Raw genomic sequence first — 57,671 nt, 5'->3', positions numbered from 1 at the left:
AGTGTTGTATTTTCTCCTGGTGCAGTTGAAGCAGGCATCAAAGCAATTCGAGAAGGAAAACATGTGATTGCCGATGTTCAAATGATTGTCAGCGGCTCAGGAAGGAAACGATTTCAAAAATATGGCGGAGATTTGCATTGCTATATCGGTGACGAAGATGTGGCACAAGAAGCAAAAAAAGAAGGAGTTACACGGGCAATTATGTCCATGAGGAAAGCTATCCGTGAACATGTAGGAGGAATTTATGCGATTGGTAATGCTCCTACAGCATTATTAGAGTTAATTCACCTTATCAATGAAGGCATCGCAAAACCCGACTTAATTATTGGGATGCCTGTCGGATTTGTTTCCGCAGCTGAGTCGAAAGAGGAACTTTTAAAACTAAAGGGAATACCTTATATCACAAATGTTGGTCGTAAAGGAGGTAGCACGGTAACCGTTGCCGCATTAAATGCTATTTCTATTTTAGCTGATCAGGTGTGAGGTATATGCAAAAACAGAAAAGAAAAGATCCTTCTGAACTTAGGGAAGGTTATACAACGGGTGCTTGTGCAACAGCATGTGCTAAAGCAGCATTAATCGCATTAATCACAAAGCTAGAACAAAAAAAAGTAATGATTCATCTGCCTGTGGGAAAAGATGTTGAATTTTCAATCGAAAAATGTGAAATAAGAGATATTGAAGTAAAATGTTCCGTAATAAAAGATGGTGGAGATGATCCTGATGCAACTCATGGAGCAATTATTGAAGCAACTGTTTCTTGGAGAAAAGACAAGGAAATTTTTATTGATGGCGGCAAGGGAGTAGGCCGAGTAACAAAACCTGGATTACCAATTGAAGTGGGACTAGCTGCCATTAATCCCGTTCCACGTAAAATGATTCAAACAGAAGTTGAAAAAGTCTTACAGCAATATGAAATTGAAACTGGAGTAAATATTATCATCACTGTCCCCGATGGTGAAGAAATTGCTAAAAAAACATTAAATAGTCGTCTTGGCATCATTGGAGGTATTTCAATTTTGGGAACAAGGGGAACAGTTGTTCCTTTTTCCAACGCCGCTTATATGGCAAGTATTGTACAAGCAATTTCTGTAGCAAAAGCAGCGGGTAGTGAACATCTTGTCTTTACAACTGGTGGAAGAAGTGAAAAATTTGCCATGAGCATGTATGGCGAGCTTCCTGAAGTTGCTTTTATTGAAATGGGAGATTTTGTTGGTTTTTCAATGAAACAGTGCAAACAATTAGGCATTCCGAAAGTATCTTTAGTCGGGATGATGGGGAAATTTTCAAAACTTGCCCAAGGTTCCATGATGCTTCATTCAAAAGGTTCTCAAGTCAATTTTGAATTTCTTGCATCCATTGCTAGAGAAAGTGGCGCTACCAATGAAAGTGTTAGACAAATTCTTCAAGCAAATACAGCAAATGAAGTAGGGGAAATCATGAAAGAACAAGGATGTATGGAATTTTTTGACAAATTATCGGAACTTTGCTGTAAAGAAATCTTAAAACATGTTGGTGGCGGATTGATTGTTTCAACTGCGATTTATTCAATGAAAGGTGAATTATTAGGAAAGGCGGAAATAATTGATGCCCATTAAATTGATTGGAATTGGTGATAACGGTGCACAAGGTTTGCATCCACAACTCATCGAATGGATTGAAAGTGCAGAAGTTCTCGTTGGTGGAGAAAGAGTATTATCATTTTTTCCAAACTTTAATGGAGAAAAAATATTATTGAAAACTAAAGTAATGAGCGTTATAGAAAAGTTAGAAAATAGGAATCAAAACATTGTGATTTTAGCCTCTGGCGATCCATTGTTCTATGGAATTGGAGGCCTCATTTCGAAAAAACTTCCAGTTGAAATTTATCCTTATGTAAGTTCAATTCAACTTGCAGCCGCAAAGTTCGGAATTAGTTGGCATGATGCTTATTTTGTCAGTATTCATGGAAGGCCGATTAAAGGACTAGCGCAAAAAATCGATGGAAAAGACAAAGTGATTATATTAACGGATGAAAATAATTCGCCAAATAATCTAGCATCATACTTAATAGAGTTTGGAATGACCGAATATGAAGCATATATTGCTGAAAACTTGCAAGGAGAAAAAGAACGTTGCAGAAAAATGACGCTTGAAGAAATGAAGCGAGCAAGCTTCTCCCCTTTAAATGTTGTAATTTTAGTAAAAATTCAGCAAACAAAAAATTGGTCTCTTGGCATAGATGATGAAGAGTTTTATCAACGAAAACCGGAGAAAGGTTTAATCACGAAAAAAGAAGTTCGTGTTTTATCCATTAGTGCATTGAATTTACATGAAAAAAGTATTGTTTGGGATATCGGCACATGCACCGGTTCCGTTGCAATTGAAGCAGGGAAGATTGCAAAAGAAGGTAAAATTTTTGCCATTGAAAAAAATGAAGAAGATATCAAAAACTGTCTTCTTAATCAACAAAAATTTCGGGTTGATTTCACTGTTGTACACGGAAAAGCACCAGAAGGCCTTGATAAGTTTCCGAATCCCGATGCTATTTTTATCGGTGGTACGGGTGGAAACATGGAGGAACTATTAACCGTATGTTGTGAAAGATTAAACAAGAATGGCCGCATTGTTCTAAATGCTGCAACAATCGAAAACTTATATGAATCTATCAAAATATTTTATAAGTTAGGATTTCATACAGAAGTTACCCAAGTACAAATTGCGAGAAGTAAACAAATATTATCGTTGACTCGATTCGCTCCATTAAACCCTGTGTTTATTGTAAGTGCAAAACGAAAGGAAGATGAGGATGTGTAAAGGTGCTTTATATGGCATAGGTGTAGGACCTGGAGATCCGGAATTACTTACCGTTAAAGCTTTTCGGAAACTTCAAGAATGTCCTGTAATAGCCTATCCGAAAAAAATGCGAGGTTCAAAAAGTTATGCGTATAAGATTATAGAAGTTTATATACGTCCTGAAGAAAAGGAAATGTTAGGACTTGTATTTCCAATGACGAAAAATCAGGAAGTATTAGAGAGGGAATGGAATAAAGCCGTTGATGTAATTTATGAAAAAATTGCTCAAGGGAAAGATGTGGCATTTGTTACTGAAGGAGACCCGTTATTATATAGCACTTTTATTCATCTAATGAAAGTAATGAAGGAAAAATATCCCGATGTAGAAATTCATTCCATACCCGGTATTTCCTCCGTCAACGGTGCAGTATCCCGATTAACCATTCCACTAGCAGATGGTGATGAACAAGTGGCTATCATTCCCGCAAATGATGATGTTGAAAAGATGAGAAAAGCAATTGAAAATCATGATGCTGTAGTATTTCTAAAAGTTGCAAAGGTTATTGATGTGTTGCTAGAAATGCTTCGAGAATTAGGATTAGAAAACAAGGCACATGTAGTTACAAAAGTTACATCTGACGAGGAAATCTTATGGAATATCAACGAATTAGAAGGTGCCGATTTAAATTATCTATCATTAATGGTGGTGCGCAAATGAAGAAAATTTGGATAATTGGAGCAGGTCCTGGCGATCCCGATTTAATAACTGTAAAAGGATTACAAATGTTGCAAGAAGCAGATTGTATTCTTTATACAGACTCCCTTGTTAATGAAGAATTAATTGCCAAAGCAAAGAAAGAAGCAGAAATTATTAAAACAAGTGGAATGCATTTGGAAGAGATTGTTTCAATCATAGTCGATCGAGTAAAACGTGATAAATTAGTTGCCCGCATTCATACTGGAGATCCATCGATGTATGGTGCCATTGCTGAACAAATAGCATTATTGAAAAAAGAAGGCATTGGAGTAGAAATCATTCCTGGTGTAAGCTCTGTTTTTGCTTCTGCAGCGGCAATACAAGCAGAATTAACGATTCCAGAATTAACACAAACTCTTATTTTAACCCGCGCTGAAGGTCGTACACCTGTACCGGAAAAAGAAAAATTAAAAGATTTAGCAAGCCATCATTGTACAATCGCTCTTTTCCTAAGTGCAACATTAACGAAAAAAATAGTGAAGGAATTAAAAGAAGCGGGTTGGCAAGATGACACGCCCGTTGCGGTAATTCAAAAAGCTACATGGCCAGATGAAAAAATCGTTCGTACAACACTCGCGAATCTCGATCAAGCGATGAAAGAAAATGGCATTCGGAGTCATGCCATGATTTTAGCAGGATGGGCACTTGACTCTAACCTTTATGAAAAGGATACGTATCGCTCAAAGCTTTATGATGCCGAGTTTACTCACGGCTATCGGAAAGGAGTTTCAAAGTGATTCAACTTGTGGAAGAGGAAATTCCAAACATTCATCAAAAAAATGATTATGCAGTTGTTGCTATAACAAAACATAGTGTAGAAATTGCTCGGAAATTACAAGGACTTTTTCCTAATTGTGACCTTTATTATCCGCAAAAGTTTTGTAAAGCTGATGAAGATAGCTTAAGCATCCAACTATATGATGGCAATGTTCGAATTCTGTTATCAGCGATTTTTAACAAATATAAAGGTCTGATTTTATTTATTTCTCTCGGTGCAGTTGTTCGCATGATAGCACCTCTTATAAAAGATAAAAAAATTGATCCAGCCGTTGTTGTTATAGATGATTGTTGTAAAAATGTAATCAGTGTGCTTTCCGGTCATCTAGGTGGAGCGAATGAATTAACGCGAGAAATCGCGGCATTGCTTCATGCAAACCCTGTGATTACGACGGCATCAGATGTTCAGCAAACTATCGCTGTTGATTTATTTGGCTCTCGGTTCGGTTGGGTTTGGGATTCAGAAGAACATTTAACGAAGGTTAGTGCAGCTGTTGTGAACGAAGAACATGTTGCTGTTGTACAGGAAAGTGGAGAGCGTTCATGGTGGATATATGATCGCCCATTACCAGAAAATATAAAAATTTATCAATCCATTTTGGAAGCAATCAATGCAAAACCAAGCGGTGCTCTAATTGTTACTCATCGGTTACTCACACCAGAAGAGACACCAATTTTACAATACGGCATTATATTTAGGCCTAAAGTAATTGTAATAGGAATCGGTTGTAATCGTGGAACAAGTGCGGAGGAAATTCATTTCGTCATTGAAGAGACGTTGCTTGAGTTAGGATTTTCATCAAAAAGTGTAAAAGCCATTTGTACGATTGATCTAAAGAAAGATGAAGAGGGTTTATTGCAAGTTGTAAACGAAAGAAATGTGGAATTTTGTACGTACACAGCTAAAGAATTGAATGAAATGCATATCGAAGAACCATCAGAAACGGTTTATAAATATACTGGAGCATATTCCGTAAGTGAAGCAGCAGCAAAACGTTATTTACAATCAAATTCACTAGTTCTAGTCAAAAAGAAAAGTGGGAATGTAACAATTTCTGTTGGGGTACTCGAGCATAAGGAGGATTTTCCGTGGCAAAAAGATTAATGATTGCAGGTACATCGAGCGGGGTTGGAAAAACCACTTTAACAATCGGAATCATGGCGGCATTGAAAAAACGAAATCTTGTCGTTCAAGGATTTAAATGTGGTCCAGATTATATTGATCCAACCTATCACACTGCCGTTACAAAACGAGTTTCTCGAAATATTGATAGTTGGATGTTTAGCCACGATGTCATTCGCGATATTGTGGAACGCAATAGTCGTGATGCAGATATAACAATTATTGAAGGTGTAATGGGGTATTTTGATGGAAAAAATCCATTAGAAAATACTGGTTCTGCTGCTGATATTGCGGACATTACTGAGAGTCCAGTTCTTCTCGTAGTGGATTGTGCAAGTATGGCAAGAAGTGCTGCTGCGATTGTAAAAGGCTTTCAAACAATCCATGTACCATCACGTATTGTTGGCGTAATAGCCAATCGTGTTGGAAGTGAGAGCCATTTTAACATTGTAAAAGCTGCCATTGAACAAGAATGTCATATTCCTGTGATTGGTTATATGAAGAAAAACAATGAACTCCACTTGCCAAGCAGGCATCTCGGGTTAATTCCTGCTATTGAACGGGGAGATTTAGATTCTTATTTTGAAATGCTGGCAACAGAAGTTGAAAAAACGATTGATCTTAATAAACTACTAACGATTTCTGAAACAAACAGCTTAGAAAAAGTGAATCATTCTATTTTTGAAGAAAATTTAAAGGGGAATGTGAAAATTGCAGTAGCAAAAGATGCTGCTTTTAATTTTTATTATGAAGAAAATTTACAATTGCTCCGAGCTCGAGGGGCAGAACTTCTTTTTTTCTCACCGTTAGCAAATGATCCAGTACCGGAAGATGTTGATGGTTTATATATTGGTGGAGGCTTCCCGGAAGAATTTGCTGAAAAGTTAGCGAGTAATGAAGTGTCGAAACAATCCATCAAAGCAATGATTGAAAAAGGTGTTCCAACTGTTGCTGAATGCGGTGGATTTATGTATTTAACAAAATCCATTGAGACGACAGAAGGTATGAGTTATCCAATGGTTGGGGTAATTGATGGTAAAGTAGCCATGCAGTCCACACTTGCAGCCCTTGGATATCGTGAAATTTTTGGCATGAATGACAATTTCCTAATGAAAGAAGGAGAGGTTGCGAAAGGTCATGAATTCCACTATTCAATTTTCCAGCCAAATTCACTATATCCACCAGCTTATGAATTGAAAAGTCGATTTGGAGCAAAACGAGTTGGCTGCATTCTCCATTCTTTAATTGCAGGATATGTTCATTTCCATTTCGCCTCCAATTCAAAACTTGTAGATAACTGGATAAATGCATGTTTACAATTTCAAGAACAGAAACGAAATGCAATCTAATAATCTTAGAATGAAAAAGATGAACAAAAATATGAAGCAACAATGTTTCGGGAGGGAAAATATGAGGTTAGGAAAAGTGTATTTAGTAGGTGCTGGACCTGGGGATGAGAAATTAATTACCGTTAAGGGTCTTGAATGTATTCAACAATCTGACTGCATTGTATATGATCGGCTTATTAACTTAGCATTGTTAGATTATGCTCCATATAATGCAGAGCTTATATATTGTGGAAAACTTCCAGGAAAACATATGCGAATCCAAGAGGAAATTCATGAAATTCTAGTACAAAAAGCATTAGAAGGAAAAGTAGTAACCAGATTAAAAGGTGGAGATCCAAGTATTTTTGGAAGAGTAGGAGAAGAAGCGGCAGTATTAAAAAAGAAAGGAATACCATTTGAAATTGTGCCCGGCGTTACTGCAAGCGTTGCAGCAGCCGAATATGCGGGAATTTCGTTAACCCATCGTGAATATGCATCCACTGTTGCGTTAGTTACAGGACACGGAAGTAAAGATAAAGGTTCTGATAATTTAAATTGGGACTCCCTCTCCGGAATTGATACAATAGCATTTTATATGGGCGTAGGTAATTTAAGAAATATTTGTCATAAATTAATGCATCATGGAAAAAAAGCTGATACCCCAGTTGCAATAATTGAAAATGGTACGACAACAAGGCAAAGAACGATTACAGGGACATTAGAAACAATTTTTGAACAAGCAGTAAAAGCACAGATTAGGAATCCTGCCATGATTATTGTAGGTGAAGTGGTACGTATCAGAGAACAAGCCCAATGGTTTGAAGAATATATAGATGATATGAAAAACACTGTAAATGAATGAAAGAAACAGGAGAAATATCGATGAAACAAAAAGGACTTATATTAATATATACTGGAAATGGTAAAGGGAAAACAACTTCAGCTTTAGGTCTTACTTTGCGTGCAATTGGCCGCGGCATGAACGTTCGTTTTTTACAATTTATTAAATCGAAAGAACGGACTTATGGTGAAGCCCTTGCTCTAAAAAAATTAGGGGTGACAATGGAACAATTAGGAATCGGTTTTACTTGGACAAAAACACCTGAGGAACATCGTGAAGCCTTGAAAAAAGGTTGGGAAATAGCAAAACAAGCCATTCAAGATTCAACTGTAGACGTTGTAGTATTAGATGAATTAAACAATGCCCTAAGCATTACACAGTTTCCAGTTGAAGATGTGATTCCATTAGATGAAGTGATCAACGTCATTCAAAACCGACCAAAACATATGCATGTTGTAATTACAGGCCGTAATGCAAAACAAGAATTAATCGATATTGCAGATTTAGTTTCAACTATTGAACCGACGAAACATTATTACAATGAAGGGATTCCAGCAGTAAAAGGCTTGGAATTTTAAAGGAGAGGTCGTTTTTGCGTGCTAATTCAATTATGATTCAAGGAACATCTTCTGATGTGGGAAAGAGTGTGCTTTGTACCGCACTTTGCCGCATTTTCTCAAATGCAGGATACAAAGTAGCACCTTTTAAGTCTCAAAATATGGCGCTGAATTCCTATGTCACCAAAGATGGGGGAGAAATTGGGCGTGCTCAAGGTGTACAAGCGGAAGCTGCTAGAGAAATCGCAACAACCAAGATGAATCCGATATTACTGAAGCCGAAACAAGACATGGTATCAGAAGTCATTGTTCATGGGAAACATTTTATGGATATGAGTGCTACAAATTATAGAGATAACTTTGTGCTGCAGGCATTGCCAATTGTTGAAAAGGCCATTCGAGAACTAGAACAGTCCTACGATATTATTGTAGCAGAAGGTGCTGGAAGTCCTGCTGAAATTAATTTAAAAGATCGAGATATTGCTAACATGCGTGTTGCGAAAATGCTCAATGCGGATGTGTTCCTTGTGGCGGATATAGATCGAGGAGGCGTTTTTGCATCCATTGTTGGCACTCTAGCATTGCTAGATGAAGATGAACGAAAACTTGTAAAAGGAATAATTATTAACAAATTTAGAGGAATGATTGAAATACTTGAAAACGGAATAAAATGGCTTGAAGAATATACAGGTATTCCTGTCATTGGCGTCATCCCATATTTTGACTTGAAAATCGAAGCCGAAGATTCATTAGCCCTTGATACGTTAAAATTAAAAAGACCGAAAAAGAACGATTCTCTCATTGATGTTGTTTGTATACAATTGCCGAGAATCTCTAATTTCACCGATTTAGATCCGCTATTTGATGAACCTGATGTAGGCGTTCGTTTTGTAAGTCATGCAAGTGATTTAGGCAATCCTGACTGTATTATAATTCCTGGTACGAAGAATACGACAGCAGATTTAGAGTGGTTGAAAGAAACGGGATTATTTGAGGCTATTCAGCAATGCTCTATGAATGGTTCGCGGGTATTTGGGATTTGTGGTGGCTATCAAATATTAGGAGAGAAGTTGTTTGACCCTGACTTTGTGGAGAGCGATATAAAAGAAACGACAGGTCTTTGCTTATTACCGATTCAAACGACTTTTGAAAAAAATAAACGCACGACCCAAACGAAAGGGAAAATTCATCCAATGCTTTTTAATAAAGAAATTGATGTGAAAGGTTACGAGATTCATTTAGGTCAAACAAAAGTAACGCAAGACTCTAATGTACAACCATTTTTACAATTAGATGATGGATCTTGTGATGGGATTATTTTTCATCACGGGAAAGTGATTGGTACTTATTTACATGGAATTTTCCAAAATCGTTCCTTTACAAGAGCTTACTTTAATGAAATTAGAAAAAGTAAAGGTTTAAAAGAATTATCAATGGATGTAATATCCGATAAAGAACAACGAGAACAAGCTTACGACGTACTTGCACAACATGTACAGCAATATTTGAATATGGAATATATTTATTCTTTATTAGAAAATCAAAAGAAGATCAAAAATGGGATATAATTTGTCCCATTTTTTTTATTTGTTCAGTATAAGTGGAGAAATTTGTAATCTTAAGCATCTAAGCGTAGAATGATGATGAAAGAGGTATGATAAAGGAGTTTTGATGATGAGAAACAGCCGTTTAGTAAATGAATTTATCGAATTAGTACAGATTGACTCGGAAACGAAACACGAAGAAAAAATTGCTCCAGTACTTATAAAGAAGTTAGAGGATTTAGGTTTTTCAGTATATCAAGATGATGCCCATACACGAAATGGTCATGGTGCAGGGAATATTATAGCCACATTGAATGGAAGAGAAGATATAGAACCCATTTATTTTACTGTTCATATGGATACAGTCGTTCCTGGAAAGGGAATTAAGCCTGAAATACGGGATGATGGATATATTTATTCAGACGGAACAACGATTCTAGGTGCAGATGATAAAGCCGGTATTGCTGCACTATTTGAAATGGCCCGTCGACTTAAAGAACAGTCAATTGAGCATGGTACAATTCAATTCATAATTACTGCTGGTGAAGAAAATGGACTTCGTGGGGCTAAGGAATTGGAACGGGAAAAGATTATCGCCAAGTATGGATATGCGGTAGACAGTGATGGAAAAGTTGGGGGGATTGTCGTCGCAGCTCCTTTCCAAGCTAAAATTGAAGTGAAGATATTCGGAAAAACTGCCCACGCAGGAGTTGAACCAGAGAAAGGAATCTCTGCCATCACCCTAGCTGCAAAAGCGATTGCTGAAATGAAACTGGGGCGCATCGATCATGAAACAACGGCAAACATCGGTCGTTTTGAAGGTGGAAAGGCAACAAATATCGTTTGCGATGAAGTTTTAATTTTAGCAGAAGCCCGCTCCATCCAAAAGTCTAAATTAGATTACCAAACAAAACATATGAAAGAGACTTTCGAAAAAGTTGCTGAAAAATTAGGCGGCCGTGCAGAAATGGATGTTCAAATCATGTATCCTGGATTTTCAGTAAACGAATCAGACAAAGTGGTGCAAATAGCAGTCGAAGCTGTCCGAAATATTGGCCGTACACCTCAAATTGGCGTTTCAGGCGGGGGTAGTGATGCAAACATTATTTCAAGTTTTGGAATTCCGACAGTAAACTTATCGGTAGGCTATGAAAATATTCATACAACAAAAGAAAGAATGCCTATTGAAGAATTGGAGAAATTAGCCGATTTATTAGTAGAAATCGTTAAAAGTTCTTGCAAGTAATTGTTCAATTTGAGGTGATGTTCATGAAAACAATCGTTTATCGATGCGAAAATGAAGAATACGCAATACCTGTTAATCAAGTCGTGTCGATTGAAAAAATAGGAAAGATAAACCCCATTCCTCACTTGCCAACTTATTTAGTGGGTTTTACGCGAATTCGTGGAGAGCTTATACCTATCCTTGATTTTAATATTATTTTGTACAACAAACCAACAACGGATTCGTTGGCGAGAATCATTGTATTAAATACGGACATCGTCAATTATGGATTAGTTGTGAGTGAAGCAAAAGAAATATTAGATTTCCTTGATGAAGATATTCAACAAGTTGGGCTTGTAAATTATTCTCAAACAAAATATTTTACAGCAGTGGCCAATTTAGAAAATCGAATGATTACGATTGTGAATCCAGACGTTTTGATAAATTCATTAGAAGGAATTCGGGAAATTATTGATTATTTACATCATTTATTGAAAGAGGAAAAAGAGATGAATTCATAAAATATAGAATTGCTAGAGTAAGGCATTAGCCTTTTCTAGCTTTATTTTTATATAAGGTGGAATAATATGATGAAAACGCCATATCGACCAATTCTTCATATACCAAAAACAAAAATGGAGAAAATCTGTGATATCGTTGGTATTGGTTTATTTATATTGTCTAATTTGTTTATTATTTTTCAGTGGAGCCAAATTCCTGATCGAATACCAGGACATTTTAATGCTAAAGGTGAAGTAGATCGATGGGGTTCAAAATATGAGTTAATTATATTGCCATTCATTGGAATGTTTGTTTTATTGTTAACATCTCTTTTTGAAAAAGCTCCCCATATGTATAATTATCCGGAAAGAATCAATGAATCAAATGCAGAACAATTTTATTTAAATAGCCGAAAGATGTTAAATATTATAAAAAATATTTGCATGATCCTTTTTGCATTGATTAATTTTCAAATTGTACAAATCGCATTAGGTAAAACCGAATTTCTTTGGATTTGGTTTATTCCGGGGATTATCGTTTCCCTCATTATTACAATAGGTATTGGTATATATAAACAATCCAAAATTAAATAATTATTTTCCACACTTCTATACCGAATGACAAGAAAAGTTGATGTTGAAATATTGGAGTTGATTTGATGGAAATACGGAAAGAACTATTAGAACTGTCTGAACAGAAGTATCAATTGTTTCAAAAAACATTAATACCGAATCAAGAAAATATTCTTGGGGTTCGCATTCCGAAGTTAAGAGCATTAGCAAAAGAAATTTCAAAAAGCGACTGGGAAGATTTTTTATTGAATGGAACAGAGGAATATTTTGAAGAAATTATGCTAAAAGGCATGGTGATCGGGCAAGTAAACATTCCAATAGAGGAAAGGCTCAAGTGGATTAAGTGGTTTGTACCTAAAATAGATAATTGGTCTGTATGTGATAGTTTTTGTGTCGGATTAAAATTTACAAAAAAGCATCGGGAAGAAGTGTGGAATATCCTTTCCTCCTATTTCCATTCAGAAAACGAATTTGAAATACGTTTTGCCATCGTGATGTCCCTTAGTTATTTTATTGAAGAAAAGTATATTGAAGAATTATTTCAAATATGGGATGACATCAAGCATGACGGCTATTATGTTAAAATGGCAGTCGCTTGGGCGATATCCGTTGCCTATTTAAAGTTTCCCAAAGAAACAACATCATTTTTACAAAAAAATTCTTTAGATGATTTTACTTATAATAAAGCGTTACAAAAAATAATTGAGTCTCATCGTATCAGCAAAGAAGTGAAGGAAAGCATACGAAAAATGAAAAGATCAATAAGGAATACCTTCTAAATCTAATAATCGTTTTTTTACATCCAGTCCACCGCTATAACCAGTAAGACTTCCGTTTTTACCTATGACGCGGTGGCAAGGGATGACGATGGATAATGGATTGCTTCCAATTGCTCCTCCTACTGCACGGACTGCTTTTGGATTTCCAATATTCGTTGCCACTTCAGAATAGGTAGCAGTTTTGCCAAATGGAATTTTACATAATTCATTCCACACTTGTAGTTGGAAAGGAGTTCCAGAAATATCAAATGGTAATGTAAATTGTTTGCGTTTACCATCTAAATATTCAATCAATTGGGAAGAATAGGGCGAAATGAATAGATCATTTTCAACTACTTCACAATGTGGATATTGTTTTTGGCAATACTGTTTTAATTCTTCCATAGAAGAATGTTGAGCCCCTACAAAAACTAAACCTTTGTCCGATGCGGCAATATATAAGTCCATATATGAATGGTTGATGGATGATGCGTAAATGCTTTTTTGTTTCATAACATAACCCCTTTCTCGTTTTCCTAAATGAAATACTAAATTAAGTAAACTGTAACATACTTTTTCTTCCGATTCTTCATCTGAAAAAAATAAAGTATTTAAATTAATATTATAATAAAAAGATAAATCAAAATAGCGATGTATTATAGGAGTAAATTTAATAGTTAAAAATATTGTTACTTTTCTTTATATATTCAATTATTGTAATATTAAAATACTAATAAAGGTGGATAAATGGGGGAAGAACATTGATACAGTTAAAAAATGTAACAGTGAAACGAAATGGCAAAATCCTTTTGAAAGAGATTAATTGGAATATAGATAAAGGGGAGCATTGGTCCATTATCGGATTAAACGGAGCGGGTAAAACTTCATTGCTCAATATCATCACCGGCTATCTATACCCTACTTCAGGAACAGTAAAAGTGTTAGGTCAAGAATTTGGAAAAACAAATATTCCTGAATTGCGTAAAGAAATTGGCTTTATCAGTTCTTCTTTAAAAGAGCAGTTAAGAGAATTTGATTCTGTGTTAAGCATTGTGCTAAGCGGAAAATTCGCATCGATCGGTCTATATGAACCGGTAGAAAAAAAAGATGTGGAAATCGCACATATGCTTATGAAACAATTAGGAATTGAATATTTGGAAAGTTCCCAATATGGCCTGCTATCTCAAGGTGAAAAACAAAGGGTGTTAATTGCTAGAGCATTAATGACCAATCCGAAAATATTAATATTAGACGAACCTTGTAATGGATTAGATGTTATTGCAAGAGAGGAATTTCTAGCGTTTTTAGGGAATCTTGCACGACAGGAATATTGTCCAACATTAATCTATAATCTATGTCACTCATCATGTAGAAGAAATATTGCCTTGTTTTTCTCATACTTTGTTGCTAAAAGATGGGGAAGTATATGCAAAAGGATTAGCAAATGATCTATTAACCGAGCAAAACTTATCTCAATTTTTTGGTCGCGATCTATCCGTACAAGAACAGCAGAATCGTACATGGATTGCATTTAAATAATTGGACAATTTTAAGTCGTTTACGAGGAGCAGGATAAATGAAGGGAAATAACATTCGGAAAGAATTGCTATCTTGGTTTTTTGTTTTCGTTTCGGGAATTACCATTGCTTTAATCTGTAGGGAATATATTTTTTCTCCCGTTGTTGTAAATGGTGCTTCAATGTCACCTACATATGAAAATGAAGATGTCATTATTGTTAGCAAAATAAGTAAAATCCAACGATTTGATCACATTGTTTTTAAAGCACCTTATGAAGATGAATATTATATTAAACGGGTCATAGGATTGCCTGGAGATACGGTTGAAATGAAAGATGATGTATTAATTATCAATGGAAAAGAATTTGAAGAACCATATGTAAAACGAAATGCTGAGTATCAAATTCGCATGACTGAAAATTTTACATTGGAAGATTTGACGGGTGAAAAGAAAGTGCCAGATGGCTATATATTTGTATTAGGAGATAATCGTTTGAATAGTTATGACAGTCGGCATTATGGTTTAATACCAATAGAGGATGTTTTTGGAGAATCTAAATTGAGAATTTATCCACTACAAAACATGAAATATTTTTCTAATCCATATGAATAAACATGTTGCAAAATAAATCTTAAACATTATTAAGAAGAAGAGAGGGTGTTTAGAAAGCTTTCGACTTTCTAAACACCCTTTTTCAACAACTTTCCAATTATGATAATGCAAATACAATAAAAAATTAGTCATTACGTAGGAAAGATAAGAATACAGTATATTAAAAATTCAAAATGCCTCAACAGGTATTATATGGTTGCTCTATTTTTATTTGATGATTGTTTTGACGTTTTTTTAGTTCTTCTCGAATTTCATTTGTCCACACACCTTCTTCTAAATGATTTGCAATTTCTATTAATATTTCAACATCATGAAAGGAATATTTTCGAATACCTGTTTTTGATCTTTCGGGGAAAATTAATTTTCTAGATTCATAATAACGTATCTGCCTATGGGACAAACCTGTAAGCTCACTAACAGTGCCGATTGATATAACCTTTTTATATTTATATGCATGATTTTGTAGAGGCATCAAGCATTACCCACTTTCCGATAGTCTTATATGTTTAACTCTATATCTATTTATTAAACCGCTCGAAAAAAAATACCAAACTAACATCATATTTATAGTGAATGTTTCTACAAGAAATCTCATTAATCGACATGTAAAAAAGTTGCAAGTTTAATAAAAAAAGTATGTAAGGAGTTCTTACAAAGATGATGTTCACAAAATTGTAAAAAAATATACTAAAATTAGCATTATTTTCAAGAGAACAATTTATCAAAAGGAGGAGATGTATGAAAAAATTACTTGTTGTTTTTGCCAGCGCTTTATTGTTGGTAATCCTTTCAGCCTGTTCACAAAGTTCCAGTAATCAATCCGGTCAACAAACAACAACAGAACAAACTGGAGCTAATTCCAATGTTATAAAAATTGCAACCCATACACCGTTATCCGGTGGTAATGCAATCATTGGTGAAGCCATTAAACTTGGTGCTCAAATGAAATTGGAAGAAGAAGCATCACGATTTGAAGAAATGGGCTTTACACTGCAATTGGAACCTTATGATGACCAAGCAGATCCAAAAAAAGGCGTATCGAATGCCAACTTAATAGGAGCAGATGATGCAATTTATGGAGTAATTGGTCACTTTAACTCAGGGGTTACGATTCCTTCTTCAGAAATATACGAGAAATACAACATAACAATGGTGAATCCTGGAAGTACTGCGACAGATGTAACGGATCGTGGGCTAAAAACTGTGAATCGTATTGTTGCCCGTGATGATTTCCAAGGACCAGCTGGTGCTCAATTTGCAGTCAATGAATTAGGAGCAAAAAGAATTTTCGTGATTCAAGATAAAACAGCCTATGGTACAGGAATTGCTGATGCGTTTGTTGCAGAAGCGGAAAAATTAGGTGCTGAAATCGTTGGATATGAAGGAATTACAGTTGGTGAAAAAGACTACAATGGTGTCATCAATCAAGCATTAAATAAAAAACCTGATTTAATTTTCTTTGGAGGCATTTATAGTGAAGGTGGAATTATTATAAAACAAGCACGTGATAAAGGAATAAATGTACCAATTATGGGTGGCGATGGAATGGACTCCTCAGGTTTAGTTGATATTGCTGGGGAAGCAGTGAAGAATGTGTACATTACATCGGTTGCTGGAGATACAAGTTCAACCCCTGAAGGAAAAAAATTCATGGATGATTATAAAGCAAAATTCAATAAAGAAGCAGAAGCATTTTCGGCTTATGGATATGATGCAATGGGCGTATTTTTACAAGGTTTAGAGAATGCTATTAAAGCAAATGGGGGCAAACTTCCTCCGAAAGAAGCAGTTGTAGAAGCTGTAAGAGCAATAACTGATTATCAAGGAGTCATCACAGATGTTTCTTTCGATGAAAAAGGAGACAACAAGAATGCAAAAGTATATTTATATAAATTTGAGGAAGCAAAATATCCAGCATCGTATGTAGGTGAAGTAAGCCAATAAGCTGACAGAAAGGGGATGTCTAGAAAGCCGGACACTAGACATCCTTCCTATCTAATAATAAAAATTATTGCTACTATGGTTCTCAATATAATTTGTCACTAACCTCGTCGAAGGAGGACGTCTTAAATTGCCTTTACAGACGTCTCTTTTTTTCTAAAAGAGAGGGAATAAAACAGCACGAGTTTAATTTACAACGGATTGGAGGAATTTTATGTTTCAAGAGATGCTCCAAACTTTACCTCAAGTGATAATTGATGGTTTAACACTCGGAAGCGTTTATGCTGTTGTAGCACTAGGGTATACGATGGTTTATGGCATTTTACAATTAATCAATTTTGCTCACGGTGAAATTTTTATGACGGGTGCTTATATTGGAACAGCTGTTCTGCTCATCATTCTTGGAATGGGATTTGGTTCATCGATACCGAGTCTTTTATTATTAATCATTGCATTAGTTATAACAGCACTATGTACAGGTTTACTTGGAATGGGTATTGAAAGAGTTGCCTATCGTCCGGTGAGACGAGCCCCTCGATTAGTTGCCTTAATTACAGCTGTCGGTGTATCTTTCATTCTTCAAGATGTTGTTCGAATAGTTGCTGAAATCTTGACTGGAAATTATATTGTGACAGGACCGTCTTTATTTTCCAAACAAATTACAATACCAGTATCATCATTTTTATCAGTTTTTAATGATGCAAGTTTAAAAGTTTCATTTTTTATAGTGCTCATTTGTGCCATTGGTATGATGATTTCTCTAGATTTCTTTGTCAATAAGACGAAATGGGGAACTGCGATTCGTGCCGTTTCAATGGATCGGGAAACAGCAGCTCTAATGTCTATTAATGTAAATAAAGTGATCGCCATTACCTTCTTTATTGGTTCTTCATTAGGAGGAGCAACAGGAGTGCTTTTTGCCATACAATACGGTACGATTGACCCTTACATTGGATTTATTTTAGGGATTAAAGCTTTTATAGCCGCAGTAATGGGTGGAATTGGAAATATTCGTGGAGCGATGTTTGGAGGCTTTTTATTAGGATTAATCGAAATGTTTGCTTCTGCAAATCTTTCTTTATTAACAGGTGGCATTTTTGGAGCAGAATATAAAGATGTATTTGCTTTTGCAATTTTAATTTTAGTACTGCTCTTCAAGCCTGAGGGATTGTTAGGAAAAGCAGCAACAGAGAAAGTGTAGGTGATGGAAATGAAAGAAAAATTATCGATGTTATTGCAAAAGAAATCGGTTCAAATTACTTTGTTTACCCTTTTCATCATCGTGACTTCATCCGCATTATACTTCTCTCAAAAATCCGTTGTTTCATTCTTATTATTACTGTCTTCACTATTAATTCTCTATTATATGAATTTAAAGGTCGTGACGAAATGGTTAATAGCGTTAGGGTTATTATTCATTCTTATACCATTTGCGTCTAGCGGTGGACCAGCCTTCCATTCTTATATGGAAGTAGCAACAATGGTGGGTATTTATATAGCGATGGCGCTTGGATTAAATATCGTCGTTGGGATGGCGGGATTATTAGATCTTGGCTTTGTTGCGTTCTTCGCGGTTGGCGCGTATTCGTATAGTATTTTTGCAACTTCACAGGCATCCAACTTTATGCCCTTCGGTGAATATCCATTAAGTGGTAGTACTTTCTGGGGTTTTTTAATTATCGGTGGTATTATGGCAGCAATTGCCGGAGTGTTAATTGGTGTTCCTGTGCTACGGGTAAAAGGAGATTATTTAGCTATAGTTACTCTTGCTTTTGGTGAGATCATCCGAATTATTTTCAATAATTTAGATAGACCAATTAACTTTACGAACGGTGCTATGGGGATTGCATCCATCACACCACCAAATCTGTTTGGATTGGAAATTATTTATCCAAATCAATACTACTTTATTGTCCTCTTCATCTTACTATTTACGATTTTTGCAGTAAATCGTTTGGAACATTCAAAAATAGGTCGTGCATGGAAGGCTGTTAGAGAAAACGAAATTGCTGCACAAGCGATGGGTATTCCGTTAGTGAAAACAAAATTACTCGCCTTTGCCTTAGGTGCTTCTTTTTCGGGTATCATGGGCGTTGTATTTGCAGCTAAGCAACAATTTATAGATCCAACAAGTTTTACACTACTAGAATCATTTACGATTTTAGTAATGGTTGTATTAGGTGGAATGGGTAGTGTTCCGGGAGCCATTTTAGGGGCAGCATTAGTAACAATTTTAAATTTGCAAGTATTAACGGAGTTGACGAATTGGCTGAATCAATTAAGTTTACAAGGTGTGATTACAATTCCTGATGCATTAACACCTGCAAAACTTCAACGATTCATTTTTGGGGTGCTACTAGTTATTTTTGCTATCTATCGAACAAAGGGATTAATTCCTGCAAAGAATAAAAAGTTTGACGTAGAACAAATAAAAGAAAGAGCTCAGAAAAAAGCTGCAATATCCAATATAGGTTCGAATGATACAGATCGAGTGCAAGCCTAGGGGGTGTAGCAATGAATATATTAGAAGTTTCCAATTTAACTAAGAAGTTTGGTGGATTAACGGCCAATTCCAATATTTCAATGGCTGTTAAACAAGGTTCCATTACAGCAGTAATTGGTCCAAACGGTGCTGGAAAAACGACATTTTTTAATATGATTACAGGAGTTTATCAACCTACTGAAGGGGAAATTTTACTAGAAGGCAAGTCTATTGTTGGATTAAAGCCAGATCAGGTTGCTAAACGTGGTATCTCCAGAACCTTCCAAAATATCCGTCTTTTCGGGGAAATGACGGTCATCGAAAATGTATTAGTTGGAATGCATACCCATTTAAGAGGAAATCTATTAGGAATTTTTCTTAATCTACCGAATACAAGAAAAGAAGAGTCAGAGGCGGAAGTGGAAGCTTATCGACTTTTGGAATATTTTAATCTGGAACCATTTATAAACGAAAAAGCGAGCAGTCTAAGTTATGGGAACCAAAGAAAGTTGGAAATTGCTCGTGCTTTAGCAACGAAACCGAAATTACTTTTACTGGATGAACCAGCAGCAGGAATGAACCCAAGAGAAACGCGGGAATTAACCGAAGTAATTCAACGGATGGGAAAAGAATTCAATGTAACGGTCATTTTAATTGAACATGATATGAAATTAGTTATGGAAATTTCTGAGCATATTGTCGTTCTTGACCATGGCGAAAAAATTGCGGAAGGTAATCCAGATGAAATAAGATCGAATCCAAAAGTGATAGAAGCCTATTTAGGAAAAGCTGCTTTGGAACTAGAAAAGAGGTGAGTGGAATGACTGTTTTGGAAGTGAACAATATTGAAACCTACTACGGAGCAATTCAGGCATTAAAAGGGGTAAGTTTTCAAGTAGAACGTGGAGAAATCGTTACTTTAATAGGGAGCAATGGTGCGGGAAAATCAACGACATTAAAATCAATAAGTGGTTTAGCAAAAGTGAAAAAAGGAGCGATACTCTACAATGGACAAGATATCACAAACAAACAAGCCCATGAAACAACATTGATGGGAATTAGTCACGTACCAGAAGGTAGAAGAATTTTTGCCAATTTAACAGTGAAAGAAAATTTGCTTATGGGAGCATTTTCTGTAAAGGGAAAAGCAGTAATCGAAGAACGTATGGAAAATGTCTTTACTTACTTTCCGAGATTAAAAGAACGCATGAATCAGAAGGGTGGAACAATGAGTGGCGGGGAGCAACAAATGCTTGCAATCGGTCGAGCATTGATGATGCAGCCTAATTTATTAATGCTTGATGAACCTTCTATGGGACTTGCTCCAATTGTCGTTGAACAAATATTTGAAATCATACTTCAATTGAATGAGATGGGCATTACAATTTTGTTAGTCGAACAAAATGCATATCAGGCATTAAGCATTGCACACCGAGGTTACGTTATTCAAAATGGTGAAATTGTCTTAACGGGAACAGGAAAAGAACTTGCTGAAAATGAAGAGGTAAAAGAAGCATATCTTGCATAAATAAAGATAGTTATTAGTTCAAAAATACATCATTTTTCAATAAAGAAAAATGGTGTATTTTTATATTTAATAATGAATTTTAGGTTATAGTAATAAACAAAATTTAAAAGAATGATTATATAACAGAGGGGGTCAATCATGTATTATCCAATCATGATGAATATAAAAGATAAAAATGTTGTCGTAATCGGTGGGGGACGTGTTGCTTATCAAAAACTAATAGGATTAGAGGGAACAGAAGCAAACTTAACGATCATTAGTCCAACCATTATTCCAGAAATTAAGGAATGGATGAAACACAATAACGCGAAATGGATTGAAAAAACTTTTGAACCTATAGATATTGAACAGGCAAATATCATTATTGCTACAACAAATGATTCAGCTACAAATCATGAAATACGAATCCATAAAAAAGAACATCAACTTTTGTTGCTTGCAGATAATCCGAAAGATAGTGACTTTATTACACCAGCAACCATAAAGAGAGGGAAACTTAACATCTCCATTTCTACTGGCGGTGCTAGTCCTAGTTTAGCAAAAAAAATTAAAAAAGATCTCGAACAACAATTTGATGAAAAATTTGAGGACTATATAGAATTTTTAGATTACGCTCGTCATATCGTTTTAAATCAAATTGCTGATCGTTCATTAAGGAAAAAACTTTTAACCCAATTATTGGATTCCAAATTTTACAATCTTACGGTTGAAGGAGATGTAATAAAAAGAAATGAAATATTTAAGGAAATGTTGCAGCAAGTAAAAGGACAATCGTTTTAATATAGAAATAAATATATTATGTAAACTAACTAACAAGTTTCAGGTTGTTCTAAACCAATAGTAGACAGACCTGATTGATTAAACATTTATTTTACATGAGTTGCTCTCTAAAGATTTCTTAAATAGCCCACACAGCCAATTAACTGAATAGAAGCATACAATGGGGTAAGAAAGGGGGCAAATCGTGTTTGAAAAAATAAAATATTTAATCGGTCAGCCCATCGGTGTTTCGTTTAAAAATGGATTAAGTGTCTCAGGGGTATTATGCAGTGCAAATGAGCATGAAATCTCCTTAATGGAATACTTATATCAAGAAAAATTTATACAAAGACATTATGATTTTCATATGATACAAGGAATATATATGTTCCCAAGCTGTTCGGATGAATATCTAAATTAAACAATCCTCTAGAGATTTTCTAGAGGATTTTATTTTTTGTAGCAACGATTCAGAACCTTTTTTTGAACTAAGCAATTTTCTGATACAAGCCCTTTCTCTCATTTTATCAACTAGTTTGAAAGCTGTATTATTTAATTTTTATCAAATTATGAATAAAAATGTAAATATTTGGACAATACTTAGTTCGTATTAACAAAAAGTGAATTGCAAGTTTGTTTGTTAAGGAGGACTAAGTATGAAAAAAATTGTAGCATATATACTTTTATGTTTGACATTGTTTACAACATCATTGACATATGCAAAAGAAACATCAGTGGAAAAAGGGGAAATCGACTTTGTCACCAACATTTTAGGTAATGGAGTGGTGGAAGATGCAATTACTCGCCAACTTGCTTTTATGAAAGCCCCACTATTTACTATATACACTGTGAAGGAAGGGGACAACTTGTTCCGAATTGCATTAAATCATGAAGTACCATTAGATTTATTAATGGAATGGAACGATTTAGACAATACATTGATTCATCCAGGTAAGAAATTGATTATTTACAATGACGAAAAATACAAAAAAGAATACAAACCGATTTCTATTGTAGCTGACACAACGGGAGGCTTCTTGCCGAAAAGAGAAACGAAAGCATCACCTACTACCACTCAGCAAGTGATAAAAGAAGATGAACCGTCATCATTAAAAGAAATGACTGTTACAGCAACAGCATATACCGCATACTGTGAAGGATGTTCTGGTACTACTGCTTATGGGATAAATTTACGAGAAAATCCACATATGAAAGTAATTGCTGTTGATCCTAACATTATCCCACTCGGTACAAAAGTATGGGTGGAAGGCTACGGTTATGCAATTGCTGGTGATACTGGAGGAGCCATTAAAGGAAATAAAATTGATGTATTCATCCCTTCCCATGATCAAGCAATGCAGTGGGGAGTAAAAAAGGTAAAAATTAAAATTTTAGATTAACATTTCATATCATGATGAAAAAGTAACTCATAAAAAATACACTTCACTTTCAATTATTTTAGAAAATGAAGTGTATTTTTTATTATATTGTCAATCAAATAAATTATAACAATTGGTCGACTTTTATCCCCTTAAAGTCATGTTCATTGATTGCATAAAGATGATAAAATAGCACTTCTTATAATAAAGAAAAATCTGCCGAAATTAAAAATGTAAAATAGCAATTAGTTCGTACGAAAATGTTTTATCTAAATAATATTTCTATTATTATACAAAAAGTAACATGGAAAACACTTCTTTTGCTTTTTAAACCTATTTCAGCTATATTAAAAAAGGCAAAGATTAATTCCTATTAATAAAATAGGAATTTTAAATAGATTTAGTTGAATTAGGTGATGAATATTGAAAAATCTACTATTAAATAAGAATGACATTTTGCTTAAAAAAATGCAGTTAATTTCATATAAAGAAAATGAGCAAATTTGTCTTGTTGGCCCAGTAAAACTCCCTGTAAAACAAGATAATTTTGAAGCCACATTCCAGTGGTATACTTGGTTGAAGCTAGATGAACCCATTTCAACAAAGGAAGAAGTGTTAAATTATATTTTAAGTGCGAACTTGCAAGAATCTCAACAATCATCTGTATTGGTTTACGGAGATTTTGAAAATGATGAGGAAGCGCTTATTCGTATGCACAGCATTTGTCATACTGGAGATATTTTCGGAAGTCAACGGTGTGATTGCGGTTATCAATTACATGAATCGATGAAAATGATTGTTGAACATGGATGTGGTGCAATCTTTTATTTAGCGAATCATGAGGGCCGTGGGATTGGATTATTTTCAAAATCATTAGCTTACTTATTGCAAGAAGAAGGTTATGATACAGTAGAAGCCAACCATGCACTTGGTTTTGAAGATGATACAAGGTCCTATGAAGAAGCAATTAAAGTATTAGAGACTCTTCGCAATAAACCTGTAACTTTAATTACAAACAACCCTAAAAAACTGGAAGCGTTAAAACATCATGGTCTATTAGCTGATAAACATATTCCACTTTGGGGCGGCTTAACTGAAACAAATCGTTATTATTTAGAAACGAAAATTAAAAAGGCAGGTCACATACCAGAGAAACAATTGTTTTAGGAGGGGTCATTGTGTTAACGGATCGTGATTACATGGAATTAGCATTAAATTTAGCGCGAACGGCAAAGGGCAAAACAAATCCAAATCCTGTTGTTGGGGCGGTCATAGTAAAAGATGGGGTTATCGTAGGAACAGGAATACATCGTAAAGCTGGAGAAGCCCATGCAGAAGTTCATGCATTTCATATGGCAGGAGAGCATGCAAAAGGTGCCACTTTATATGTCACGCTAGAGCCATGTTCTCATTATGGCAAAACCCCTCCTTGTGCAAATTTAGTGAAAGAGTCTGGTGTTAGCAGAGTGGTAGTGGCGACACTTGATCCAAATCCTCTCGTTGCGGGTAAAGGTGTTGACATCATTCGAAAAGCAGGAATTGAGGTAGAAGTAGGCTTATTAGAAAATGAAGCGAGAAAATTGAATGAACGATTTATTCATAATATGTTGACAAATCGTCCTTTCGTTATTTCAAAATTTGCCATGACATTAGATGGGAAAATCGCAACGCATACTGGACATTCAAAATGGATTTCCGGTGAAGCAGCCCGCCTTGAAGTTCACAAATTACGCAATGAAGTTGATGCGATTTTAGTAGGAATAGGAACCGTTTTAAAAGATAATCCGCTATTGACGACACGATTGCCCAATCAAAAAGGGAAAAACCCAATTCGAGTTATTTTAGATAGTCATTTACAAATTCCGATGGATGCAAATGTTTTAAATGACGAAGCTGAAACAATTATTGTGACAACTACCGGTGCGGATCCAATCAAAATAGCGGAACTTAAAAAGAAAAATGTACATTTTATATACTGTTCTAAAAATCAAAAGGGTATCTGCTTAGATGAAATGTTGGAACAATTATATAAACATGGAATAACAGATGTGTTAGTTGAAGGTGGAGGAGAAATAAACGCCTCGTTTATCAGAGCTGGACTTGTAAATAAATATATTATTTACATTGCACCAAAAATATTAGGAGGGCGCCACTCCATTACCCCGGTAGCTGGTGATGATGTTGATAATATGAATTTAGCGGCAAAAGTAGAAATTGACTCATTCGATAAAGTTGGAGAAGATTTACGAATAATTGCTTATCCAAAACTAGGTGATCAACATGATATTCACTGATATATTGATTGTGGGTGCTGGACCGAGTGGCTCACTACTTGCACTGCTATTAGCAAAGAAGGGGATTTCTGTCACCCTTCTTGAACAACATAAGGAAATTGCAAGGGAATTCCGAGGTGAACATTTGAATGAAGATGGAGAAAATATTTTAAAGAAACATAATCTGTATTCAAAAATTGAAAAACTCGGATTGTTAAAAATGAAAGTTATTGAATATTGGAAAAATGGAAAACTCTTTAAAACAATTCAACCTGAGAAACAAGTTGGCCATTTAGGAATCCATGTTCCGCAAGCACATCTATTATCAGTAATTATCGAAGAAGCAAAAAAATACGAAAATTTTTCTCTCATGACAAATACAAAAGTGATTGATTTACTTAAAGATGAAAATGGTCATTTCATTGGGATTAAAGGGAAAAGAGGTAAGGAAGAAATCCTTATACATAGTTCGATGATTATAGGGGCTGATGGAAGATATTCCACTGTCCGAAAAAAAGCAGGTATTGAAACAATAACACGTAAACATGGCTATGACTTACTTTGGGCAAAAATACCGGCACCAGACAATTGGCAACCATCCATAAAAATGGCTGAAGTAGATGGTTTCCAATTATCATTATTTACCCAAGCTAAGGGTTATGTGCAAATTGGCTGGAACATTGCACAGGGATCCTTTTCGAAAATCCGCAAACAATCTATACAACTGTTTATAGATAAATTGATTCAAGCATTTCCTGAATTAGAAGAATCGGTTCGAAAACATATTACTACTTGGGATGATTTTGTCTTATTAGATGTCTATAGTAATCACACAGAAATATGGAGAAAAGACAATATACTGTTAATAGGTGATGCATGTCATGCGATGACACCAACTGGAGCCTTTGGATTAAACAGTGCTTTAAAAGATGCAGATCGGTTATCTGAATGTATTGATCCCGGAAATATAAATGAATTACGTTTATCCCAATGTGAGAAACAAAGAAAAGAAGAAGTAAAAAAATTACAAAAATTGCAAATAGAAAAGGAAAAAAACTTTTCTACCCAGTTTATTATCATTGGTTAAGAAAGTAGGGGAAAAGTGAAAATCGGTTTTGATATAGATGATACATTGATTAACTTACGAGAACATGCTTTTCATCTTTATAATAAAAAATTAGGAAAACAGATTGATATTGCTCTTTTTCATCAATTAAAAAGAGTGGAAATTCATGAACTTTTCGGGTTAGACGAAGATGAAGGTCATGTAATGTGGAATTCGTTAATGGAAGAAATTTACTTTACAGACTGTCCAGTTTTTGAAGGGGCAATTGATTTTATCCGTAAACTTGAAAAAGAAGGGCATTCCATTTTTTATATCACATCGAGACCGAAAACATATTGTGAAAAAACTCGACAATGGATGAAAAATCGAGGTTTTCCGGTCATTGATGAACATTTTTATTGCGGAATGAAGGATCACGAAAAGATGGAGATCATTCAGAAGCTTAATTTGGATGTTTATTTTGATGATAAACCCGCTGTACTGGAGACATTAACAGATTCCAATACAAAAGTTTATGTAAAGCATCAATCTTATAATGGACATGTTCCTTTCCCTAGAGTATATGATTGGAAAAACTTTAAACTAGAATAATATTTCCTAAAAACATACAATGGAAAATTTTCATTGTATGTTTTTTTATGGTATTTTAATAATAGGTATATACAGTTAAGAAATATTTTGTCGATATTATGAAGTGTATAGGTAAAAACTCACAATTATACACATTTTTGTAACTTTTTCTTCTACTATACGTTTAAATAATATAGAAGATATCGATGAAAATGTATCAATACATAAATGAAAAGGGGTAATATAAATGAAATTTAAGAAAAAAATTGCCGCATCCATTGCCGCCTGTTTAATCGCTGCTGGTGCTATGTCCGCCAGTGCTAATGAACTTCCATTTAAGGATATTAAAGCAGATGATTTCTATATTGAGCCACTGAAAAAATTTTTAAAGTTTGATTATGTTAAAGGTTTTGATGACAACACATTCAGACCATATCAAAATGTGAATCGTGCACAAGCAGCTTCTTTCGTTGCGAGAACGATGGGGCTTGATTTGGAAAATGTAAAAGACCCTGGATTTAAAGACGTACCAAAGCAATATGGGGATGTTCCTAATCCTCACTATGGAGCAATAGCAAAATTGACTGAGCTCGGTGTATTTGATAAAGGGAAATATTTTAAACCTGGTGAGGAAATCACTCGTGCTGAAATGGCAAAAATTTTAGTAAAAGCTTATGAATTGGAAGCTCCAACATTAAAACGATTTTCTGATGTTCCAGAAAATGATGAAAACTATTCTTACATTGGAACAATCGGATCATTAGGAATTACAGTTAATGAAGGTTTATTTAAACCGAATGATGGAGTAGGTCGTGCTCATCTAATCACATTTATTGCTCGTACAATCGATTTAAAACGTTCTGATGACAAAGAAGATTATTGGGACACATTAAAAGGTTGGGACGATAACGAAGACTCAAATGAAAACAATAAAGAAAATAATAATGACAATGGAAACAATCAGGAAAATGGAGATCAAGGTGGTAATGAGCAAGTAGACGATTATATACAACTAGAAGTATTGAAAAAAGAGATTGAGTTTCACATTACCGATTTAAGAGATGCGAGAAAAGAAGTAGAAAAACAACTGGAAAAACTCAATGATGTAAAAAAAGATATAGGAGATATTAAGGAAATTGAAGAAGAAATTCAATATTTAAAAAAGCAAATAGATAAAAAGAAATCAGAAAAAGAGAAAGAAGAAAAACGAAAAGAAGTAGACAAACAGAAAATTAGAGATATCGAGAGAAAAATTGATGAACTTGAAGATGAATTAGAAGAACTTGAAGATTTAATTGAAGAGTATGAAATACAAAAAAATAAATTATCACAGGCTTTGAAAAATCTAGATTCGATAATGAATAATGCAGAAAAGATATTACAGACTGCTAAAGAAAAATATCAAAAAGAATTAGATCAAACAATTATTTCTTTTGCATATGATATAAATAGAGCTAAAAGGGACCACGCCTCTGCATATGCAAAGACTTTTGATAAAGACTATTACGAAGAATTGGGAAAAAAGACAAAAAAAGATTTGGAAAAAGTAATTGATAAAGGAAAAAAAGTATTGAAATCTAACGTTTCGTTAAACGAGTTGAAAAGCAAACTGATAGATTTAAATGAAGCAATCATGAAAGCAGAAGATGCTTACGATTCTATGAAAGATGCTGGAGTGGACTTAAAAACTTTAGAAAATGAATTAAAGGATTTAATCAAAACGGCAAGAAGTCTTTCCAATGACATTGAAAAGGAAATTGATAAAAAAGAAGATAACCGTGAAGATTATTTTAAAGCTGAATTAAAAGATGCAATTGATGAATTAGAGGATGCAATTAAAGAATTGGAAAGGGCAGTTAAGGATAAAAAAGGCGTTACTAAAGCTCGTGGAAATGTATCCGATGCTATTGAAGACGCGGAAAAAGTGCTGAAAAATTATCGAGATTCTGGACTAAAGAGCTTACAAAAATACGAAGACCAATTAAAAGATTTAATTAAAAAAGGAAATGATCTTTTTAAATCTTCAAAAGAATTACAATAATTAAAAACGAATGGTCAATAATGGCCATTCGTTTTTCACATTTTGAAGGGGTATCTTTAAAAGGTCAAAACCAAATTAAACTAATTTTAATAAATTTGCGTTCAATAAGCGATGTCTAACGAGAATTCCTACCCAAGCAGCAATGACACCCTTCATCATTTCTAACAGTATAAATGGCGCTGCTCCTGCCATGAATGCCGCATACAATGACATATCGGCAACGAATTTTAACCAAATAGTACCAAAGGCAAGCGTGATCATCATTCCCGAAACGTTTGCAATCAAGCCATGGATATAAGTATATCCGAATTTATTTAAATACCATCCCATGAATAAAGCAGTTGGAATAAAGCCAATAATATAGCCACCTGTAGGTCCAACGAGTATTGACAACCCACCAGACATTCCTGTAAATACTGGTAAACCGATAGCGCCTAGTAAACAATAAACAAGTACGCTAAGGGTACCATATTTTAATCCTAATATTGTCACAATAAGCCCGATTGCTAAAGTTTGACCAGTAATCGGAACTAAAGGAAGTGGGATTGTAATTTGAGCTAATACGGCAATAATTGCTGCACCAAAAGCTGTTAATACAAGTCCATAAGTTTTTGTTGAAGTCACCGTCTTCTCCCCTTTGTTAACCTGTTTATATAATTGGTTTACAAAAAGAATAACCAACATTATTACAAAAGTCAATACGAATTTATCTATGAAAATAATAATTTAAAGTGAAATATAAGAAAAAGAGGAATGGAATAGTTTATGATAAAATATTGCAGAAAGGAATATCTTTGGAGGTGAGATAATTTGGCAAGAGTGATTTTTCATGTTGATATGAATAGCTTTTATGCTTCAGTTGAACAAGCCTATCATCCTGAACTGAAAGGAAAACCCATTGCCATCGCTGGCAATCCGAAAGAACGGCGCGGCATTATTGTAACTAGTTCCTATGAAGCGAGAGCAAAGGGGATTTATACGACGATGAATGTAGCTGAAGCATTAAAAACTTGTCCAGAGCTAATCATCTTACCTCCAGATTTTCCAAAATATCGTGAAGCCTCCAAAGCAATATTTACGATTTTAAAAAGTTATACAAATCTTGTTGAACCGGTTTCAATTGATGAAGGATATATGGATGTAACAGAAGTTTCGAAGGAACGGCATCCATTAGAACTCGCAAAAGAGATTCAACTTCGAATTTTCAATGAGTTAGATTTGCCATGTTCCATCGGCATAGCGCCAAATAAATTCTTAGCAAAAACAGCTTCAGACATGAAAAAACCCATGGGCATTACGGTATTAAGAAAAAGAGAAGTACGAGAAAAATTGTGGCCTTTACCCGTATTAAAAATGCATGGGATAGGGGAGAGTACCGCTAAAAAACTCCATACACTCAATATTTATACAATTGGAGACTTAGCAAAAGCCGATGAAAGGTTACTAAAACAAAAATTGGGTAAAAATGGAGTTAGACTAATAAGAAGAGCAAATGGGATTGACACAAGGGAAGTGGATCCAAATGCAATTTATGATACAAAAAGCGTTGGAAATTCCACTACATTACCATATGACATCATCGAAATGAAAGATATCGAAACAACTTTTCTTAAACTATCTGAAAAAGTTGCAGAAAGATTGGAAGCAAAAAATTTATGCGGTTCCACTATTACGATTCAAATTCGGGACTGCCATTGGAAAAATCAATCGAAAAGTAAAACTGTACAAAATCCAATTTATTTAGAAAAAGATATTTTCCGCGAAGCAATGGAATTATTCTCGAAAGCATGGGATGGTACACCAATCCGCCTTCTTGGAGTGACCGTGTCTAACGTAATCGATAAAAAACATTTTGCTGAACAACTGTCCATATTTAATTTTGAACAATTTGCAAAAGAAGAGCCTATTTATGAAATTATTCATTCAATGGAAAAGAAGTTCGGAAAAGGTATTGTACAAAAAGGGATTGATGTCAAGAAAAAAAGTTATGCATCCAAAACAAGTTTTAGCAAAGATTTCTTTGACGATTTAATCGATAAATAGTAGGAATGGAGATTCAACATGGAATTACAGTTTTTAGGTACAGGGGCGGGAATGCCTTCAAAAGAGCGAAACACAAGTTCTCTTGCATTAAAATTATTTGAAGAAAGAGGAACGATTTGGTTGTTTGATTGTGGAGAAGCAACGCAACACCAAATTTTACATACAACTATTAAACCAAGGAAAGTTGAAAAAATTTTTATTACCCATTTACATGGAGATCATATTTTTGGTTTACCAGGTTTTCTTAGTTCCCGTTCCTTTCTAGGAGGAGAGGAAACTTCACCGTTGACCCTTTACGGACCCTGTGGATTAAAAGATTGGGTTATATTCACGTTGCAACTAACAAAAACGCATTTAAACTATCCTTTACATTTTGTAGAAATTCATGAAGGGATAATATTTGAAGATGATCAATTTATTGTGACTGCAAAACAACTTGAGCATGTCATACCATGCTATGGTTTTCGTGTTGAACAAAAACCGCTACCTGGTGAGCTATTAGTTGAAAAGGCATTAAAACTTGGAGTTCCAAAAGGTCCGATGCTTGGAAAATTGAAAAGTGGGGAAGATGTCACATTAGAAGATGGAACGATTGTTTATAGTAAAGACGTAACTGCACCACCCAAAAAAGGCTTTGTTGTGACAGTCTTAGGTGATACGAAATATTGTCATCAATCGATTGAATTAAGCAAAGATGCGGATATCGTGATACATGAAGCGACTTTCGATTATTCTACGAAAAAACTTGCAGCAGATTATGGGCATTCGACGAATGTGGATGCTGCGAATATTGCAAAAGAGGCTGCTGCAAAGTATCTAATTTTAAACCATATCAGCGCAAGATTTTTACCACATGATTTAGATAAGATTATAAAAGAATCAAAAAATATTTTCCCTAACGTATTTGTAGCAAATGATTTTTCTCTTTTTCATTGGAAAAATGGAAGGTTAACAGAAGGAAATGAAGATAAATAATCACCTAAAATTTCAGAAAATAATAGAATGATTGAGGATAATTATTGTATGATGTTGTTGGGAGGGGAGAGTATGAATCAACCAAAAATAAATCCGGGGTTACTGCGTTTATTTGTTGTCTTTCCTAACTTATTAGCTTGGTGCTTAATGATTGGAATCATATTTTTTGTCATTACAAACTTTGAAGAATTAAAAGCAGCTGAGGCTTTATCTTTTTGGATTATTCTATTAGCGATTTTTTTACCTATTACAATGTATACATCTTATTCGATTATAAAACGTATTAAAAGCGGTGCGTTATAAGAAACTTGGCTATCTAGAAAGAAAAATTCTTTCTTGGTAGCCAAATTTTTTTATGTAGAATTCTGCTCTGTTACTACTCCAAAATTTCGTACTAATCCTTGTCAATAGTCTTAAGTAGCATACTCGCAATTTCATGGTAAAATGCACTTTAGTAGGTGATAAAACCCAAGTTTAAATGTCTAAATTCTTTTTGGAACCTTACATATTTCGAAGTAAATAGTCAAAAATATATATTTCGACAACATAAAATAGCAAAAAAATACATTTCCTAGGAAATAATTGATAAAAGGTTGATATTCTTTAAATATTATAAAATGCTCCGTAATCGGAGCATTTACAATGTTGATAAAGTTTGAATTTTCTTTCAATATTAACTGTAAAGTCAACTAATGGAAACGACGGAGATTTCTTTTCTAGTCAAGGGATTTTTTGATATTTTCCCAAGAAAGAATAGAACAAAAATTACTCACCCCTTGCGAGTTCTCGAGATCTTGCTTCGGCACTTTTAATACAAGCATAAATGGCTTCGTTAAATCGGAAGTTTTCCAATGCTTTTATTCCAGCTTCAGTTGTTCCACCAGGACTTGTCACTTTTCTGCGAAGAACTTCAGGTTCTTCTTTAACTTTTTGAAGCATCATTGCTGAACCAGCAATCGTTTGAACCATTAATTTTCTAACCGTTTCTTTTGATAAGCCAAATTCTACTCCAATTTTTTCCCACGCTTCTAGTAAATAATATAGATAAGCAGGGCCACTTCCCGAAAGAGCCGTGATAGCATGAAGTTTATCTTCTTCCACTTCAATGACAATGCCAATTGCTTCTAACAATTGTAGATAAATAGACTTTTGTGAATCTGTTACATATTCATTAAATGCAATCCCACTGGCTGCCATACCGATTGCTGCTGAAGTATTGGGCATGACCCTTGCAATTGGTCGAACCCCTAGAGCTTTCTCAATTGTTTCAATTGCAATTCCAGCAAGAACAGAAAGGATTGCAGTATTTTCGGAAAGATAAGGAGCAATCGATTCAAAAGCAACTCTTGCATCTTTGGGCTTCATCGCTAAAATAACTAAATCGGCATCTTTAATTTCTTCTAATTGTTCAATAATGTGAACTCCATATATATTTCTTAATTCGTGTAATCTTTCAACGTTAGAACGATTTTTTACATAAATTTGGTTAGCAGGAACAACTTCATTTTTGATCCACCCATGAATTAATGCTTCTGCCATTGATCCTGCACCCATAAATACAATTTTTTGCATTCCTTTTCCCTCCGATATATTTTATCCATAATGAACAATAAAAAATGCGTTTTCATCCTTCATTAAAAAGGACGAAAACGCATGTTTCCGCGGTACCACCTTCGTTTGCTAAAAATAGCACACCTCTAGCCCTTATTATCGCTAAGGGAAACGGTCATGTTTTCATGACTGCTCAGAAGTAGGTTCAATGAATTGAGAGGACTATGCTACTCTCACCAAATGCAGCACTCTCTGAAGTCATCAATTCATTTACTTGGCTTCATCATCGCAATACTTTGTTCAATTATTACAGAAATTATATGCATTTCGATAAAATATGTCAACTAAGTGACGTGGACTAATTAAAAAAAAAGAAGTAAAATAAAATGAATAAGTATTCATTCAGAGAGATAGAGAAACAAGGGGGAACAGACATGGAAATAACAAAAATTATCATACCTACTCCCTATGATGTTGGAGATGTCAATGCTTTTTTAGTAAAAGGTGAGGCGCTTTCTATTTTTGATGTTGGTACGAAAACACCAACTGCGTACGAAGCGCTCGTTCATGGAATAAAAAATGCAGGATATCAATTAAGTGATATTGAACAAGTGATTTTGACTCACCACCATCCTGATCATGCTGGATGGATTGAGGCATTTCCAAATGCGAGAATACTAGGGCATGAATATATCGATTATTGGATGAATAAAGAGGAATTATTATCATATCGCGATGACTTTTATGAATTGCAGTTAAAAAAGCAAGCAGTTCCAGAAGAATATATTCAAAAAATCATTCAAATCCGAAGAAGAATGGATTTATATGGGAACACGCCATTAACTCAATTTATAAAAGATCGAGATGAAATACCAGGACATCCAGGTTTAATTGCTTATTATACTCCTGGCCATGCTCAAAGCCATTTTATTTTTTATAATCAAAAATCAAAAGAAGTCATAGGTGGGGATTTGTTATTAGAGAAAATCGCATCCAACCCACTTATTGAACCACCGGTGGATTTATCTTTTGATAGACCAAAATCACTTATTCAGTATCATGAATCATTAAAATTTTTAACTTCTTTAGATATAACTAAATTATATTCCGGTCACGGTAATGACATTGTTGATGTTAAAGAATTAGTCGATGTGAGAATCCAAAAAGACTTGCTTCGAACAAATCAAGTTTATGAAATTTTACATGAACCAAAAACTGTTTATGAAGTAACGAAAGAATTATACCCAAATGCTAACGATTATCAACTTGGGCTAACTTTATCAAAGACGCAAGGTTATTTAGATCTTTTAGTTAAAAATGAGCGTATTCGATGTGAGCAAGTAGGAGAATATGAGTTGTATTCAAGGCTATAACAAAAGATGTTGCATGAAAAATTGTTATTCAGACCTAGAATAATGATAAGATTACTAGGGTTAAATCATATTTATTATTCTATAAAGTAGTTGAAGTTAACATGATTGGTTTTACATACTAGTCGATTCTTAAATGAATACTGAAAAGGTTAGTAAACAAGAAATATGATGTGATATGGAAGGGGCCGTTTGAAAAGTCATTTTCAAACGGTCTCTTTATGGCAAGTATATTTGTACTCACAGAAGCAAAGATTGAAAAATATTTTAATAAAAACAAATGAGGGTGTCAGAACGTTTTCAACTTTCTAGACACCCACGAATTTATTCTTTGAGATGAATTCGGTTTGATTTGGTGGAAAATGATTTAATATTAAGCTTTGAATGAAAGCCCTGGTCCGAAGAATTCAAAGTGAATACGATCTTCAGAAACACCAAGTTCTCTTACGTATGAAATTACAGTTTCCATAAATGCTTCAGGACCACATATATATACTTCTGTATTTTCTTGAATGTATTTTGATAAATCTTCTTTTGTAATGTATCCTTCTGTATCAGAATATTTCACAAAGTACGAACCTTTTAATTCATTAATTTTCTTTTGAATTTGGTCTTGGAACACAGCTAATTTTTCATTACGAACAGATTGTATAAATGTTACGTTACGGCCAAACTCCATTGAATCAAGCATTGCATAAAGTGGAGTGACGCCAATTCCACCACCTATAAATAATACAGGGTTATCGTTTTGTTGTAGAGTAAATAAACCTGCAGGTGCACTGATTTGTATTGTGCTTCCTTCTTCAACATAATCATGTAAGTAATTTGATACAACACCCTTTGGATTATTTTCCGCTTCTCGTTTTACTGAAATACGATAAACATTTCCATTCGGTGCTTGTGATACAGTGTAATGGCGTAGAGCCGTATACTCTTCTTCAGGTGCTTTTACTTTTACTGTAATATATTGACCTGGTTGATAAGGTGGAAGCGCTTTCCCATCTTCCGGCTCTAAATAGAAGGAAGCAACAAGTTCATTTTCTTGTTCTTTCCTTACTACCTTAAAAGGTTTAAATAAACGCCATCCTCCATTAGCCTCAGCTTGTTGATAAAGCTCTTCTTCCACTTGAATGAAAACATCTGCAATAACACCGTAAGCATCTGCCCAAGCCTCAATAATCTCATCCGTTGCTGCATCACCTAATACTTCTTTAATTGCTGCTAGTAAATTTTCACCTACAATTGGATAGTGTTCGGGCAAGATACCAAGTGCTCTATGTTTATGAGCTATTAAATGCACAACCGGTAAAATGGATTCTAAATTATCAATGTTAGCGGCTGCTGCATACACAGATGCTGCAAGGGCTTGTGGTTGTCTTCCTTCTCTTTGGTTCGATTGGTTAAATACATTTTTTAATTCAGGATGGTTTGTAAACATTCTTTTATAGAAATGCTTCGTGATATCCACCCCATGCTTTTCAAGAACTGGTACTGTTGATTTAACGATGTCGATTGTTTTTTGTGATAACATATTTTCACGTCCTTTCAAGAAACACTATAAACATTAAAAAAATAATAAGCAATATTTTGGATACATCTTTAACATTTTTGCCACAATTGATGTATATAAAATACATCTTTAAAAACGAATTTTTTTTCTTTTAAACAACTTAATTTATTGAAAAATGGTATAATGTTATGCGAATTATAAAAGGAAAAAGCGTGGTGTATAATTTTGCGGTTAACTTTATATACTGATTATTCCTTAAGGGTTTTAATATATTTAGGTCTAAAAGGGAATGACCAACTATCCACCATTCAAGAGATAGCGGATAGTTATAATATTTCAAAAAATCATCTAATGAAAGTGACTTATGATTTAGGCCAATTAGGTTTAATCGAAACAATTCGCGGTCGGGGTGGAGGAATTCGCTTAAAAGTTGCTCCGAAAGATATTAATATCGGAAAACTTGTAAGACATACAGAAGAAGATTTTCATATAGTTGATTGTTTTAATCGTGAGAATCCTCTTTGTATCATCTCTCCTTCTTGCCAATTAAAACATGTTCTGTATGAAGCCTTGCAAGCTTTTTTAAATGTGTTGGATCGATACACATTAGCAGATTTTCTACATTCGAAAGAAGAATTATCAAATTTACTTCAAATGAAGCTTGATTAATAGGGATTGTCCATTATTGGATATCCCTTTTTGTTTTGCTATTAATCATGAATAGAATACCATCATAAAAAAATTGAACAAATAAGAAAGGAATATACCGATTATGAAGAATAAAAAAATTTTTATTACTGGTGCAACAAGTGGATTAGGGAAAATGATTGCAGAATTATGCTTGAAGAGGGGACACGAAGTATATGCAACAGGCAGAAATGAGGAAGCGCTTAATCATCTTTTAAAACTTGGTGCAAAAGTGATAAAAGGGGATTTAAGCAATAAAGAAGATATTCATCGAATATGCAGCGAACTTCCTGATATCGATGTCGCCATTATCAATGCAGGGGTTGGATTTTTTGAATATGCTTTTAAACTTTCAGAAAAAGAAATTGATGCGATGATAGACATTAATGTTAGAGCTCCAATGTATTTGGTGAAAAATTTATCACCGAAAATGATAAAAAAACGCTCTGGTCACTTTATATTTATTGGTTCTCAAGCTGGGAAAGTAGCAACAAAAAAGGCGAGTATTTATGCAGCAACGAAACACGCAATTACGGGATTTGCAAACGGGTTAAGAATGGAATTAGAACCACACAATGTACAAGTATCGGCTGTTTATCCGGGACCTATTGATACTCCATTTTTAGATAAAGCTTCCTCATCATCAGCTTCATATAGAAATTCTCTAAAAGGGGTATTATTGAGTCCTGAAAAAGTAGCCAAAGAAGTTATAAAATTAATTGATCGGCCATTAAGAGAAATCAATTTACCTAAAATTTTGAATATCACAAGTAAGCTATATGCAGTCGCACCTACAATTGTTGAAACATTAGGTAAGAAATTCTTTACAAAAAAATAATTTTAAATCTTGCAAAAATTTAAATTTTATACAATTATATTAAGTAATAAAATGTTCTACAAACTTATAAAAATTCACTTGTATTTGAAATTATAATCTGATAACATTCATGTATAAAGTTTTATAAAATTGTATAAAAATACATTCATTATCAAAGGAGTATTTGATATGGCAAATAAAAAAGTAGTTTTAGCTTATTCAGGTGGACTTGATACATCAGTGGCGATTCCTTGGTTAAAAGAACAAGGTTACGACGTCGTAGCTGTTTGTTTAGATGTGGGTGAAGGGAAAGATTTAGAATTTATACAAAAGAAAGCTCTTCAAGTTGGGGCTGTTGAATCATATATTATTGACGCAAAAGATGAATTTGCAGAGGAGTATGCGCTTGTTTCGCTACAAGCACATACTTGGTATGAGCAAAAATATCCATTAGTCTCTGCTTTATCTCGTCCATTAATTGCGAAAAAATTAGTAGAGATTGCAAACAAAACAAACGCAGATGCGGTGGCTCACGGCTGTACGGGTAAAGGAAACGACCAAGTTCGTTTTGAAGTATCTATTAAAGCATTAAATCCGAATTTGGAAGTGTTGGCGCCGGTGCGTGAATGGGCTTGGAGCCGTGATGAAGAAATCGAATATGCAATAAAACATAACGTACCAGTACCTGCAACAATTGATTCGCCATTCTCCATTGACCAAAACCTTTGGGGACGTGCAAATGAAGCAGGAGTTATGGAAGATCCTTGGGTAGCTCCTCCAGAAGAAGCATATGGTTTAACTGTATCAATTGAAAATGCGCCAGATACACCAGAATATGTAGAAATTGAATTTGTTGAAGGTAAACCGGTAGCATTAAATGGCCAAGAAATGAAATTGGCAGATTTAATTCTAGAGTTAAATAAAATCGCTGGCCGACATGGTGTTGGACGCATTGATCATGTTGAAAACCGTTTAGTTGGTATTAAATCTCGTGAAGTGTATGAGATTCCAGGTGCAAAAGTCCTTTTAACTGCACATAAAGAGTTAGAAGACATCACATTAGTAAAAGAATTAGCTCATTTTAAACCAATCATCGAACAAAAACTTTCTGAAGTCATTTACGATGGTTTATGGTTTAACCCAATTCGTGAAGCTCTTTGTGCCTTCATTAAAGAAACACAAAAATATGTAAACGGTACAGTTCGCGTAAAATTATTTAAAGGACATGCAATTGTTGAAGGACGCAAATCTCCAAATTCTTTATACAGTGAAAAATTAGCTACTTACTCTAAAGAAGATGTATTTAATCATGCATCAGCGGTTGGATTTATCGAACTTTGGGGTCTTCCAACTGTAGTAGCATCACAAGTAAACAATAAAGAAGTAAACAGTAAATAATTATATTGAGTGCGAAGAGGTCTAGGGATGATTATTTTAAGACAGGGTTAGTGGAGAAGGCTTGTTCTTAAAATAATGTGCTTGAGAATGGTGGTTACTCAAGCGTACCAAGACTACTTCGCTATTCTTTTTCACATGAATTGTAACATTATTTTTAGTAAGGATAGGTGGAACAAATGACAAAACTTTGGGGAGGCCGTTTCCAAAAATCAGCAGAAAGCTGGGTTGATGAATTTGGAGCGTCCATTGGTTTCGATCAGCAATTAGTGATGGAAGATATTGAAGGAAGTCTTGCTCATGTAACAATGCTCGGTGTACAAGGTATTTTACCGGAAGAAGATGTGGAAAAAATTAAATGGGGACTAAATGAATTAAAAAAGCGTGCTGAAAATGGCGAGCTTGAATATAAAATTGAAAATGAAGATATCCATTTAAACATTGAAAAAATGTTGATTGATTTAATTGGTCCTGTTGGCGGGAAATTGCATACTGGCCGAAGCCGCAACGACCAGGTTGCGACAGACGTTCACTTATTTTTAAAGAAACGAGTAAAAGAAGTAATCGAATTAATTGAAACTTTCCAAAAAACAATTTTACAAAAAGCAGAGCAGCATATCGATACAATTGCTCCTGGTTATACGCATATGCAAAGAGCACAACCAATTAGTTTCGCCCATCATTTAATGGCGTATTTTTGGATGTTAGAGCGTGATAAAGAACGATTTAAAGAATCAATGAAGCGTATCGATATTTCACCTTTAGGGGCAGGTGCAATGGCTGGCACAACATTTCCAATTAATCGTCAATTGACTGCAGATTTGTTAGGTTTTAGTAGAATTTATGAAAATTCAATGGATGCGGTAAGTGATCGGGACTTCATTGTAGAATTTTTATCGAATTCATCTATACTGATGACTCATCTTTCCCGTTTTGCAGAAGAAATCATTATATGGTCTACTGATGAATTTAAATTTATCGAATTAGATGATTCCTTTTCTACTGGATCATCCATCATGCCACAGAAGAAAAATCCAGATATGGCAGAATTAATCCGTGGAAAAACGGGTCGTGTATATGGGAATTTAATCGGTTTACTTACGGTGTTAAAGGGAACACCATTAACATATAACAAAGATATGCAAGAAGATAAAGAAGGAATGTTCGATACTCTTCAAACAATTTTAGGATCATTAAAGATCTTTGAAGGAATGGTTCGAACAATGACTGTTAATACGGAACGATTGCACAAAGCGGTACATAGCGATTTTTCAAATGCCACAGAACTTGCAGACTATCTCGCTACAAAAGGAATGCCGTTCCGTAAAGCACATGAAGTGACTGGAAAGTTAGTTTTTACTTGTATTCAAAAAGGTATTTTCTTACAAGACTTGTCCATAGATGAGATGAAGGCGGAAAGTGAACTGATTGAAGAAGATGTTTATGAAGTACTTAAACCTGAAGCGGCTGTTTCTCGTCGTCTCTCTCAAGGTGGGACAGGTTTTGAACAAGTTCGAGTGCAAATCGAAAAAGCAAAAGCATGTTTAAATTAATTTGTTTGGGAGTGTATAGAAAGGTCGAAAATTTTCTATACACTCTCACTATTTATGATCATAATTTCTTATAAATTTGCTCCTGGGATAATCGAAACAACTTTCTATTATCAGCACCGTAAATGGGAGTCTCAATACGATTTTTCAGTGGACTCTTTTTTATGTCATTGTGTTAATGAATAGCCTCCTCAAAATAGAAAACAATAAGGAAAAGGAGGTTACCACATTGAGAATCGTCATTTCTCTTGTCTTAATTGCTTCAACAATCTTTGTTGCCAACATAATGTCCGATTCTCCCGATAGCAATGCCCAACAAACTGCACCTGCTTATGCAAAATGGGGAAGAATCGCTATGGAGAAGGTAAAAGAGAAATATGCACAAGCAAATATTATTGATTATCTCCATATCGGAAGAGAAATTGGAGATCAGACTACTACGGAAAAATTTAAACTTTGGTTAAGAGAAGGCAATCGTGAATTTGGCGTCTATGTTGATATTATTTTCGATAATGAAACGGAAGAGGTCATCGATATTCTCTATAGGGAAACAGATCGTTAAGAATTGGTGCAAAATTCTTCTATAGAATTGGACAAGTCTCCTTGTTATGTTGTTGAATCTGTTGAAAAGAACTTATATATGTCAAAATTGATAAAATAACCTATCAACACTTCATTGTATTGATAGGTTATTTTTATGATGGACTATTTATCCTCTAATTTGACCATTTCCACGTATATAATATTTCGTTGATGTTAAAGCTGGTAATCCCATTGGACCTCTTGCGTGAAGTTTTTGTGTACTAATTCCGATTTCTGCACCGTACCCAAATTCAAATCCATCTGTAAAGCGTGTGGAAGCATTTACATAGACGCTTGTTGCATCAACGCGGTTTAAGAATATTTCAGCACTTTTCTCATCATTTGTGATAATTGCTTCCGAATGTTTCGTACCATAATAATTGATATGATCTATTGCTTCATCAACATTATTCACAATCTTCACACTAATCGTTAAACTTAAATATTCCGTTGCATAATCTTCGTCTGATGCTAGTGTAGCATGTGGTAACACATCGCATACTTTTTCGTCCCCAATAATTTCAACCCCAGCATTTTCTAAGTTTGTTAATAATTTTTTTCCGTGCAGTTTAAACCAATCTTTGTGAATTAATAAGCTTTCTGCTGCATTGCAAACAGAAGGTCTTTGTGTTTTCGCATTGATAATGACTTTTTCAGCAATTTCATAGTCTGCTGATTGATCGACATAGATGTGACAATTTCCAGCTCCTGTCTCAAGCACTGGGACAGAGGCTTCTTTTACAACTAAATCAATTAATTTTTTACCGCCGCGAGGAATTAATACATCAATATATTCTTTTAAATGGAATAATTCAGAAGCTGTTTCATGTCGTGTATCTTCAATCAACTGAACCGCATCAATCGGCAATGCGGATTTTTCTAACGCACGGTGTATACATGAAACAAGAGCTATATTGGAATGTTTAGCGGATGAGCTTCCACGCAACATAACAGCGTTTCCAGTTTTTAAACATAATGTAGCTGCATCAACTGTAACATTTGGACGGGCTTCGTAAATCATGCATACAACTCCAAGCGGCACTCGTCTTTTTTCAATTTTTAATCCATTTTCTTTTGTAAAACTTTCTAACACTTCACCGATTGGATCTGGTAAGGAAATTAATTGAAATATAGCTTCACACATTGCTTGAATGCGTTGTTCATTTAACATGATTCGATCTAGTACTGCATCGGTTAAACCATTTTCTTTTCCGCTTACTAAATCTTTTTTATTTGCTTCAAGAATGGCATCTTTCTCAATAAGCAGCTGTTCCGCAATTTTTGCTAATGCGTCATTTTTTTCTTCTGTTGTTTTTACATTCATTAAATAACTTGCAAATTTCGCTAATTTACCTTTTGTTTTAACTTCGCTACCTACCATAAATTGTGTCATGAAAATACCTCCTTCATTCTAGAAAAATATTATAATTTTACCCATTTATCTCGATGAATGACTTCAATATATCCTGAGTGAAGTTCTTCGGTTTTTTTACCACAAGCAAAAGCCAATTCTTTGCTGGAATAAAGCACTTCTCCTCGACCTAACAGACCTGATTCTCCATAGACTTCCACAACATCACCGCGGTCAAATTCACCTTCAACTCGAAAAATCCCTGCAGGCAATAAACTTTTTCCTCTTAATAACAATGCTTCTTCAGCACCTTTATCGATGAATAATTTTCCTTTTGTTTCTGTAAAAGAAATCCATTGTTTTTGGTTAGGTAGTATAGCTAGATGATCACGATCAATATACGTTCCATCACCATGACCATTTAAAATATCGAGCAATTTATTTGGTCCACTTCCTTTTCCAATAAATACTTTGACACCAGCTTTTAAAGCGGTGCGAGCAGCTAGCAATTTGGATTGCATGCCTCCCGTTCCCACTTTGGAGCCAGCACCTTTTGCTAGTTGAAGCATGTCATCCGTAATTTCAGTTAGATGACGAATCCGTTTAGCTTTTGGATTTTTTAAAGGATTATCGTCATAGAAACCGTTAATATCCGTCAAAATAATGAGTTGATCTGCATGTACTAACCCGCTTACTAGGGCAGAAAGCATATCATTGTCGCCAAAAGTAAGTTCTGTCACTGAAACAGTGTCATTTTCATTTACGATAGGCAAAATAGAACGTTCTAACAACTCACTAAAAGTTGCAAAAGCATTTTTATAACGCTCTTTATTTGAAAAATCGGTACGTGTTAGAAGCACTTGGGCTGTTGTGATTCCGTATTTTGCAAATTGATCTGCATAAAGTTGAATAAGTAAACTTTGACCAACAGCTGCAGCTGCTTGTTTTCCTTTTAAAGTGACTGGTCGAGTAGGGTAACCTAGTTTTCGAAATCCTGCCGCCACCGCACCAGAAGAAACAAGAAGAACTTCATGGCCTTCTTTGACAACTTGATAGATTGAGTCAACGTGATCTTTCATTTTAACATAGTCAATTTCACCCTTTGAATTTGTAAGCGAACTTGAACCTATTTTAACGACAATTCTTTTCTTCTCCATCAACAACCATCCTTAAAAACTTTCTACTAAAATAAAAAAACCTTTTTCGCCCTTATTTTTAGGGCGAAAAAGGAGTTTCCGCGGTACCACCTAAATTGGATTATGCCAACATAATCCCACTTTACCTCAAATAACGCTTTGAGCATGCGTCTAGTTTTAGCTAGAAGCTAGCGAAGCAGGTTCAGCAGCTCTTATTTGTACGATGTCTTTCAGCCTATGGACATCGCTCTCTTTCCAACAGTGTGCAGCTTACTAATCTTCGTTAAGCTGATTGCTATATAAACATTTAGTGGTATATTTGTTAATTAATATGCATGAAATTTTAAAAAGTGTCAACAATTAAAAAATTTCTAACGAATAAAGTGTTTTATTCATTAAATAATATACAATAATTTATAAAAATTTAAAAAATAAAGGGGCAAACTATCAATGTATATTGAAGTAGGAAATGGAGTAGACATCATAGGAGATATCCATGCATGTTTTGATGAATGGATTCAAATGTTGCATCAATTAGGTTACGAAAAAAATGAACAAGGATTATACGCTCATCCAAAAGGGAGAAAAATTATTTCTCTTGGAGATATCATGAGTAGGGGACCAAAATCGATTGATACGATGAAATTTTTTTTAAAACATTACAATGTAAACACGTATATGATTGATAGTAATCACGGTTGGAAAATTGCCCGTTGGCTAGATGGAAGAAAAGTGCAGTTAAAACATGGTGATGAAAAAGTAGAAGAAGAATTTAATCAATATGAAAAAATACATGGTATAGAAAAAACAAAAAAGTTAAAAAATCAATTCAAAGACTTACTAATGAACGTACCTTCACATTATATCTTAACAGATCAAGGGCATCCAAAAGTCGTTTGTGTGCATGCAGGTATACGAGAAGAATTTATCGGTAAAGAATCCAATAGAATCAAAAATTTTTGCCGCTATGGCGATGTTGCTGGCATGGACGAACAAGGGAAACCAATACGTCGTGAGTGGTATAAGCAATATAAAGGTTCATTGCTTGTTATTTGGGGCCATGAGCCAAAACCAGAGCCGCTAATTATGAATAATACAATTAATATTGATCAAGGAGTTGTTTTTGGAGGGAAGTTAACGGCTTATCGGTATCCTGAAAAAGAATTTGTATTTGTTCAGGCTAAAAGAGACTATTCAGGTGCAAAAGAGAATCCTTTAAAATAAAGAAAAATAATACCCATCAAACCTTATAGAAAAGGTTTTGAAGGGTATTTTTAGAAATATATAATAAACCTATATAATTAACGAATTAACTTAATGGATGATTCCTAAGTTAATAAATTATGCCGCTTGTTTTGTATACTTATTTAGTAAATAGTCTAACTGTTGGCTGCAATTTACTACTTTTGGATGGGTGAATCCTAGTTCTTGTGCTTTTCGATACATATCTTTTCTTTTTATTTCTATTACAACTTTTAACACTTTTTTATACAGCGTGTTAAACATTTTTATTCCTCCAGTAAATATTGTTCATAATTTGATATTTTTCATATATGGTGTTGAAGCTCCTTCATTGTATACTATTTAGATTAAAAAAAATGTCGGATTGTGGAGGAAAAATAGATTTTCACAAATTTGTCACAATTTAATAGGATTAACTAATAGAAAATGGGGTATATATCTTTGTTGTAGGTAATAATATAATTCAATGAAATCTCATCCAAATCCAAAGTTGAAGGGGATGAGATATTGATTATAAGTGATGAATTTAGATTAGAGAAGGGGATTTCTAAATAGGATTGGGCTCTTGAAAAGTTGATTTGAATCGCCTCTCTTTACGACTGATAGCAAAGCATACAAACTTAGAAAAATAGCGACGATGATGACGTTTGATGTGACCATTAAAAGGGGAAAGAATTATATTTATAAGTAATTGAGCCTGACCAAAAAGTTTTGCTCTTTTTGGCCAGGCTCTCTTTTATTAAATGACTAAATGTAAGAATACTCATTAATTTGTGAATGATAAGATTGCTTTATTTTTATATACTTCAAGTGTACGAATTGCTTCTTCTTTAGAGTCATATTCGAAACAACGGAAAGAGTCTGCATCAAAAACTGTTACAACCCACATAAAAAATGCCTCCTTAATTTACCAAGAAATAATTTATTTATAATCTATTGTCAATGACTATAACTACTCATTATTTTGTATAGGACAAGTACGCTGAATGACCGAATTTTTGAAGTGCTAATGTTGCTTCATTTTTTTCAATAAATTCAAAGATACGATAAGAATTTTTTTCAAATACAGTAAGCACCCACATCTTGGGATCAAACTCCTTCACAAAATAATTTTGTTATATAACAATTTGCTGCTTTCTAATAAACAGTTAAATTGTTATATATCAATTTCAAATTCATTGTACACCTAATATATGAGAAAGAAAATAGAAAGTGAATTGTTTCACAAATTGTTCAATATGATGACGTTTTCATCAGAAATTTACAAAAATTTATGAATATACATTTTATTAATAAAATTTACTATTAGTTTAAAATCCAGCGAAAATGTAACAATTCGCTGGATTGTTGTTCAATTTATTCAAGAATTCGTTTATAAAATTCTTTTGGAAATTCAATACCCAAATTTTCGAATTCTTTTTCCGCTTCTTCAACAATTTGTTTCACTTTTTCTTTTGTCTCTTCATCTAATTGTGGTTCTTTTGGCATTTCAACGCCCAATTCCTTTAGTTTTTCTTCTGCTTGCTCTTTCGTAATGGATCCACTTTTCATTTGTTTCATAATTTCCTTTACCTTTTGCTTTGTTCCCTCATCTAGTCCATCGTAAATTTTACATTTCTCATCTTTAGGGGAGATGACGCCTAAATTATACAGTTTTTCATCTGCCTGTTCAGAAGTAATTTTACCTTCTTCTAATTCCTTAATAATTTGTTTTACTTGTTCTTTCGTTTCTTCATCTAATTGAGAATACGTTAGATGTGCATTTAAATGCGGAATTTTCACACCTAAATTCTCTAATTCAGAATGCAAATCATTTAAGATTTTATCCACTTGTTGCTTTTTTTCATTATCTAATTGTTCATATTCCTGTAAAAATTTTGAATGATAATGGGCTTCGGCTCCTAAAGGGAACAATAAAAGTCCAAAGGTTAAAAGGAAAGTGAATAGATAAAATCTTTTTTTCATGTTGATCACCTCACAAAGATTTTAGCTTTCAATATTTTTAACCTTACACTTTTATCGTTCCCAAAATTCGCAAATAAAAAAGTGACGTTTATTGGTATATTCAGCAAGAAAAAGCATAAAAAAAGGAGCATTATTTGCTCCAAATAATTATTGCTAATATTTATGAAAATGACTTAAGCTACAAGAGTCAAGTTTGTGAAGGAAAGGATTGCTGGCAATTGTAACTCTTCCATAGCTTTAACTGCTTCTTCTTTCGTTTCGAATTCATAAATGCGGAAATTTTCTTCCTCAAATAGTGTGACGACCCACATCATTAACGCCTCCATTATATTTATATATCAACTTTGATTTGATTGTACTCCTTTTCAATCACATAAAGAAACGATTAGTGAAGTATTTCACATTTTATTCATAAAATATTTTTCACAAAGTTAACAATTATTTTTTTAAATAATTATCAAGGGAAATAATTTTTTCATCTTCTGTAGGAGGCTGTTTTGACATAACATCTTTAAAAAAATCGAATTTTTCCTTATGACCAATGTACATATTAAAGTTGCGGTGGGACTGGTTCATGAAAATAATTTGATTTTTATTCATTTGATAACCTCCAAATGGACAGGAGAATTAAAAAGAAAGGGTTAAATATTTTTATTTGCTTTTTGAGTTTTATCGTGATTTGTTTTATTGTTTTTATTTTTTACTTTTGAATCGAATTCTTCTGAAATTTCCACTGTTGGATCTTCTGGATTTTCAGCATGACTAGTTGTGTTTTTATGCAAGTGTTTATAAGTTTCAAATGGATTGTGAGTTCTTTCGTTAATCGTTTTCTTATTATTTTTGCTCATATTCTTCACCTCCTAGCCCTAATTTGCTCTTATCGGGTTATTTTATAATTGGAACTTACTCGTAATTTTTTTCTAAAATATAATCCATTTTTTCTAACAATTGTGATTGAATTTCAATATCTTTCTCATATTCATTTTGAAACATCTGAAAGTTCATTACATCTAGATTGGGTGGTGCGTTATACATTTTTTCAAGCAATTTTTTTAACACGTTCAATTGCTGAATAACATTTTCTTTTAATGCAATGGTATCTGGATATTGAACATTAAAATTCATTAATTCACTCTTCAACTCAACTATTTTTTGTTGCATTTCTAAATTTTCTTCCATACCTCCTTCTAATACATAAAACGTTGTAAATTGCAATTGATTCATTTTCTCTTCTGATTTACTAAGGTGATCACTAATACAATCTACTAAAGGAAAAAATTTATCGTCTAATGTTTCATACAATGCTTCAAATTCTTTAGATTGAGAATAATCCGTAAAATATCCAGGAAAAAAAATAATCAAAAGAAATATTCCAATTAAGATGATGAACAACCATTTTTTCATTTCTTTCTCCTCGCTTCTAATTTTTATTTTGCGAAAGGGAAAAATTTTTATCCTAAAATGTTGGTTTATTGGCAATAGAATCATCATATGTTTATAAATTTTGGACAACCTAATGAACAATAAGAGAGGTGAACTGACATGATGATTCAAAAATCCTCAGAATGGAAAGAGGAGTTTGCACGTCGCCTTGAAAAGGGAGGCCCTTGGGATAATTGGATGCTATACAAAATGGCTTATGAGGTCGTAAAAGATCAATTAATTACAGATTTTTCAGGTTTACAAGCTCCGAAATTTTTAACAAACATACAATTTCTCGAACATCAAATAGATGCAGCAAGAACGGTTATTGAAAAAATGAATGGAAAGGCAATATTAGCGGACGAAGTTGGACTTGGAAAAACGATAGAAGCTGGTTTAATTTTGAAGGAATATATTCTAAGAGGACTGGTAAAAAAAGCATTAATCTTAGTGCCGGCATCATTACTTACTCAGTGGGTTGATGAACTGAACGCAAAATTTTTTATTCCTGCCATTGGTTGTCGAAAAAAGAATGTTCCCTTCGAACAATATGATTTTGTTGTCATGAGTATGGATATGGCTAAACGGAGTCCATATCGGGAAAAGATTTACGAACAGAACTATGACATGATTATTATTGATGAAGCTCACAAATTAAAAAACAATAAAACGCAATCATATCAATTTGTACAAGGATTAAAGAAGAAATTTTGTTTATTGCTAACTGCTACACCAATTCAAAATAACATTTTTGAAATTTTTTATCTCGTTTCCTTATTAAAACCTGGTCACTTAGGAAATGTAGAAAGTTTCCAATCATATTTCAAAAAAGGGAAAAATGGCTTACAGGAAGATGAATACTTAAAAGAATTAGTGAATCAAGTGATGATTCGAAATCGTAGGCAAGATACGGGCATTGAGTGGGTTGGCAGACATGTTGAAACAATTCCAATTCAATTTACTGATGAAGAAAAAGAAGTTTACGAAATGATTCAACAATTAAAGGAACGCACAAGTGTATTTGCCAATTCTTTTGCTATGACAACACTATTAAAAGAAATGTGCTCGAGTAAAGAAGCAGCATATTTAACATTAGTGAAAATGAAAGAGAAGATGCAAAGTAGAGATGAAATAGATTATATAGAAGAAATTATAGAGAAAATGTCCAATTTAGAAATCAATTCAAAAGCAGAAAAAACTTATGAAATTATTCAAAAGGCAAAAGATAAAGTCATTATTTTTACCGAATATAGAGCAACACAACACTATTTACAATGGTATTTATATCAAAAAGGAATTAAAAGTGTGTTGTTTAACGGAAAGTTTAGTAAAAATAAGCGAGATTGGATGAGGCAATTATTCAAAGATTACGCTGACGTATTAATAGCAACAGAATCAGGTGGCGAGGGGATTAACCTTCAATTTTGCCATCATGTTGTAAATTTTGATTTACCTTGGAATCCCATGAAAATTGAACAACGAATTGGCCGGGTACACCGTTTTGGTCAACAATCAGATGTATATATTTACAATTTAGCTATTCAAAATACAATTGAAGATCGCATCATCGACTTATTAACAAATAAAATCGATGTCTTTGAAAAAGTTGTGGGAGAAATAGATGATATCTTATCAAACAAAGTGGAAGAGCCAATATACAATTCTCCAAGTTTTGTGCCAAATTTCCATTTTGAAGATTTCGGTTTAGAAGATCAGTTAGGCTTCACATAAATTTTCCAATGCAAACTTCTCGAATTGGGAGGAGCAAAAGAATGATAGCTGAACAAATCCATCATTATTTACGAACATTTTTTATAGAGACAAATTGTAAAATTGAAGATGAAACATCCGATTATTTAACTGTTCAATTAACAGCTGATATCGATAAACGTATAATGAATCGTCCTTTTTATTGGCAATTTATTGAAAGTACAAAAGCAGAGCCAAACCCATTAAAAGTAACCTTTATTACGAAACAAAAAGAGAATTTAAACATTCGTGGTGAATATATTCATTATGGGTCGATGCGAATGCATCAAATTTTTCAAGCCACGAAAGACTTAGGCTGTTTTGTTCAAATGTATGAAGATATTGAAGGAGCAAGTTTATTTCCATGGATTGGTGCTAATTTTAAAGTTTCTTATCATACAGACCAAACAAAGGAATTGCTCTTTTCTTTAGGAATTAACTTAATTCATGGCAGCGTCAAAAGTGACTTCCAAGATATATTATGTGCGTTGCAGTTAACGGATGAATTGCCAAAAAACGCATATTGCCTACCTTATATTGTTTCTCCAATGAGGGCGATTGAACGTTTGGAAACAGCAATTGAAAATTATATTGCAAATGATGATTTATCTTGGGCGGATGAGGCAAAAAAACGATGGAAAAGGGAACAAGAAATATTAGATCATTTTTATGAAGATGTAGAAAACAAACCAGAAATTTATGAAATAGAGAAAAAAGCGTTAGAAGAGCGATTTCAACCTCGAATTAAAATTGAAATCGTTAGCGGGGGACTGTTTTACTTAAAATAAATGAAATCATTCTAATTTTCGTAGTACTAACCAAAGCTATGGTAAGTACTACTATTTTTTTGCGGCTTGGACTCTCCGCTCCCCACTCATGCAAGTATGTATTTTTAATCAAGCTCTATTAAGTTTATAAACAAGGGAATGGTGCTATATAGCATGACCGAAGTATAAATCAATCATCTATTTGGTTAAGTTAAATAAAAAATGGAAAAATGGGTGGGGAATATTGATGAAGTTAAACTATTATATTGTGATTTTTTTGCTATCATTGTGCCTTGGTGTAGTTGGTTATCTATCTTATCAAAAATCAACTATTGAACAATCACCAGGAGAAAATGACTATACATTCAAAGAAGTTTCTTATACTGATGAAGAAAAAAAGATTTCAAAAGAATTGGAAGTTCATGCTTGTGAAAAAGGAACAATGCAATCACCTATACAAATTGAATACAAGAATGTTCTTCTTGAAGATGCCCCAAAAATCAACATACATTATGAAAAGGAACCTGTTGTACTAATAAAACAAAGAAATCAGTTTAAAGTATATTCGAAATCGAATACAAGTTTTATTTCGGTTGATAATGAACAATACAAATTTCATTCCTTCCATTTCCATTTACCAAGTGAACATCAAATCGAAAATCAAAACTATGATATGGAATTACATCTCGTACACGAAAATGAAAAAGGCGACCATGCTGTAATAGCGGTATTTATAAAATCTGGAGAAGAAAACGAAGCAATTAAAGAAATATGGAAGTTTATACAAGATGAAAATATGAATGAAAAAGAAATGGATTCATTCAATTTATTACAATTAATTCCTGAAGTAAGGGAAGGGTATTACTATTCCGGTTCTTTGACGACACCTCCTTGTAAAGAAGGGGTTGACTGGATTGTATTTGAAGAGCCAATCGAATTTTCAATTGAACAAATTACAATGTTTAGAGATGTTTTCGGTCATACGAATCGACCTATACAACCAACGAATGACAGGAAAATTTTTAAAATAACTATCAATTAAATATCCTAAAGATATTTCCTCAAACCATGTGAACGATTGACATTGAAAAGCACTTTATAAATATGTTGAATATTTTATGGTTTGATTTTTAGAATTTTAAATGGTTAAAGAAAAAGGGGCGGTATCGCTCCTTTTTGTGTTAATTAAGCTCATAAATCGTTTTATGATTACTGTTTTAAAAATGCCTCACGTTATTGAATATTTTTGTTATTAAAGGAAAAAAATAACTAAAAAAGTGGTAATTTCCTTCATCCAGTTGCATAGTGAGGTGAATTGAATGATTATTAATATGTTAACTGTAATATTTGTCTTGATTTGTTGTATTGTAAGTTTTCTCCTTATGGTTTTCACAAAAAAAACTTTGTTGTTTCGATATATTCCAATAGTTATCATCACAGTTAGCTTCATCTTTATAACGATTAAATACTTCTTCTATTCATATTACTTGATAGTCACAAAATTATTTGATGGTGTAATCCTTGTTCTTTTCCTTATATTATGGTTCTTCATTATGATTGAACATGTCATTCTCGATTTCATTGAAGATTATTCAAACATCCGCTCATCTTTTCGTATCATGTATAATCGAATTAAGCGATTGAAGTTTCGTTATGTTCGATTACATTTCATAAAAAAAATTAAAAACCAAAGCCTACATTAGTGCACATATCGAATTGTTGAAGTAAACAGGAACAGGGAGGTTATATTCATGAAAATAACCATTGAATGGACGTATCATCATAAAGGATTGGAAACAACTTTTCGATCAGATGAAATGCCGCCAGTTCAAGCCCTATTGATTGCCGAAGAATTAAAGAAAACCGGAAAAGTAAAACATATGACCTTTATTGATCAATATGACAGTACATGGTCTGTTAAAGAAATAAAAAAATATTTAAAGGAAATCGAAACTGAGCCATCCAATGTGACAGTGTATTTTGATGGTGGTTATGATTTAGAAAGTCAAAAAGCCGGTTTAGGATTTGCCATATATTTTGAACAAAACGGAAAATCTTATCGAACTAGAAAAAATTTAATGCAACTTGGCTTAAAATCTAATAATGAAGCGGAATATGCGGCTTTATACGGAAGTATTCTAGAGTTAGAAATGATAGGCGTTCATCATCAAACTGTTCGATTCATTGGTGATTCACAGGTTGTTATTAATCAAATGAGTGGAGAATGGCCTATTTATGAAAAAGAATTAACAAATTGGGCGAATAAAATTGATGAAAAATTAAATCAACTAGGAATCAAATCTGAATTTAAATTAGTTTCGCGAAAAGGGAATGAAGAAGTCGATCGATTAGCAACTCAAGCATTGAATAATACCATAATTGAAGGAAAAATAGAGTTAGATTAATCGAGAAAAACTTGTGACATTCAATCTAGAATTTAAGTGATTTAGCTGTTTTATCTAGCAATCTTTTTAAATTCTATTAAATTATTTGAAAAAATAAAATGAAAATGTGTTATAATTTTCATAACAACAAAAAAATTATTAAATTTTGCAGGGGTGGCCTAAGTGCCTGAGAAGGTGATATCACCTAACCCTTAGAACCTGATGCAGCTAGTACTGCCGTAGGGAGCAAAATACCTTATCGTATGAATTTTATTATGATTATGTGTATTGTTGCTCTCCAAACTTGGAGAGTTTTTTTATTTCATATGATAATTGCAGGGGTGGCCAAGTGCCTGAGAAGGTGATATCACCTAACCCTTAGAACCTGATGCAGTTAGCACTGCCGTAGGGAGCAATGAAAGATTGTGTTCTATTTTCAAAGCTCTTTTGCGCCGTGCAAAGGAGCTTTTTTCTTTACATAAATTTTTACAATTATAGGAGGATATATATGAGCTTAATCAAAATAAGAAAAAAAAATCCATTAATTCATTGTATTACAAATACCGTTGTAACGAATTTTACTGCAAATGGTTTGCTTGCAATTGGAGCTTCACCAGTTATGTCAGATGAGCCATTGGATGTAGAAGACATGGTCGCTATTGCAAACGGATTATTAATTAATATTGGTACATTAAATAAAAATTCAGTAGAAGCAATGATATTAGCTGGCAAAAAAGCAAATGAACTAAACATTCCTGTCGTGCTTGATCCTGTCGGGGCGGGGGCTACAACATATCGTAAAGAAATTACAAAAAATTTATTAAAAGAGATTAAATTTGATTTAATCCGATGTAATGCTGGAGAATTAGCAGCAATTGCGGGAATTAATTGGCAAGCAAAAGGAGTTGATAGTGGAGAAGGAGAAATGGATATTACCCTTGTTGCTAAGGAAACTGCTCAAAAGTATGGTGCAATTGTCGCTGTATCTGGAAAAGAAGATTTCGTGACTGACGGTATAGAACACTATCCAGTTAGTGGTGGCCATGAGTTAATGACTCAAGTTACAGGAACAGGTTGTTTATTAAGTGCTATTTGTGCTGCAGCATTAACGTTGGATGGAGGAAAACTTGAAAATATTCGAAATGTATTAGCTGACTATAAAAAAGTCGCTGAAAATGCTTCGAAAGAAAAATACCTTGGTTCCTTCCAAGTTGAAATATTAAATGGATTACATCAAATTTCAAGAGGTGAATAACTGTGAATATTGTCTTGACAATTGCTGGTTCAGATAGCGGCGGGGGAGCTGGCATTCAAGCGGATTTAAAAACATTTCAGGAGCTAAATGTTTTTGGTACATCTGTCATTACCGCATTGACTGCTCAAAATACATTAGGCGTAGAAGGTATTTATCCTGCAACGTCTGAATTTGTGGAACAACAATTGAATACAGTTTTACAAGATTTTGAAGTGAAAGCATTAAAAACAGGTATGTTATTTTCTGCAGATATTATTAAAACGATTGCAAAAAATTTAATAGATAAAAATATTCAAATAGTCGTTGATCCAGTGATGATTGCAAAAGGTGGGCAAGCGTTATTGCAAGATGAGGCCGTACAAGCGATGAAAAATGAATTATTGCCAATAGCAACCGTATTAACGCCTAATATTCCAGAAGCTGAGAAAATCACAGGTATGAAAATTGAAACAGCAGATGACATTCAACAAGCAGCAGCAAAGATTTTGCAACTTGGTGTTAATTGTGTAGTAATGAAAGGCGGACATTTGGAAGGTCCATCTGCTGTTGATACGGTCTTTTTTCAAGACGGCTCTTTCTTTCAATTAAAATCAAAACGAATTGATACGAAACATACCCATGGAACAGGGTGTACTTTTTCTGCAGCTATTACAGCAAATTTAGGTAAGGGGCTTTCGTTAAAAGAGTCCGTTATCGAAGCGAAAAAATTTGTTCAAATGGCAATTGAAAATCCACTAAATATCGGACGTGGACATGGCCCAACAAATCACTTTGCTCACCGTTTTGGTGCTAATGTAGAGGTGGAAATTGTTGAATAGAACGGATTTAGCTGTTTACTTCATAATGGGTACGGAAAATTGTAATAATGAGTCCCCACTATCAGTGCTAGAAGATGCTTTAAAAGCAGGTATTACGATTTTTCAACTAAGGGAAAAAGGAAATGAACCGTTAATGGGAAAAGAATTAGAACAATTTGCAAGAGCATGTCGATCCCTTTGTAAGCAATATGGAGTTCCTTTTATTGTGAATGATGATGTGGATCTTGCATTAAAAATCGACGCAGATGGCATTCACGTTGGTCAAGATGATACACCGATAGAAGAAATTCGCGAAAAGTTTCAACACAAAATAATTGGTGTTTCCGTTCATAATAAAGAAGAAATGGTGAAAGCTGTCGAAGGAGGGGCAGATTATGTAGGGATTGGTCCAATTTTCGAGACGAAATCGAAGCCTGATGCCAAAAAGCCAGCTGGGGTTGATTTTTTAAAGGACGCAAGGAAAATGTATCCGAATTTCCCAATTGTCGGAATTGGAGGGATTACTCCATTCAATGCACATATGGTATTAGAAGCAGGAGCTGACGGAGTAGCAGTCATTTCCGCTATATGCAATAGCAATAATCGCAGTCAGACAGTCCAGCAATTTAAGGGAAAGTAACATCATAACAATAAGTAATTCTATCGTAACTTTTCTCAAAATAGAATAACAAAATTTAAAAATAAACTGAAAAAAAGGAATTTACATAATAATATAATTCGTTTATAATAGTAAACGTATTTTAATATGGAGCAAAACATGGTGGAGTCTGTCAACAAGGCTACCACCATGTCTTTTTTTTGCATCCATCTATTATTACAACAAGGGGGTAACTATTGTGGATGTATTTGAATTTATTTTACAAATTGTACTCGTGTTGCTCGTTGCGAAAATAGCTGGTCAAATCAGCATTCGCCTAGGACAACCATCCGTATTAGGCAAAATCATTGCGGGTATCGTTCTTGGGCCGGCTGTTCTTGGATGGATAGAACAAACGGAATTAATTCATGTGTTCAGTGAAATCGGAGTATTATTATTAATGTTCCTTGCTGGACTTGAAACAGACTTAGAAAGCTTAAATAAAAATGCCAAAGCAGCAACTCTAGTGGCAGTTTTAGGGGTCATTATGCCGATTTTAATGGGATGGGGAGCTGCACCAATATTTGGAATTCCAACTTCTGAAGGGGTCTTCTTAGGATTATTACTCGCAGCAACGAGCGTAAGTATTTCCGTTCAAACATTGCGGGAAATTGGATGGTTAAATAGTAGAGAAGGAGCTACATTACTTGGAGCAGCGGTTCTCGATGATGTAATTGTAGTAATTCTCATTGCTGTTGCAATTGGATTTTTTGTGGGCTCGGATACAAATATCGCATGGGTAATTGCTCAACAAATTATCTTCTTTATTGTCATTTACTTTGTTGGAAAATATCTTGTTCCGAAGTTTATGCATCTTTTTGAAGGTTTTAAAGTTACTGAACCGATTGTTACTGCGGGCTTAATATTATTATTTGCCTTTGCATATTTCGCTGATTTCCTTGGGGTATCAGGAATTATCGGTACATATTTCATGGGGGTAGCTATTAGTAGAACAAAATATGCAAAAGAAGTTGAACACGGTGTTTCACCAATTGCATATGGCATCTTTGTACCGTTCTTCTTTATTAACATCGGTTTACCAATGAGCTTTGATGGTATTGGAGATCAAATTGTGTTTATTATCGTCTTTTCTATCATTGCCGTACTTTCAAAATTTATCGGATGCGCTCTTGGAGCAAAAGTTTGCGGCTTCGGGTGGAGATCCTCTGCAGGAATTGGAGCTGGAATGATTTCTCGTGGAGAAGTTGCATTAATCCTGGCTTCTATTGGACTAGGTGGCGGCATATTATCTCAAGAGTTTTACGGAGCAATCATTGTAGTCATCATTGTTACGACTTTAGTAACACCACCGTTATTAAAGCTAATTTTCGGTAAAAGGGAAGAAGCTCATCAAGTATAATAAATAATGAAATTAAAAAGGAGCTAACCGGTTTCAGTTAGCTCCTTTTATTAGTGCGCCTGGCATGGGTGTAATCTATAGGGTGTAAGTCCCGAACTGTGAAGGCAGAAGTAACAGTTAGCTTAACGCAAGGGTGTCCGTGGTGACGCGGAATCTGAAGGAAGCGAGCGGCAAACT

General features: G+C 34.1%; 61 protein-coding genes, 1 pseudogene, 2 riboswitches and 1 other annotated feature (1 of these 65 running past the window's edge). Of the genes and pseudogenes, 47 read left to right on the top strand and 15 right to left on the bottom strand.

The window, feature by feature from the left end; all coding sequences use genetic code 11:
- From HF990_RS05795 to HF990_RS05730, 14 genes are all read left to right on the top strand, one after another.
- On the top strand, positions 1–483 hold the 3' portion of the coding sequence (locus tag HF990_RS05795; RefSeq protein ID WP_168412199.1) for a precorrin-8X methylmutase. The gene continues 156 nt to the left of window position 1, outside the view; 483 of the gene's 639 nt are visible here — the last part of the coding sequence; its start codon lies beyond the left edge, outside the window; the stop codon is at positions 481–483.
- A gap of 5 nt (positions 484–488) precedes the next feature.
- Complete coding sequence (locus tag HF990_RS05790) at positions 489–1,598, top strand: cobalt-precorrin-5B (C(1))-methyltransferase (RefSeq protein ID WP_168412198.1); 1,110 nt, start codon at positions 489–491, stop codon at positions 1,596–1,598.
- Positions 1,588–2,796 carry a precorrin-6y C5,15-methyltransferase (decarboxylating) subunit CbiE gene (gene cbiE, locus HF990_RS05785; RefSeq protein WP_168412197.1) on the top strand — a complete coding sequence of 403 codons (1,209 nt, stop codon included), beginning with the start codon at positions 1,588–1,590 and terminating at the stop codon, positions 2,794–2,796. The genes HF990_RS05790 and cbiE overlap by 11 nt, the downstream gene beginning before the upstream one ends.
- Positions 2,789–3,493 carry a precorrin-2 C(20)-methyltransferase gene (cobI, locus tag HF990_RS05780; RefSeq protein WP_168412196.1) on the top strand — a complete coding sequence of 235 codons (705 nt, stop codon included), beginning with the start codon at positions 2,789–2,791 and terminating at the stop codon, positions 3,491–3,493. Before cbiE ends, cobI begins: the two co-directional genes overlap by 8 nt.
- Positions 3,490–4,269 carry a precorrin-4 C(11)-methyltransferase gene (cobM, locus tag HF990_RS05775; RefSeq protein ID WP_016837786.1) on the top strand — a complete coding sequence of 260 codons (780 nt, stop codon included), beginning with the start codon at positions 3,490–3,492 and terminating at the stop codon, positions 4,267–4,269. The genes cobI and cobM overlap by 4 nt, the downstream gene beginning before the upstream one ends.
- Positions 4,266–5,414, top strand: coding sequence for a cobalt-precorrin 5A hydrolase (locus tag HF990_RS05770; RefSeq protein WP_016837787.1), 1,149 nt, complete (start codon positions 4,266–4,268; stop codon positions 5,412–5,414). The genes cobM and HF990_RS05770 overlap by 4 nt, the downstream gene beginning before the upstream one ends.
- Positions 5,414–6,781, top strand: a complete 1,368-nt coding sequence (locus tag HF990_RS05765; protein WP_040764497.1) for a cobyrinate a,c-diamide synthase — start codon at positions 5,414–5,416, stop codon at positions 6,779–6,781. The genes HF990_RS05770 and HF990_RS05765 overlap by 1 nt, the downstream gene beginning before the upstream one ends.
- 61 nt (positions 6,782–6,842) lie before the next feature.
- Positions 6,843–7,622, top strand: a complete 780-nt coding sequence (gene cobA, locus HF990_RS05760) for a uroporphyrinogen-III C-methyltransferase (RefSeq protein WP_016837789.1) — start codon at positions 6,843–6,845, stop codon at positions 7,620–7,622.
- 20 nt (positions 7,623–7,642) lie between these two features.
- Entirely contained in the window at positions 7,643–8,179 is a 537-nt protein-coding gene (locus HF990_RS05755; RefSeq protein ID WP_016837790.1) for a cob(I)yrinic acid a,c-diamide adenosyltransferase, read from the top strand.
- Positions 8,180–8,193: 14 nt separating this feature from the next.
- Positions 8,194–9,726 carry a cobyric acid synthase gene (locus HF990_RS05750; protein WP_016837791.1) on the top strand — a complete coding sequence of 511 codons (1,533 nt, stop codon included), beginning with the start codon at positions 8,194–8,196 and terminating at the stop codon, positions 9,724–9,726.
- 106 nt (positions 9,727–9,832) lie between these two features.
- On the top strand, positions 9,833–10,948 hold the full coding sequence (locus HF990_RS05745; protein WP_016837792.1) for a M20/M25/M40 family metallo-hydrolase: 1,116 nt from the start codon (positions 9,833–9,835) through the stop codon (positions 10,946–10,948).
- A gap of 23 nt (positions 10,949–10,971) precedes the next feature.
- Positions 10,972–11,448: a chemotaxis protein CheW gene (locus tag HF990_RS05740; protein WP_210730756.1), complete on the top strand. Its 477-nt coding sequence runs from the start codon at positions 10,972–10,974 to the stop codon at positions 11,446–11,448.
- Positions 11,449–11,514: 66 nt separating this feature from the next.
- Complete coding sequence (locus HF990_RS05735) at positions 11,515–12,021, top strand: DUF1648 domain-containing protein (RefSeq protein ID WP_016837794.1); 507 nt, start codon at positions 11,515–11,517, stop codon at positions 12,019–12,021.
- A 65-nt stretch (positions 12,022–12,086) separates the two neighbouring features.
- Positions 12,087–12,779 (top strand): DNA alkylation repair protein, encoded by a 693-nt coding sequence (locus HF990_RS05730; RefSeq protein ID WP_168412195.1) that lies wholly within the window; start codon positions 12,087–12,089, stop codon positions 12,777–12,779.
- On the opposite strand, the gene HF990_RS05725 is transcribed toward HF990_RS05730, so the two are convergent.
- Positions 12,759–13,271 (bottom strand): methylated-DNA--[protein]-cysteine S-methyltransferase, encoded by a 513-nt coding sequence (locus tag HF990_RS05725; RefSeq protein WP_016837796.1) that lies wholly within the window; start codon positions 13,269–13,271, stop codon positions 12,759–12,761. The genes HF990_RS05730 and HF990_RS05725 overlap by 21 nt on opposite strands.
- 248 nt (positions 13,272–13,519) lie before the next feature.
- Here HF990_RS05725 and HF990_RS05720 point away from each other — a divergent pair.
- Positions 13,520–14,297: pseudogene (locus HF990_RS05720) on the top strand (ABC transporter ATP-binding protein).
- Positions 14,298–14,334: 37 nt separating this feature from the next.
- On the top strand, positions 14,335–14,889 hold the full coding sequence (gene lepB, locus HF990_RS05715; protein WP_016837798.1) for a signal peptidase I: 555 nt from the start codon (positions 14,335–14,337) through the stop codon (positions 14,887–14,889).
- A gap of 178 nt (positions 14,890–15,067) precedes the next feature.
- On the opposite strand, the gene HF990_RS05710 is transcribed toward lepB, so the two are convergent.
- Positions 15,068–15,361: a MerR family transcriptional regulator gene (locus tag HF990_RS05710; RefSeq protein WP_016837799.1), complete on the bottom strand. Its 294-nt coding sequence runs from the start codon at positions 15,359–15,361 to the stop codon at positions 15,068–15,070.
- A gap of 266 nt (positions 15,362–15,627) precedes the next feature.
- Here HF990_RS05710 and HF990_RS05705 point away from each other — a divergent pair, with 266 nt between their 5' ends.
- The 13 genes from HF990_RS05705 (at position 15,628) to HF990_RS05645 (ending at position 28,928) form a co-directional block, all read left to right on the top strand.
- Complete coding sequence (locus HF990_RS05705; RefSeq protein WP_016837800.1) at positions 15,628–16,833, top strand: branched-chain amino acid ABC transporter substrate-binding protein; 1,206 nt, start codon at positions 15,628–15,630, stop codon at positions 16,831–16,833.
- A 211-nt stretch (positions 16,834–17,044) separates the two neighbouring features.
- A complete protein-coding gene (locus tag HF990_RS05700) occupies positions 17,045–18,031 on the top strand; it encodes a branched-chain amino acid ABC transporter permease (RefSeq protein ID WP_016837801.1) in 987 nt (328 codons plus the stop codon).
- 9 nt (positions 18,032–18,040) lie between these two features.
- A complete protein-coding gene (locus HF990_RS05695) occupies positions 18,041–19,333 on the top strand; it encodes a branched-chain amino acid ABC transporter permease (protein WP_040764502.1) in 1,293 nt (430 codons plus the stop codon).
- Positions 19,334–19,344: 11 nt separating this feature from the next.
- Positions 19,345–20,127 (top strand): ABC transporter ATP-binding protein, encoded by a 783-nt coding sequence (locus HF990_RS05690; RefSeq protein WP_016837803.1) that lies wholly within the window; start codon positions 19,345–19,347, stop codon positions 20,125–20,127.
- A gap of 5 nt (positions 20,128–20,132) precedes the next feature.
- Entirely contained in the window at positions 20,133–20,840 is a 708-nt protein-coding gene (locus HF990_RS05685; protein ID WP_168412194.1) for an ABC transporter ATP-binding protein, read from the top strand.
- Positions 20,841–20,978: 138 nt separating this feature from the next.
- Positions 20,979–21,620, top strand: a complete 642-nt coding sequence (locus tag HF990_RS05680) for a precorrin-2 dehydrogenase/sirohydrochlorin ferrochelatase family protein (protein WP_168412193.1) — start codon at positions 20,979–20,981, stop codon at positions 21,618–21,620.
- Positions 21,621–21,804: 184 nt separating this feature from the next.
- Positions 21,805–22,020 carry a hypothetical protein gene (locus HF990_RS05675; protein ID WP_016837806.1) on the top strand — a complete coding sequence of 72 codons (216 nt, stop codon included), beginning with the start codon at positions 21,805–21,807 and terminating at the stop codon, positions 22,018–22,020.
- A gap of 235 nt (positions 22,021–22,255) precedes the next feature.
- Positions 22,256–22,999, top strand: a complete 744-nt coding sequence (locus HF990_RS15195) for a 3D domain-containing protein (protein WP_016837807.1) — start codon at positions 22,256–22,258, stop codon at positions 22,997–22,999.
- Between the two features lie 447 nt (positions 23,000–23,446).
- Complete coding sequence (locus HF990_RS05665; protein ID WP_050988840.1) at positions 23,447–24,145, top strand: GTP cyclohydrolase II; 699 nt, start codon at positions 23,447–23,449, stop codon at positions 24,143–24,145.
- An 11-nt stretch (positions 24,146–24,156) separates the two neighbouring features.
- On the top strand, positions 24,157–25,272 hold the full coding sequence (gene ribD, locus HF990_RS05660) for a bifunctional diaminohydroxyphosphoribosylaminopyrimidine deaminase/5-amino-6-(5-phosphoribosylamino)uracil reductase RibD (RefSeq protein ID WP_016837809.1): 1,116 nt from the start codon (positions 24,157–24,159) through the stop codon (positions 25,270–25,272).
- A complete protein-coding gene (locus HF990_RS05655; protein ID WP_016837810.1) occupies positions 25,259–26,338 on the top strand; it encodes an FAD-dependent monooxygenase in 1,080 nt (359 codons plus the stop codon). The genes ribD and HF990_RS05655 overlap by 14 nt, the downstream gene beginning before the upstream one ends.
- A gap of 15 nt (positions 26,339–26,353) precedes the next feature.
- Positions 26,354–26,908 (top strand): 5' nucleotidase, NT5C type, encoded by a 555-nt coding sequence (locus HF990_RS05650; protein WP_168412192.1) that lies wholly within the window; start codon positions 26,354–26,356, stop codon positions 26,906–26,908.
- A gap of 226 nt (positions 26,909–27,134) precedes the next feature.
- Positions 27,135–28,928, top strand: coding sequence for an S-layer homology domain-containing protein (locus HF990_RS05645; RefSeq protein WP_168412191.1), 1,794 nt, complete (start codon positions 27,135–27,137; stop codon positions 28,926–28,928).
- Positions 28,929–29,003: 75 nt separating this feature from the next.
- Here the strand turns inward: HF990_RS05645 and HF990_RS05640 are convergent, their stop codons facing one another.
- The gene (locus HF990_RS05640; RefSeq protein WP_016837813.1) at positions 29,004–29,552 is read right to left on the bottom strand and encodes a biotin transporter BioY; all 549 of its coding nucleotides are present in this window, start codon (positions 29,550–29,552) and stop codon (positions 29,004–29,006) included.
- Positions 29,553–29,738: 186 nt separating this feature from the next.
- On the opposite strand from HF990_RS05640, the gene HF990_RS05635 reads away from it, so the two are divergent.
- The 3 genes from HF990_RS05635 (at position 29,739) to HF990_RS05625 (ending at position 32,249) form a co-directional block, all read left to right on the top strand.
- Positions 29,739–30,971 (top strand): DNA polymerase IV, encoded by a 1,233-nt coding sequence (locus HF990_RS05635; protein ID WP_016837814.1) that lies wholly within the window; start codon positions 29,739–29,741, stop codon positions 30,969–30,971.
- An 18-nt stretch (positions 30,972–30,989) separates the two neighbouring features.
- Positions 30,990–31,946 (top strand): ribonuclease Z, encoded by a 957-nt coding sequence (gene rnz / locus HF990_RS05630; RefSeq protein WP_168412190.1) that lies wholly within the window; start codon positions 30,990–30,992, stop codon positions 31,944–31,946.
- Positions 31,947–32,018: 72 nt separating this feature from the next.
- Positions 32,019–32,249, top strand: coding sequence for a hypothetical protein (locus HF990_RS05625; RefSeq protein WP_016837816.1), 231 nt, complete (start codon positions 32,019–32,021; stop codon positions 32,247–32,249).
- Between the two features lie 462 nt (positions 32,250–32,711).
- On the opposite strand, the gene proC is transcribed toward HF990_RS05625, so the two are convergent.
- Positions 32,712–33,518 (bottom strand): pyrroline-5-carboxylate reductase, encoded by an 807-nt coding sequence (gene proC, locus HF990_RS05620; RefSeq protein ID WP_016837817.1) that lies wholly within the window; start codon positions 33,516–33,518, stop codon positions 32,712–32,714.
- Between the two features lie 64 nt (positions 33,519–33,582).
- Positions 33,583–33,793, bottom strand: a binding site (T-box leader).
- Positions 33,794–33,931: 138 nt separating this feature from the next.
- On the opposite strand from proC, the gene HF990_RS05615 reads away from it, so the two are divergent.
- Positions 33,932–34,870: an MBL fold metallo-hydrolase gene (locus HF990_RS05615; RefSeq protein WP_016837818.1), complete on the top strand. Its 939-nt coding sequence runs from the start codon at positions 33,932–33,934 to the stop codon at positions 34,868–34,870.
- Positions 34,871–35,240: 370 nt separating this feature from the next.
- Here the strand turns inward: HF990_RS05615 and hmpA are convergent, their stop codons facing one another.
- Positions 35,241–36,398: an NO-inducible flavohemoprotein gene (gene hmpA, locus HF990_RS05610; RefSeq protein ID WP_016837819.1), complete on the bottom strand. Its 1,158-nt coding sequence runs from the start codon at positions 36,396–36,398 to the stop codon at positions 35,241–35,243.
- A gap of 204 nt (positions 36,399–36,602) precedes the next feature.
- Here hmpA and HF990_RS05605 point away from each other — a divergent pair, with 204 nt between their 5' ends.
- The 5 genes from HF990_RS05605 (at position 36,603) to HF990_RS05585 (ending at position 41,388) form a co-directional block, all read left to right on the top strand.
- The gene (locus HF990_RS05605; protein WP_016837820.1) at positions 36,603–37,046 is read left to right on the top strand and encodes an RrF2 family transcriptional regulator; all 444 of its coding nucleotides are present in this window, start codon (positions 36,603–36,605) and stop codon (positions 37,044–37,046) included.
- 103 nt (positions 37,047–37,149) lie between these two features.
- On the top strand, positions 37,150–37,902 hold the full coding sequence (locus HF990_RS05600) for an SDR family NAD(P)-dependent oxidoreductase (protein WP_016837821.1): 753 nt from the start codon (positions 37,150–37,152) through the stop codon (positions 37,900–37,902).
- A 168-nt stretch (positions 37,903–38,070) separates the two neighbouring features.
- Positions 38,071–39,279: an argininosuccinate synthase gene (locus HF990_RS05595; RefSeq protein ID WP_016837822.1), complete on the top strand. Its 1,209-nt coding sequence runs from the start codon at positions 38,071–38,073 to the stop codon at positions 39,277–39,279.
- Positions 39,280–39,455: 176 nt separating this feature from the next.
- Complete coding sequence (gene argH, locus HF990_RS05590; RefSeq protein ID WP_016837823.1) at positions 39,456–40,829, top strand: argininosuccinate lyase; 1,374 nt, start codon at positions 39,456–39,458, stop codon at positions 40,827–40,829.
- Positions 40,830–41,055: 226 nt separating this feature from the next.
- A complete protein-coding gene (locus HF990_RS05585) occupies positions 41,056–41,388 on the top strand; it encodes a YqzG/YhdC family protein (protein ID WP_016837824.1) in 333 nt (110 codons plus the stop codon).
- A 147-nt stretch (positions 41,389–41,535) separates the two neighbouring features.
- Here HF990_RS05585 and HF990_RS05580 read toward each other — a convergent pair whose 3' ends face one another.
- Together HF990_RS05580 and proB are read right to left on the bottom strand one after the other, a co-directional pair.
- Positions 41,536–42,801: a glutamate-5-semialdehyde dehydrogenase gene (locus HF990_RS05580; protein WP_016837825.1), complete on the bottom strand. Its 1,266-nt coding sequence runs from the start codon at positions 42,799–42,801 to the stop codon at positions 41,536–41,538.
- Positions 42,802–42,830: 29 nt separating this feature from the next.
- The gene (gene proB / locus HF990_RS05575) at positions 42,831–43,916 is read right to left on the bottom strand and encodes a glutamate 5-kinase (protein WP_016837826.1); all 1,086 of its coding nucleotides are present in this window, start codon (positions 43,914–43,916) and stop codon (positions 42,831–42,833) included.
- A gap of 429 nt (positions 43,917–44,345) precedes the next feature.
- Between proB and HF990_RS05570 the strand changes: the two genes are divergently transcribed.
- Entirely contained in the window at positions 44,346–45,119 is a 774-nt protein-coding gene (locus tag HF990_RS05570; RefSeq protein ID WP_016837827.1) for a metallophosphoesterase, read from the top strand.
- A gap of 117 nt (positions 45,120–45,236) precedes the next feature.
- Here the strand turns inward: HF990_RS05570 and HF990_RS05565 are convergent, their stop codons facing one another.
- The 8 genes from HF990_RS05565 to HF990_RS05540 all read right to left on the bottom strand — a co-directional run bounded on the left by HF990_RS05565 (position 45,237) and on the right by HF990_RS05540 (position 48,506).
- Positions 45,237–45,401, bottom strand: coding sequence for an aspartyl-phosphate phosphatase Spo0E family protein (locus HF990_RS05565; protein WP_016837828.1), 165 nt, complete (start codon positions 45,399–45,401; stop codon positions 45,237–45,239).
- A 502-nt stretch (positions 45,402–45,903) separates the two neighbouring features.
- Positions 45,904–46,026 (bottom strand): hypothetical protein, encoded by a 123-nt coding sequence (locus tag HF990_RS15190; RefSeq protein ID WP_016837829.1) that lies wholly within the window; start codon positions 46,024–46,026, stop codon positions 45,904–45,906.
- A 70-nt stretch (positions 46,027–46,096) separates the two neighbouring features.
- Positions 46,097–46,219 carry a hypothetical protein gene (locus HF990_RS15185; protein ID WP_016837830.1) on the bottom strand — a complete coding sequence of 41 codons (123 nt, stop codon included), beginning with the start codon at positions 46,217–46,219 and terminating at the stop codon, positions 46,097–46,099.
- A gap of 274 nt (positions 46,220–46,493) precedes the next feature.
- Positions 46,494–47,102: a hypothetical protein gene (locus HF990_RS05560; RefSeq protein ID WP_016837831.1), complete on the bottom strand. Its 609-nt coding sequence runs from the start codon at positions 47,100–47,102 to the stop codon at positions 46,494–46,496.
- Positions 47,103–47,275: 173 nt separating this feature from the next.
- Positions 47,276–47,413: a hypothetical protein gene (locus HF990_RS05555; RefSeq protein ID WP_016837832.1), complete on the bottom strand. Its 138-nt coding sequence runs from the start codon at positions 47,411–47,413 to the stop codon at positions 47,276–47,278.
- A gap of 127 nt (positions 47,414–47,540) precedes the next feature.
- Positions 47,541–47,702, bottom strand: coding sequence for a hypothetical protein (locus HF990_RS05550; protein ID WP_168412189.1), 162 nt, complete (start codon positions 47,700–47,702; stop codon positions 47,541–47,543).
- 41 nt (positions 47,703–47,743) lie between these two features.
- Positions 47,744–47,950 carry a hypothetical protein gene (locus HF990_RS05545; protein WP_096551049.1) on the bottom strand — a complete coding sequence of 69 codons (207 nt, stop codon included), beginning with the start codon at positions 47,948–47,950 and terminating at the stop codon, positions 47,744–47,746.
- 55 nt (positions 47,951–48,005) lie between these two features.
- Positions 48,006–48,506, bottom strand: a complete 501-nt coding sequence (locus HF990_RS05540; protein ID WP_016837835.1) for a hypothetical protein — start codon at positions 48,504–48,506, stop codon at positions 48,006–48,008.
- A gap of 138 nt (positions 48,507–48,644) precedes the next feature.
- Between HF990_RS05540 and HF990_RS05535 the strand changes: the two genes are divergently transcribed.
- The 8 genes from HF990_RS05535 (at position 48,645) to HF990_RS05500 (ending at position 57,494) form a co-directional block, all read left to right on the top strand.
- Complete coding sequence (locus HF990_RS05535) at positions 48,645–50,255, top strand: DEAD/DEAH box helicase (protein WP_050988838.1); 1,611 nt, start codon at positions 48,645–48,647, stop codon at positions 50,253–50,255.
- Positions 50,256–50,296: 41 nt separating this feature from the next.
- Positions 50,297–51,061, top strand: coding sequence for a YqhG family protein (locus HF990_RS05530; protein ID WP_016837837.1), 765 nt, complete (start codon positions 50,297–50,299; stop codon positions 51,059–51,061).
- Positions 51,062–51,287: 226 nt separating this feature from the next.
- Complete coding sequence (locus HF990_RS05525) at positions 51,288–52,082, top strand: carbonic anhydrase (RefSeq protein ID WP_016837838.1); 795 nt, start codon at positions 51,288–51,290, stop codon at positions 52,080–52,082.
- A gap of 709 nt (positions 52,083–52,791) precedes the next feature.
- Positions 52,792–53,445: a reverse transcriptase-like protein gene (locus HF990_RS05520; protein ID WP_016837840.1), complete on the top strand. Its 654-nt coding sequence runs from the start codon at positions 52,792–52,794 to the stop codon at positions 53,443–53,445.
- A gap of 139 nt (positions 53,446–53,584) precedes the next feature.
- Positions 53,585–53,687, top strand: a riboswitch (TPP riboswitch).
- A 64-nt stretch (positions 53,688–53,751) separates the two neighbouring features.
- A riboswitch (TPP riboswitch) is annotated at positions 53,752–53,853 on the top strand.
- A 79-nt stretch (positions 53,854–53,932) separates the two neighbouring features.
- The gene (thiM, locus tag HF990_RS05515; RefSeq protein ID WP_016837841.1) at positions 53,933–54,679 is read left to right on the top strand and encodes a hydroxyethylthiazole kinase; all 747 of its coding nucleotides are present in this window, start codon (positions 53,933–53,935) and stop codon (positions 54,677–54,679) included.
- Between the two features lie 2 nt (positions 54,680–54,681).
- Positions 54,682–55,497 carry a bifunctional hydroxymethylpyrimidine kinase/phosphomethylpyrimidine kinase gene (gene thiD / locus HF990_RS05510; RefSeq protein ID WP_168412188.1) on the top strand — a complete coding sequence of 272 codons (816 nt, stop codon included), beginning with the start codon at positions 54,682–54,684 and terminating at the stop codon, positions 55,495–55,497.
- Positions 55,490–56,116 (top strand): thiamine phosphate synthase, encoded by a 627-nt coding sequence (gene thiE, locus HF990_RS05505; protein WP_016837843.1) that lies wholly within the window; start codon positions 55,490–55,492, stop codon positions 56,114–56,116. Before thiD ends, thiE begins: the two co-directional genes overlap by 8 nt.
- Before the next feature lie 217 nt (positions 56,117–56,333).
- A complete protein-coding gene (locus tag HF990_RS05500) occupies positions 56,334–57,494 on the top strand; it encodes a cation:proton antiporter (protein WP_168412187.1) in 1,161 nt (386 codons plus the stop codon).
- The last annotated feature ends 177 nt before the right edge of the window (positions 57,495–57,671 follow it).

Source organism: Ureibacillus thermosphaericus, from assembly GCF_012396605.1.
GTDB lineage: Bacteria > Bacillota > Bacilli > Bacillales_A > Planococcaceae > Ureibacillus > Ureibacillus thermosphaericus.
The sequence above is the reverse complement of the archived record's forward strand: the minus strand, read 5'-3'. Positions and strand labels throughout refer to the sequence as shown.

Coding starts and splice junctions, on each gene's coding strand:
- HF990_RS05790 (WP_168412198.1), top strand. CDS start 489: ATGCAAAAACAGAAAAGAAAAGATCCTTCTGAACTTAGGGAAGGTTAT.
- cbiE (WP_168412197.1), top strand. CDS start 1,588: ATGCCCATTAAATTGATTGGAATTGGTGATAACGGTGCACAAGGTTTG.
- cobI (WP_168412196.1), top strand. CDS start 2,789: ATGTGTAAAGGTGCTTTATATGGCATAGGTGTAGGACCTGGAGATCCG.
- cobM (WP_016837786.1), top strand. CDS start 3,490: ATGAAGAAAATTTGGATAATTGGAGCAGGTCCTGGCGATCCCGATTTA.
- HF990_RS05765 (WP_040764497.1), top strand. CDS start 5,414: ATGATTGCAGGTACATCGAGCGGGGTTGGAAAAACCACTTTAACAATC.
- cobA (WP_016837789.1), top strand. CDS start 6,843: ATGAGGTTAGGAAAAGTGTATTTAGTAGGTGCTGGACCTGGGGATGAG.
- HF990_RS05755 (WP_016837790.1), top strand. CDS start 7,643: ATGAAACAAAAAGGACTTATATTAATATATACTGGAAATGGTAAAGGG.
- HF990_RS05745 (WP_016837792.1), top strand. CDS start 9,833: ATGAGAAACAGCCGTTTAGTAAATGAATTTATCGAATTAGTACAGATT.
- HF990_RS05740 (WP_210730756.1), top strand. CDS start 10,972: ATGAAAACAATCGTTTATCGATGCGAAAATGAAGAATACGCAATACCT.
- HF990_RS05735 (WP_016837794.1), top strand. CDS start 11,515: ATGATGAAAACGCCATATCGACCAATTCTTCATATACCAAAAACAAAA.
- HF990_RS05730 (WP_168412195.1), top strand. CDS start 12,087: ATGGAAATACGGAAAGAACTATTAGAACTGTCTGAACAGAAGTATCAA.
- HF990_RS05725 (WP_016837796.1), bottom strand. CDS start 13,271: ATGAAACAAAAAAGCATTTACGCATCATCCATCAACCATTCATATATG.
- lepB (WP_016837798.1), top strand. CDS start 14,335: ATGAAGGGAAATAACATTCGGAAAGAATTGCTATCTTGGTTTTTTGTT.
- HF990_RS05710 (WP_016837799.1), bottom strand. CDS start 15,361: ATGCCTCTACAAAATCATGCATATAAATATAAAAAGGTTATATCAATC.
- HF990_RS05705 (WP_016837800.1), top strand. CDS start 15,628: ATGAAAAAATTACTTGTTGTTTTTGCCAGCGCTTTATTGTTGGTAATC.
- HF990_RS05700 (WP_016837801.1), top strand. CDS start 17,045: ATGTTTCAAGAGATGCTCCAAACTTTACCTCAAGTGATAATTGATGGT.
- HF990_RS05695 (WP_040764502.1), top strand. CDS start 18,041: ATGAAAGAAAAATTATCGATGTTATTGCAAAAGAAATCGGTTCAAATT.
- HF990_RS05690 (WP_016837803.1), top strand. CDS start 19,345: ATGAATATATTAGAAGTTTCCAATTTAACTAAGAAGTTTGGTGGATTA.
- HF990_RS05685 (WP_168412194.1), top strand. CDS start 20,133: ATGACTGTTTTGGAAGTGAACAATATTGAAACCTACTACGGAGCAATT.
- HF990_RS05680 (WP_168412193.1), top strand. CDS start 20,979: ATGTATTATCCAATCATGATGAATATAAAAGATAAAAATGTTGTCGTA.
- HF990_RS15195 (WP_016837807.1), top strand. CDS start 22,256: ATGAAAAAAATTGTAGCATATATACTTTTATGTTTGACATTGTTTACA.
- HF990_RS05665 (WP_050988840.1), top strand. CDS start 23,447: ATGCAGTTAATTTCATATAAAGAAAATGAGCAAATTTGTCTTGTTGGC.
- HF990_RS05655 (WP_016837810.1), top strand. CDS start 25,259: ATGATATTCACTGATATATTGATTGTGGGTGCTGGACCGAGTGGCTCA.
- HF990_RS05645 (WP_168412191.1), top strand. CDS start 27,135: ATGAAATTTAAGAAAAAAATTGCCGCATCCATTGCCGCCTGTTTAATC.
- rnz (WP_168412190.1), top strand. CDS start 30,990: ATGGAATTACAGTTTTTAGGTACAGGGGCGGGAATGCCTTCAAAAGAG.
- HF990_RS05625 (WP_016837816.1), top strand. CDS start 32,019: ATGAATCAACCAAAAATAAATCCGGGGTTACTGCGTTTATTTGTTGTC.
- proC (WP_016837817.1), bottom strand. CDS start 33,518: ATGCAAAAAATTGTATTTATGGGTGCAGGATCAATGGCAGAAGCATTA.
- HF990_RS05615 (WP_016837818.1), top strand. CDS start 33,932: ATGGAAATAACAAAAATTATCATACCTACTCCCTATGATGTTGGAGAT.
- hmpA (WP_016837819.1), bottom strand. CDS start 36,398: ATGTTATCACAAAAAACAATCGACATCGTTAAATCAACAGTACCAGTT.
- HF990_RS05600 (WP_016837821.1), top strand. CDS start 37,150: ATGAAGAATAAAAAAATTTTTATTACTGGTGCAACAAGTGGATTAGGG.
- HF990_RS05595 (WP_016837822.1), top strand. CDS start 38,071: ATGGCAAATAAAAAAGTAGTTTTAGCTTATTCAGGTGGACTTGATACA.
- argH (WP_016837823.1), top strand. CDS start 39,456: ATGACAAAACTTTGGGGAGGCCGTTTCCAAAAATCAGCAGAAAGCTGG.
- HF990_RS05580 (WP_016837825.1), bottom strand. CDS start 42,801: ATGACACAATTTATGGTAGGTAGCGAAGTTAAAACAAAAGGTAAATTA.
- proB (WP_016837826.1), bottom strand. CDS start 43,916: ATGGAGAAGAAAAGAATTGTCGTTAAAATAGGTTCAAGTTCGCTTACA.
- HF990_RS05570 (WP_016837827.1), top strand. CDS start 44,346: ATGTATATTGAAGTAGGAAATGGAGTAGACATCATAGGAGATATCCAT.
- HF990_RS05565 (WP_016837828.1), bottom strand. CDS start 45,401: ATGTTTAACACGCTGTATAAAAAAGTGTTAAAAGTTGTAATAGAAATA.
- HF990_RS15190 (WP_016837829.1), bottom strand. CDS start 46,026: ATGTGGGTTGTAACAGTTTTTGATGCAGACTCTTTCCGTTGTTTCGAA.
- HF990_RS15185 (WP_016837830.1), bottom strand. CDS start 46,219: ATGTGGGTGCTTACTGTATTTGAAAAAAATTCTTATCGTATCTTTGAA.
- HF990_RS05560 (WP_016837831.1), bottom strand. CDS start 47,102: ATGAAAAAAAGATTTTATCTATTCACTTTCCTTTTAACCTTTGGACTT.
- HF990_RS05555 (WP_016837832.1), bottom strand. CDS start 47,413: ATGTGGGTCGTCACACTATTTGAGGAAGAAAATTTCCGCATTTATGAA.
- HF990_RS05550 (WP_168412189.1), bottom strand. CDS start 47,702: ATGAATAAAAATCAAATTATTTTCATGAACCAGTCCCACCGCAACTTT.
- HF990_RS05545 (WP_096551049.1), bottom strand. CDS start 47,950: ATGAGCAAAAATAATAAGAAAACGATTAACGAAAGAACTCACAATCCA.
- HF990_RS05540 (WP_016837835.1), bottom strand. CDS start 48,506: ATGAAAAAATGGTTGTTCATCATCTTAATTGGAATATTTCTTTTGATT.
- HF990_RS05535 (WP_050988838.1), top strand. CDS start 48,645: ATGATGATTCAAAAATCCTCAGAATGGAAAGAGGAGTTTGCACGTCGC.
- HF990_RS05530 (WP_016837837.1), top strand. CDS start 50,297: ATGATAGCTGAACAAATCCATCATTATTTACGAACATTTTTTATAGAG.
- HF990_RS05525 (WP_016837838.1), top strand. CDS start 51,288: ATGAAGTTAAACTATTATATTGTGATTTTTTTGCTATCATTGTGCCTT.
- HF990_RS05520 (WP_016837840.1), top strand. CDS start 52,792: ATGAAAATAACCATTGAATGGACGTATCATCATAAAGGATTGGAAACA.
- thiM (WP_016837841.1), top strand. CDS start 53,933: ATGAGCTTAATCAAAATAAGAAAAAAAAATCCATTAATTCATTGTATT.